Origin of the sequence: Fusobacterium sp. (genome assembly GCF_032477075.1) — a bacterium.
In the GTDB taxonomy this organism is placed as follows: domain Bacteria; phylum Fusobacteriota; class Fusobacteriia; order Fusobacteriales; family Fusobacteriaceae; genus Fusobacterium_A.
In genome coordinates, this window is record NZ_JAWDXO010000003.1 from 57,672 (window position 1) to 115,342 (window position 57,671).

Genomic DNA, 57,671 nt, shown 5'->3' on the forward strand with positions numbered 1-57,671 from the left:
TTAAAACAAATAATGCTACAAATACATATGCAACTGCCATTACAGGAACTATGTATTCCACTGCATGAGCTATTCTTTTTACTCCACCAAATATAATAATAGCAGTAGCAGCAGAAATTGCTATTCCCAAATATAATCTGTTAATATTAAAAGCTTTTTCAAATGCAAATGATACAGTATTAGCTTGTACTGAATTGAATATAAGACCAAAAGTTATAGATATTAATACAGAAAAAACAATTCCCATCCATCTCTTCCCTAGAGCTTTTTCCATATAATAGGCAGGACCACCTCTAAAATGATCTCCTTCCTTTACTTTATATACCTGTGCTAATGTACTTTCTATAAAACTTGAGCTAGAACCGATAAGGGCCATAACCCACATCCAAAAAATAGCTCCTGGTCCACCTATAACAATAGCTATAGCCACTCCTGCCATATTTCCAGTTCCTACTCTTGAAGCTGTTGAAATACAAAATGCCTGAAATGATGATATTCCACTTGAACCATGTTTTTCATTAGAACTTTCATTCTTCATAGCTCCTTCTCCAAGCAGTCTAAACATTTCTCCAATTAGTCTAAATTGAACAAACCCTGTCTTAAATGAAAAATATATTCCCAATCCTACAAGAAGTACTATTAATATATAAGACCAGATAAAGTTGTTCAGCCAGTTAAAAGCATCATACAAAAAAATCATTCTTTCCTCCCATACTAATATTTGTTTATTTAAATATCTTTTATTTTATCATCTTTTATTCTCTTAAACAAAATTTTTCATAATTAAAATATTGTAAGATTCAATTCATTGGAAAGATCTCCTAATAAAAGTACTCCAGCTATTGAGTTTCCTTTTTTATCAAGAGAAGGTCCATATACTCCAATTCCCATTTTTCCTGGTACTACAGAAAGTATTCCTCCCCCTACTCCACTTTTTGATGGTATACCTGCTCTCACAGCAAACTCCCCTGAACTGTCATACATTCCACAAGTTACCATAAGAGTTTTTACAATAGTGGCTATTCTGGGAGTAATCACTGTTTCCCCTGTACTTAATTTACCATTATTTGCTAAAAACAGTGCTGTCCTTGCCAGAGTTTTAGCAGTTACTTCTATTGAACATTGTTTAAAATATATGTCTAATGCATCTTCTACATTTCCTTCTATTATCCCTTCACCCTTTAAAAAATATCCCATTGCTCTATTTCTATTTCCAGTTTCAGATTCTCCACAGTATATTTTATAATTTACATCTAAAGTTTCATCTTCTGATATTTTTCTAAAAAATTCTAAAAGTCTTTGAAATCTATCCCTTACATCTCTTCCTTTTATCATTGAAGCTATCACTATAGCTCCTGCATTTATAAGAGGATTATAAGGCTTTCTTCTGCTCGAAGTTTCTAGTTTTTTAATGGAATTGAATGGATCTCCAGTAGGTTCCATTCCAACTTTAGAGAATACATATTCTTCTCCATTATCTAATATAGCCAGCATCAATGTCACTATTTTAGAGATACTCTGTATTGTAAATTTTGTATCCCAGTCTCCTGAACAATATTCATTTCCTTCTACATCTATAATATATAATCCTAGTGCATCTTTTTTAGCTTTATCCAATTCTGGAATATAACTTGCAACTGTTCCTAACTTTGTTTCAGCCATATTTTTTCTGACTAGCTTATCTAATAAATCTTTCATGAATTCCTCCTAATATTATAAAGTTTTTTATAATTTTCTAAAAAATAAAAAACACTCTTTTATAATATAAACTTAGTGTAATATTTTGTCAATAATTTTTCACTATTAATACAATTTATAGAATATAAATATTATATCTAAATAAATTTATATTTTATATTCTCTTTTTATTTTTTTATAATATTTTTTCTTTGTTCCATGTATATTTTAAATATATTTTATCAATTTATTCCATGAATATTGTTTCAAAACAAATTTTTTCTTAAGCAAATGAAAAATTAGATTTATTTAATCAATTTAATATTTATATAAAATAAATATTCTTTTTATTTCAATATATCTATAATTTTTTTATAAATTTCCTAATATTCCTTCTCAAATTTGCAAGTAGTCAAAAAGTTCCTTTGGAACTTCATTTTTTAATTTCAATTCATATTCTACATGAGGTATTCCTTTTTCAGTAAAACACTCTTTTGCTTTTAAAACTTTTTCAATTTGCCCCAAATAATAAAAGCTTTCTCCTGAACTCTTTTTTGTAAATATTTCTAAAACATAATTATTTTCTGCTATTTTTCCTTCAGCTGTCAGTTTATTACCTCTGCTCAGACATCTGTTATTTTTAGAAAACCATGGAAATCTCTGTTGGTCTAAAAATTTATTATCAAAAATACTGGAATCTTCCATTGTCACAAACATTACAACTTTTTTTTCTTTTTCAAAAACAGTATACCCACTTACCTGATATCCATTATTAAAATCCAGATTCAGCTGCCAAAATCCCTCTTGTTTTGTATACTGCTTGTATTTTTGAATTGACTCTTTTCCAGATTGTTTATAATTTTTTTCAACATATCCCAAATTATATTTAATCAAATCTTCTATTAATTCTCTGAAATATTTGTTATTCTCATATCCTATTTTAAAGAATTTATTTAAATTATATTCTCCATCAATTTTTTCTAAAATAGGTTCAAATTCCTTCATAGTAGAAAGACTTGTAAAAATTTCTTTAGAAAGATGTTTTATTCCATTTTCTATATTTTCTTTTTGCTGTTTTATTTTATATTTCCTATCTAAAATATTTTCTATTTCTTCTACTGAAATCTTTGTATTTTTAATACTTTCCCGTAATATTATCATTTCATGAATTCTCTTTGCTGGAGTAAAAAAACTTGATAAGAAAGTTAAAAAATTCTTTTCTATTTCTGATAAAATTCCAAATTCTGTACTAGGCCTTAAAGCTTTCAAGACACTGTCATAATCTTTTCTAAATTTTAAAATTACATTTGGTTCTATCATATTTCTTGTAAAGAAATCATTTAACATTGGAATTTTTCCAAGTTGTTTTTCCAAAAGATTAAAATCATGTTCTATATTTTTCTTAGTTGAAAAATTGGTTTTATTTATATTTTCAAATATTCTTTCTTTTACTATTTCTTCAAAAGAAATTGAGCTTTCCCCTGGAATCATATTTGTTCCATTCAAAAGAAATTTCTTCATAAAATCTTTATCAAAACTATTATTTTGAGAAATTGCAGTTGGTATCAAAAAGTTTTTTTCATAATTTCCTATAAAATCTAAGACTACAACAAACTCTTTATTTTCATTTTTTCTTAAACCCCTTCCTAATTGTTGAATATATACAATAGAAGATTCTGTAGGTCTTAAAAGAATAATTTGATTTACACATGGAATATCAATTCCCTCATTAAAAATATCTACAGTTATGATGTATTCTATCTCTCCATTTTCTAATTTTTCAATAGCATTCTCTCTTGAATTATCTCCATGCTCCCCTGTAAGTGCTATACTTTTTATTCCTCTTTCATTAAATTTTTCTGTAAGAATATTTGCTTCTTCCACTCGTGATACAAACATCAATCCATGAAGTTTTTCTCCACTGTATCCATAATATCTACTTTTTTCAATTATATGATCTATTCTTTGTTCTAAAGTAAGGTTTTTTATAGAAGTTTTATTGTCAATACATTCACCATCTATTGTTATATCTGAAACTCCAAAATAATGAAATGGACACAGCAGATTTTCTCTAAGTGCGTCATAAAGTCTTATTTCATATGCTATATTATGGTCAAATAATTTATAAATATCAAAATCATCACTTCTTTCTGGTGTTGCTGTCATTCCTAATAAAAAATCTGGCTTAAAATAACTTATTACACTTTGATACGTTTTAGCTCCACTATGATGAACTTCATCAATTATTATATAGTTAAAATAGTTTTTAGGAAATCTCTCTAAATGTTCCTTTTTATTTAAAGTTTGAACCATAGCAAATATATAATCTGCTTCTGCAATATTTTCCTCTCCATATATAGCCATTTTTTTATTTTTTATAATGCTTTCAAAAGTATATTTAGCTTTTTTTAATATAGTTTTTCTATGAGCTATAAATAACATTTTTTCTGGTTTTACATTTTTTACATCAAAGGCGCTTAAATATGTCTTTCCCGTTCCAGTTGCACTAATCAATAAACCTTTATCTTCATTTTCTCTCAATATCTTTAAATTTTCCAATGCTTCTTTCTGCATAAAATTGGGTTTTATATCTTTTATAAATAGAAAATTTTGATTTTTTTCCTGAATTTTAGAATAATCCTTTGAAAGTTTATATACTTTTTCATAATTTTCTACCATTTCTAAATCCAATTTTGGAAGTTTTTCAAAAATTTCTTCAAAGCTATTTAAAATATCTTTTGTAATCCTCCCATCTTCTAAAGAGTTTATTTTTAAATTCCATTCAAAATTTACTGTTAAAGCTGTCTGAGTCAAATTACTGCTTCCAATTATCAAAGTCCAAAGATTCCCTTTTCTGAAAAAATATCCTTTAGCATGAAACTTTTCTTTAGATAATATTTTCAATTCAACATTTTTATATTTTAAAAGTCTTTTTAATGCTTTTGGTTCAGTAAAATTCAAGTAATCTCCAGTAAGAATCTTTCCTCTCACATTTCTATTTTCAAGTTCTTTCAGCTGTTCTAAAATTAAGGATAAACCTCCCTCTGTTATAAATGCTACTGAAATTATAAATTCATCACAATTTTCTAGTTCCTTCCTCAAATTTATTACTATTTTTTCTTCTTTATTACAAAGCAATTTATGCTGAAAATTTTGACTTGATTCTATATTTAAATTTATTGAACTTGTTTTAAAACTTTCAATTAAACTTTTTTCCACATTTTCCTCCTTGAATATTCCCTATTGCCTAAATAATATTTTATCATTTTATGATTAAATTTAATAGAAGGTTTAATTTTAAAAAAAGTTATAAATTAAAAAATGAGGAAAACTAAATAAGCAGAAACATAGTCTTTAGCTGTCCTCAAAATTTATTAAAATTATTTTATTTTTATAATAACAATTTCTGACTGACTTCCTATACGAATAGGAGGACCCCAAGTTCCATAACCAGAAGAAACTATAATATTTGTGTCTTCAATTTTTTCATGCCCATAGTCTATTTTAAAAATCTTTTTAGTAAAAATTCTTCCTGGAAACATTTGTCCTTTATGAGTATGACCTGATACTTGCAGAAAGACTCCATTTTCTACCGCTTCTTCAATAGTATCTGGAGTATGCTGTATAAGAACTACAGGTTTATCATCCTTTCCATCTAATATTTCCTTAATTGGTTTTTGTGAAAAATTATCTCTCCCAGCTATATAAATCTCATTATTTATCAGAATTTTTTCATCTCTCAATACAATAGTTCCTGCATTATTTCTAAGTATTTCTGTAAGCATGGCAGCTTTACTTCCATATATATCGTGATTTCCAAGAGTAAAATAAGTTCCATAAGTACTTTTTATATTTTTTAATTCATTCAGCATATTTTTTTCTAAAACAGGCTCTAAATACATATCTATTAAATCTCCAGCTATTAGCACTATATCTGGTTCTAAAGAATTTACTTTGTCTATCATCTTTATAAATGAAGCATTTTCATTTATATATCCCAAATGAACATCTGAAACTAAAACTATATTCATGGGAGCTGTAACTTTTCCTTCACTGTCTATTTCATATTCTGTTACCATTGTATTATGTTTATAGAAAGTTCCTATTCCCAATATGATAAAAATTATTATAAATGCTGGTTTATATAAATTAAAATTTAATTTATACTTGAATATCATCTCTATTACTAAAACTAAAAAATATACCATAGCTCCATAGATAATAAAAGCTAAATAATAATAAACTATATATGAAAGGATTTTATTACTTATATATGAAAAATTATTTACAAAATATGAATTAAAAAACTGATATCCATATAAAAGTATAGTCATCATTAAAAATAACACTATTATAAAGATTTTTTTATCAGAAGGAAATACATATTTAACCGTCTTTTGCATAACAAAAAGGCAAAATGCAAAAAGTGTTGCTGATAAACCAAGAAAAAAATAACTCATTCATTCAACTCCTATTCAACTAAACTTTATAAAATAAATATTTTTATTTAATGAAGTGTACCATATGAAGTTAGCTCCATGTCAAGAATATTTTTCATATTTTAAAAACAAACTAATTTTTATTAAATTGAATAGTTTATCAGGTATTTTTCTTTTAAAATGTTTTGTAATTTATTCAAATATTTAATTATATTCTAAACCAAATAATTTAAAAGAAAAAAGATTGTTTCACAATTTTAAATCTAATATAATTTCTTTTTACTTATTGTAACAATTTATTTTCTTTAAATATATTTTTAAAAAAATACTTGCATTTTATTTTTATATGTTGTATTATTAATCAATTAATTTTTTCAAAAATAATTAAAAAGGAGAAAATACAATATGTTTATTTCTAATATGACAAACCTCATACTCAGTTTATTGGTTATAACTCTTATAAGCAATATATTTTTGAGTGTGAAAAATCATATTAGGAACTCCCTCTAATTTTATTATATAAAATTTTAAAGTTTGAAACTTGGAGACAGCCTGATTTGAGGCTGTCTTTTTTATTTATAAAGTTTTTCAGGGGGGGAATTAAAATGAGAGCAACAATAATATTTAAAAAAATTTTTAAAGAAAAAAATATAAATGAAATAATAATAAAATATATAAACTTCAAATCAATTTTACTCTATTTCTAAATATTAACTATAAAGGACATTAATATTTAAAAATATAAAACAAAGGAGAAGAATTATGATAAAAGAAAATAATAACTATACTAAAATCGGATTTGGAGCAATATTTGCAGTAGCTAGTGTCTTATTCAGTTCTCATGCAGGTGGAGGTTTTGCCAGTGGTAATCAGGCTACTCAGTATTTTGTAGGTAATGGTGTCTGGGGAATCATTTCAGCTATAATAGCAATGGCTCTTTTAGCTCTTACTATAAGAGAATGTATCATTATGAAAAACTCAAGAAATTTAAAAAATTATAAAGAACTTTTTGAAACTCTTTATCATCCTTTTGATAAGTTGGAATGGTTATTTGAAATATATTTTAATATTATGGTGATATGTGCAGTTGGAGCAGTTATTGCTGGGGCAGCTTCTTTAATTTCAGCCAATGGAATTATGGGATATAAAATGGCTGTAATGGGAGTTGGAGCTATTCTACTTGTTATGACTATATTTGGCTCTAATTTAGTATCTAAAGTTTCTACAGTGATGTCAATATGTATTTTAATATCTACTTTTATAATATTTTTCATGGGAATAAAAGCTAAAGCACCAGAAATATCTATAATTTTTTCTCAGGGATTTTTTACTGACAATACTATAATAAGAAAATCTATCCTTAATGCTTTTACATATGCTGGTTTTCAATCTGTTGTTATTCCTACAATGATAGCTTGTGGAAAACAGTTAGGAGATAAGGAGAATGTTTCAAAATCTATGATAATAGCTTTTGTGATGAATTCTATTGCTCTGGGAATGTCCGTAGTTATGCTGTTGGGATGGTATGGTGATTTTACTCAGGCTGGAGCTACTACATTGCCTTCTCTATACATATGTCAACAGTTAGATGCTAATATTTTATACTGGTTCTATAATATTGCTTTGTTACTATGTTTCATATCAACTGGAGTAACTACTATATATGGTTTTGTTTCAAGATTCTCTTCTATAAAAGTTATGGAAAAAATTGAGAAACCTATTATAAGAAGGATCATAACTTCAAGTTTCTGTATGATTATATCTATGAGTGTATCAATGATAGGTCTTAGCAAGATCATAAAATATGGCTATGGTTATTGTGGATATTTAGGTATTGCAATTATTATAATTCCATTTTTAACAGTTGGTGCCTATAAAAACAGAAAATATGCAGCTGAAAATAATATTGTAATATCTGTAAAAAGAAAACAGGCTTTTGCTGAATAGTAAACACATATAAATTTGAAAAAAAGGAGAATTATAAATGAATACAAGAAATATATTTTTACCAAATTACAGTATTGGAGAAAATCCCTATAATGAAGTTCCTTCTATTTGTGAAGCATATGGAAAAAAAGTAGTTTTTATAGGTGGAAAAACAGCTTTAGCTAAAGCTAGTGATATAGTTAAAGAGGCAGTAAAAAACAGTAAGTTAGAAGTTATTGATACTCTCTGGTTTGGGGGAGAAGCATGTTATGAAAATGTTGAAAAATTAAAGCAAGAAAAATCAGTTATAGAAGCTGATATGGTATTTGTTTTTGGTGGAGGTAAAGCAATAGATACTTGTAAGTGTCTTACTGGAGAGCTAAAAAAACCTCTCTTCACTTTTCCAACTATATCTTCAACTTGTGCATCTGTTACTTCTGTTTGTGCTATGTACAATGAAAATGGTTCTTTCAAAAATCTTTACTGGAGATTTGCTCCAGCAGAGCATACTTTTATAAGTACAAAAATAATTGCAGAAGCACCAGAAAAGTATCTATGGGCAGGAATCGGAGATACTATGGCAAAGGGATATGAGCCAGAGTTTTCTTCAAGAGGCAAATCTTTAAATCACTCAAATGCTCTTGGAGTTACTCTATCAAAATTATGTCAGGAACCTCTTGTTAAGTATGGAAAAAAAGCTCTTGATGACTGTAAAGCAGATAGAGTATCCACTGAACTAGAAGAAACAGTTCTTGCTATAATCGTCACAACTGGAATTGTTTCAAACTATGTAATAAATGACTATAATAGTTCTCTGGCTCATGCATTATGTTATGGATTCTCTACTATTCATCATGTTGAAGTCAGTCATTTACATGGAGAAATTGTTTCTTATGGAGTTCTTGTATTGCTTATAGTAGATGGAAGAACTGATGAAATCAATAGAATAATACCATTTTATAAGAGCATTGGACTTCCTGTATCATATAAAAATCTTGGTACAGATGAAAAAGAAATGGAAATTGTTATTCAAAAAGCTGTAGATGTTCCTGACTTAAATGTCTCTGCTTTCCCTGTTACAAAAGAAATGATTTGGGAAGCTGTCAGAGAACTGGAAAATTTTAAATAATAATAGAAATAACTGCCATTCCTTCAGTATTTCTGATATAATAAATAATATAGAAAGCTTGATAATATTCTGATTTACAAGGGGGAAAAATGAAAGATTTAAATAGCAAATGTAAAGTTGCTGTAGTACAAGCTGCTCCAGTGATGTTTGATAAAGACCTCTGTACTAAAAAAGCTGTTAGTTTAATTCAAGAAGCTTCAAAAAAGAATAGTGAATTAATTGTGTTTCCCGAACTGTTCATTCCTGGATATCCTTATGGTATGACATTTGGTTTTACCGTAGGAAGCCGTAATGCTGATGGACGTAAGGACTGGAAGATGTATTATGATAATTCTATTCTGGTTCCTGGTATAGAAACAGAATGTATTGGTAAGGCAGCTAAAGAAGCTAAAGCCTATGTGAGTATTGGAGTTTCTGAACGTGATCCTGTTACAGCTACTCTTTACAATACAAATCTCTTTTTCTCTCCTGATGGAGAATTAATTACTGTTCATAGAAAATTAAAACCTACTGGTGCAGAGCGTGTTGTATGGGGAGATGCAGATAAAGATTATTTTCCAGTAGCTGATACTCCTTGGGGAGTAATGGGAAGTTTAATTTGCTGGGAAAGTTATATGCCTTTAGCTAGAGTTGCTCTATATCAAAAAGGAATTACTCTATATATTTCACCAAATACCAATGATAATGAAGAGTGGCAGGCAACTATCCGTCATATAGCGATTGAAGGTCACTGCTATTTCATTAACTGTGATATGTATTTTACAAAAGATATGTATCCTGATAATTTACATTGTCCAGAAGAAATTGCAAAACTTCCTGATATTGTATGCCGTGGCGGAAGTTGCATTGTTGATCCCTATGGACATTATGAAACAGAACCTGTATGGGATAAAGAAGCTATTATCTATGCTGAACTGGATATGGAAAAAATCCCTATGAGTCGTATGGAATTTGATGTTTGTGGGCATTATTCAAGACCTGATGTTCTTGAATTAAAAGTTAAAGAATAATTTTATAATTATAAAAAGGGGCTGCAAAAGTTTTGCAACAGCCCCTTTATTTATAGATATATTTTCAACTATTTATGTTTCTTATTTTTCAAGATTTAAAAACATATTATTCCACTTTGCTCCTCCATGAGAAGAAGCAGATACTCCTTGATTTTCAAAACCAAATTTTTCATAATATCCAATCAAATAATCCTTACATGTCAATATAATACCCTTTTTATTTCTTTTTCTACTTAAGGATATCATATATTTCAGCAATTCTCCAGCTACTCCTTTTTTTCTATACTCTGGCAGTACATCTAATCCAAATACTGTCTGATAACCTCCTGCTGCTTTATGCAATAAGGTATTGTGATACAATTCATCTGGAAGCTCTGGTTTATCTGTTGTACACCCATTTACAAAACCAATAACTTTTCCATTTTCAACTGCCACTATAAAATTCTCTCCAAAAGCTTCAAATCTCTTATAAATATCTTCTTCTTTTGCTGCTTCAGCAGCTGGGAAACACTCCTGTTCTATTTTTACTATTTTTTCTACATCATTTTTTTCAGCCATTCTTATCTCTAACATTTTCATTATGTATGACGGACAATAGATTATTCATCATACTCCCTCCTTTTTCATAAATTTTATTATATATTTTTATCTTCTCTTAAATTTCTTTTTCTTTTAAAATAAATCTATAATATATATATGTACAAATTGGGATCAGATATATATAAGCTGCAAAAGGTATGAATTTAATACTTCCTATTCCCAGCATTGTACATGGAAGATAACATGCTATATTCCAAGGAATGATTGCAGGGAGAACTATTGCTGAATTTTCTATATCTTTTGCCAGATGTATTCTTTCTATTTTCTTTTCATCATAAACTTTTTCTACAATGTTTTCAGTCATTATAACTGCAATAGTCTGATTTGCTCCTACCATTCCAGTGATAAAGCTTACAATTACAGTATTTCTGAATAAATCTGCTCTTGTTTTTACATTTGTTATCTTATTTTTTATATAATGAAGTATATTTAACTGTTCAAAAATTCCAACAAGAGAACAGGAAATAACTATAAGAATGGAGGCATTGAGCATTGATAGAACTCCTCCACCTTTTATAATCTTCTCTAGAGAAGTTCCATTAAATTTATAAAATCCTAAAGTTAAATATTTTATTACATCTATAAGCTCTTCTTTTTGAATTATTACAGCTATAACTGAAGCTAAAATTATACTTATTCCCATAGAAATTCTTACATTTATTCTTAAAAGAGAGAAAATTACAATTGATGCTACTGGTATGAAGATAAACCTTATATCTAAATTATATGTATTTAAAATAAGTCCTGAAATACTATTTTCATTTGTACTTAGTACATAATTTCTAGACAGAAATATATAAAACAAACTTGTCAGAAGATATGGTATCATCATCGATTTTACCATATTTTTTAAGTTTGAATATATATCTATTCCTGCAAGACTGGCAACTAAATTAGCACTAGATGAGAGAGGTGACCATCTGTCTCCGAAATAAATTCCAGAAATTATTGCAGCTCCTACAATATTAACATTTATATTTCCACTTCGAGCTATTGCCATAAGAGCTATTCCTATTGTGCTTGCTGTTCCAAATGAACTCCCCAGGAAAAAAGCTATTATGCTTGTTATGAGAAAAGAAAAGAATATAAAAAGACCTGGATTTATAAATTTTATTCCAAAATATACAATACCAGGAATTGTTCCAGAAGAGAGCCAACTAGCTGTTAAAGCTCCCACAAATATAAATATCATTAAAACCACTTTAGATTTTTTACTATACTCAAAAGAGATGTCAATAACAGAATTCAGTGTATTACCTTTTTTTAGTGCCAGTAAGGCAAATCCCATATACACTATAAAAACTATTATTCCAAGAGTAAATTTATTTACTGCAACATATGAGAATAAAAAAAAGAACATAAATAAAAATAGAATTTTTTTCATACTTCTTTCCCCCCTTGAGTAAAAGCACATATATTTATGAAATAATTATAATTCATTCTATCACTAAATTCAATTATATTTTAGTCATAAAAAAAATAAATTTCTGCCATTGTTGCAATAATCATGAGTAATAAAGCAATAATAGAAAAGAATATAAAAAAAGAGGGTATGAATAACCAAAAATTTAATTAAATTTCCAATAATTAAGCAATTGATAATTTTAACTGCTGTAATTACTTAAATACAACAGTAAAACTGTTGTATTACTCTTCTACTAGAAAAGTTCTGAAATTATATTTCTGTTTATATATTTTCCATATCCTCTATATTTTATTAAAGTTTATATTTTTTATTTACTTAATCCTAATCTTTCCCATTGCTCTTCAGGAGCATCGTTTTCTTTCAATGCTTTTGAAAGTTTTCTTTCCATGAGTTTGATAATTTCTGAATCCTTTATATCATTTTTTTGTTTATAATCTTTTTTTATATCAAAGAGATGATCTTCCATAATATAAGAAAAATCACTTACAAGAGCATTCTTCTCAGCTGGTACTTTATAAACTGGAAAATCTACATTCTTCAAAAAATGTCCGCATTCTATTTTTTCTGGAATATCTTTTCCCAGCCAGTTTCTTATTGTTGTAAGGGAAGTGGTATATTCATAACATTTTGAATTATCCCTTGCTCCTCTCATATAAGTATACTGCCCATCATAAATATTTACAGCTAATCCAAAACTTCCATATAATAAAAATTCTTTATTCTGCTCATTTTTTTCTACAATGTTTCTAAGAGAACCTCCAGTTACACTATTTGGAATTTCCAGTGACTGATAATCTAAAACAGTAGGCATTATATCTATGTTTTGTGTCAATTCTGATTTTCTTTTTCCAGAATGATTATTATTAGGAAAATGAACTATTAGAGGAATATTAGCAAGTTCATTGTATGCTGGCATATAACTTTTTCCAAGATATTCTCTTTCTCCTAAACAGTATCCATGATCTGTAGTAAATATAATCAGAGTATCTTCATACATATTATTTTCTTTCAATTTATTAATAAATTTTCCAAAGTGAACATCTGACATTGTAACTAATGCTTTATACCTTTTCTTTAAATGTTCCATAGCCTCTTTTGTTTCCACATCTATTTTTTTATATTTTGGTAAATCAAAGTGTGGTCCTTTATAATCATCTTTATATAATTCTAAATATTTTTCTGGTATATCAAAGGGCTCATGAGGGTCAAAAGTTTCTACCATAAGAAAGAAATCTTTGGCATTTTTATTTTCCTCTACCCAATTCATAGCTGCATCAAAACATTTAACACTTGGAAAATCTTTTTCCTCTTTAAATCTTGTTCTATTACACTGGTACTGCCTCTTTACATCTCCAAAATATTTTTCCGGCATATAAGGATCATCTATCAATGATATCCATGGGTCACTTTCCTGACCTCTAAAAAATTCATATGTTGAAAACTGTTGGCAGTAATTTTCTCCACCTATTCTAAAATAATGAGCATGGTCTGTTATTATATGTGATTTTATTTTTTTATTTTCTAAAACTTTTGGAAGAGTTTTATCAAATATTTCTATTGGCCCCCATGATCTCTCTAAAAAATTTAGTCTTCCAGTAAAGATATCTCTTCTTGCTGGCATACAAGGCATACTTCCTGTAAAATGATTTTCAAATACACAACTTTCCTCACTGAATTTCTTTATATTTTCTGTAATACAGTCTGTATTTTCATTATAGCAAGAAAGATAATCTCTTCTTAAAGTATCCATTAATACTACAATTGTTCTCATAATTCCTCCAGCAAAATTTTATCATTATTCATCATTACTATCTTCTGCAGCCATACATTCATTTACATATACAATAGATTCTCTAGATTCTTCAATCATTCTATAAATATCCTCTTTTTTTATATCTTCATCTATTTCTGTTATTACAGAAAGTATTACTGGAAGATTCATTCCACATATTACATGTACTTTATCACTGCAATATGGGAAAAAATTTTGAGTAACACTCCCCCCTAGTATATCTGTAAAAACAAAAACTTCATCATCTTCTTTAATATTATCCATTATTTCTTTTATCTGTTCCCGAATATCCCCATTATCCAGGTAGGCACTTAATTCATAAATACCAGTAAACCCTGTAAGAAATTCAACCGTTTTTTTCATACCAAATGCTAATTTATGATGTGAAGCAATAACAATTTTTTTCAATTTTTTCCTCCTAGCCTAATATTTTAAAATAAGCTGCGAACATACTAAAAATAATGACCATTAAGATTATTCCTGTTATTCCTATTTTTTTCATTCTTAATACTCTATAAATTCCAAAAGTTATAAGTACTGGAACCAAAGCTGGTAAAATTTTATCCAGCATAGGCTGAATTGCCATTGAAACTTCACCATATTTTATTACCATAGGTATTTTTATATTTACAACAGAAGAAACTAATGATCCAACAACAACCAATCCCAAAATAGAGGCACATTCTGTCAATAGAGCAACTTTATTTCCAAAAGTTGTCACTAATTTAATTCCCTGATTATATCCTAAATGTATAAATCTGAATCTCATAAACATAAATGCTATATTTATAATAATCCATGCAATTACACCAGTGGGATTATTTTCTAAAGCCATATATCCTGCAATAGATCCAATAATTGTAGGAATAAGTACCCAGAATATTGTATCTCCCACTCCAGAAAGAGGTCCCATCAGACTTGTTTTTATATTCTGAACTATCTCTTTATCTTTTATCCCTCCATTGTCTTCAATGGCTAAGGTCGCTCCTAGCACTAGAGGTGCAAGCCATGGCATGCAGTTAAAGTAATTAAAATGATTCTGTATTGATGCCTGAAGTTCATCATCATTTTTATAGATTTTTCTCAATGCAGGATATAGCGAATAAACCACAGTTCCTGCCTGCTGATATTGATAGTTATATGTATTTACAGCCATAGGCATCCATCTCATTATAACCTTATTTAAATCTTTTTTATCTAAAATTGCTCTAGTTTCATTATTCATCTTCCAATCCTCCTACATTAGCAACATTATCAGACGATGTCCCATTTACTCCCATTTTACTTTGATTTTCACTATAATATTTCATTGATGCTATCAGTCCTATTATAGTCACCCCTAAGATTGGAACTCCTAAATATGCGGCAAAAAAGAACCCCAAAAATAAATAATAAACATATTTTCTTACAGGCATATAATTTAACAGCATTGCTATTCCCACAGCTGGTAAAACTCTTCCAGCTATAGTCAAACCTGAAATAAACCATGATGGAGTTATTGCCAATATTTTATTTACTATTTCTGGCCCCATACTGATAGCTAAAAATACTGGAATCGCTGCTGTTAGTCCTGTAATTAGTGGACCTACCATTAATATTTTTATCATTTTTCCAAAATCTTTTTTATTTGCATAATTTTGCGATGTACGCACTACAAAACCATTTAAAATTTTAGCAAAAACATCTAATTGAACTCCCAGCATGGCTACTGGCAATCCTATTGCAAGTCCTGCTTCCATTCCTTTTCCTGTTACAACTGCTATTGTAGTGGCTATAATTGCAGCTGTTGAATATTCAGGAACACTGCTTCCACCTATGCTTGCTACTCCCAATGACATTAACTGTAAAGTTCCTCCAATGTAAAGAGCAGTCTGCATATCTCCCAATATAAATCCCATTAAAAAGGCTGGTATAATTGGCCATCTCAATCCAAAAGTCATACCATACTTATCTACAGGAACCAAAAATGCCAATATAGTTATAATGATAACCTGCCATGCTGATAACATTTTTTTGACCTCCCTTTGATTTTTATTTTTCTAAAAAGTTTTTAAATTGTATTATTGTGTCTGCTGGTATATATTGGATTTCTATAGCAGTTCCTCTGTCATAGATTTCTCTGTATAGTTTCATTTCTTCTTTTGTTATAGTTGCCTGTCCTGACAATTTTATTTCATTATTTTTTTCTGCTGTTGCTCCTATATTTAATTTAGATATCTTAATTCCTGCATCCAGTAATTCAAGTATAGTTTGAGGATTTTTCACTATTAGAAATACTGTTTGTCCTGTATATTTTCCATTTTTATAATTAGTAAGGGCTGTTTCCAGACTTATTATAGATAGAGCACAACCAGCTGGCTTTGCCAGTTTCATTCCATTTTTTTTAAGTTCATCTCCAGCAACTTCATCATCTATTATCATGACTCTCATTGCTCCTACACTTGGTGACCATTGTGATGCTACAATTCCATGAAGTAATCTGTTATCAATACGAGCTAATTTTACTTCCATAAATCTCCCTCCTGAAAATATAAGTTATTTTACTTTTTCTAAGTATTTCCCAATTTTATTTTGGTTATTTTCAACCATTTTTATTATAAAATAATTATATCACAACTTACTTTTTTGTCAATAAAAAACTTCATTTTATCTGATAAAATGTAACTATACTGAACTTAAATATCTATTATTTTTCATTTATAAAAATTAAAAATATTGTAATTCCACTTTCTTATATGGTTATTTTCATTCATATTTTCGATTATTTTATGAATAGATTTATTTATTTATTCATGTTATAATAGTGTATAAATTATGTTAGGAGGGAATCTTAAAAATGAGATTTAACGAAAGAAAAGCCTTAATAATAAATACACTGAAAAAACAGCAGATACTATCTTTTCCTGAATTAGAACTTCTTTTAAGTGTTTCTCCAACTACAATAAGACGTGATCTTACGGCACTAGAAAAAGAAGGTATTCTTTCACGTTTTCATGGTGGAATAAAGAAAAATAATGGAATTATTGAGCAATCAATGAGTAAAAAACAGTCTTTAAATATTGAAGCAAAAAAGAAAATTGGAAAAATAGCAGCTTCTCTAATCCATCCAAATGAACTGATTTTTATAGGTTCTGGTTCTACTACTTATTATATGATTAACTATATAAAAGATACTTCCATTACTGTAATAACAAATGGTATTCCCCATGCAGAAGCCTTAAATGCAAAAAATATTCGTGCTTTTCTGTTGTGTGGTTTTTTAAAGGATAAAACTCGTTCTGTAGTTGGAAAAGAAACTAATAAATTAATTGAATCTTATCATTTTGATCAGGTGTTTTCCAGTGCTAATGGAATGAATGCTGATTTTGATATTCTTTCTACTGACGAATATGAGCATAATATAAAAAAATCTGCTGTCAGCAGAGGTAAAGTTTCATATATTATGATTGACAGTTCTAAATTTAATAAAACTGCCATGTATACTCTTCCAAGAAATAAAGATACTTATATAATTACAGAATCACTTACTGAAGAACTTAAAAAAATTAAAAACGTTATTACTCCTTCAGAAAAAGAAACTAAAAAGAAAGTAAACTAACATAAAAAAGAGGATGTCAGAAGTGCATCCTCTTTTATTCTTATTTAGCTTGTCTTACTACATCTATTACAGTTCCATCTCTATATTCTACAACAGCTACCACTGTTTCAGATAGTGAAGTTTTTTCTGGAACCCCTGTCAGTTTTTCAATTTCTTCTTTTAACTGTTCTATAGTTTTCAACTGAATTCCTGCTTCTGTCAATATCTCTATCAGTTCTCCTCTCTTAGGATTTACACAGATTCCTCTTTCTGTTACTAATATATCAACTGTTTCACCAGGAGTCACTACAGTTGTTACTCTATCTGTAACTATTGGAATTCTTTTTCTCATAGTTGGAGCTACTACTACTGTTAATTTCGCTCCAGCTGCTGTGTCTGGTGCCCCTCCTAATGCTCCCATTATTATTCCTGTTGACCCAGTCAGCGAATTTATATTATAATCTGTATCTATTTCTGTTGCTGACAAAATCATTACATCCAGTTGATGAGCACTGCAGCCCTTATTATGTGGATTGGCATACATAGAAGCTGACATTTCTATATGAGCTGGATTTTTTAGCATTGATTCTGCTGCTGCACTGTCAAAACTCTGAGTATCCAGTAAAACCTCAAAGTATCCCTCTTCTAAGAACTCAACCATAGCAGCTGTTATTCCTCCAGCTGCAAATGATCCCTTTATATTATTTTCATACATATATTCTTTCAAATACTTACATACTGCCAGAGAAGCTCCCCCAGAACCTGCCTGAAATGAAAATCCATTTTTAATATACCCAGTTGCTGTCAATACCTCTGATGCTTTTTCAGCAATTAAAAGTTCCTGTGGATTCTTAGTTATCCTTGTTGCTCCAGTTGCTATCTGTTCTGGATCACCTATCGATTCAATTACTACTATATAATCAATCTGAGTCATAGGAATACTGATTCTCTTTAATGGAAAAGGCATTAAATTATCAGTTATTGCCACTGCTTTTTCTGCATATTGAGCATCTACCATTGGATATCCCATAGCTCCAAATGCTGATTTCCCTTCTGCACCATTCATATTTCCCATTCTATCACAAGCTGGAGCTGCTATAAATGCCACATCTATTTTTAATTCTCCTGCTTCTATAGCTCTTGCTCTTCCTCCATGAGTTCTAAATATCACAGGTCTTCCCAAGATATTATTTTTAGAAATCTCTTTGGCTATCTCTCCCCTCAGTCCTGAAGTATTTATCCCAGTAACCACCCCATTTCTGATGTGTTCAATTAATGGTTCATGTGCTTTTGTCAATGATGAGCAGACTAAATTAAGATTTTTTATTCCCATCTTGGCAATTTCATCCATTACCATATTAAGTACATAATCTCCATTTCTTAAATGATGGTGAAAAGAAATTGTCATTCCATCTTTTATTTCACATTTTTCTATTACTTCTTTTATTGAACTTAATATTTTTGAATCTCCTGGTTTAGAAAAACTTTTTAATGGAGCATATTTTCTTCCTGTTGGTTCTGTAGCAAAAGGTCCAGCATAGGGTTTTACTTCTCCATATCCTTCAATATAATCAGGAATCTCTCTTTTAGCTTTATTCTTTATTTTTTTTATCTCCACTTTCTTTCTTCCTCCTAATTACTTAATCATTCCTGCACTTTTAGCCAGTCTAACTATTTTTTCAGCTTTGGCTATTACTGGAATGTCCACCATTTTTCCATTTACAGTAATTACTCCGCCTTTACTAATATCAGCAGCTTCTGCTGCTCTAACTATTTCCAATGATTTTTCAAGTTCTTCTTTATTTGGTGTAAATATTTTATGAACTATCTTTATCTGTGATGGATGGATACAAGATTTCCCTGCAAATCCTAAATTCATTGACGATTTTACCTCTTCTTTGAATCCTTCCTCATCATCTAAATCAGCCCATACAGTATCTATAGCATCAACACCAGCAATAGCAGCTGCCATAACTACCATAGTTCTTGCTACAAAAAGTTCTTTTCCCTCTTTAGTTCTTGTTGCTCCCATAGTTCTTGTAAAATCCTCAGCTCCAAAAGATATAGATGTCACTCTTGGAGATGCTGTTGCAATACTCACTGCATTCATAACAGCTAGTGGAGTTTCCAAAGAACATTGTATCTTACATACTCCATTTTCAATTCCATATTCTTTTTCAATTTCAGTCAATAACTCGTCTAATTCTTTTACATGTTCAGGCTTTTCACACATAGCAAGTCTCATTTTTCTAAGTCCTGCTGGAACTAATATCCTCACATCATCTCTTCCAAATTCTGTACTTAGAGGATTGATTCTTGCAAATATTTCTGTATCTCCATAATCCACTGTTCTTAAAGCTTCAGCCAGCAAATCTCTGGCAGCATCTTTATCTGCATATTTAATTGCATCTTCTAAGTCAAATAAAACACAGTCTGCTCCATAGAGATGAGCTGTTACCAGCATTTTAGGATTATTTGCTGGGGAAAACAACATAGTTCTTCTTGCTCTTTTTTCCATTATTTTATCCCCCCTGTCATAGCCCTTCTTACAGCAGTTCTTGTTCTTCCCTTAATTACAAAGTCTAATGCTCCAAAGTCCTGAACCAGTACTTTTGCATCTTTTATTTTCATTTCATCTAATATTTCCCTTACAGCTTTTTCCATAAGTTTTCCAAACATATCTTTTACTTTTGACTCTATTACTACTTCAATTCCTTCATTATCTAAATTTACAGTAACTAAAGCATCTGAATCTTTTTCATTACCACAAACTCCTATCATTTTTACTGCCTCCTTTAAATGAAAATTTTATATTTATAAAATATAATAAAGCTAAGATAAATTTTTTAAATTTTGAAATTCCCCTTCTCTTATGAACTAATTTTAGCTGCTCTCTTCATTATATTTATTCAAAATCATATTTTTTAATTCTATTACTGCAAGATTCTGCAAAAAGACTTTGGTACTTATCTTCCCAAAGTCTTTTGTAAGTATCAGTTATTTTTTGCCTTTATTAAATATTCCCTAACTCCCTTTGTCATATATTGAGTTATAGAAGTAAGGATAAACTTAGCTCCCAGCTTGATATATTCTTTGGCTGTTTCATCATCAGTTACAAATATTCCAACAGTTTTTTCTTTAGCTGTAATTTTCTGAATAGTCTCTTTTATGATTTTTGTCATTTCTGGATGTGGATTTGGAAGACCTAAAGATGCAGCCAGATCATTTGGACCTATAAAAAACATATCTATTCCTTCTACCTCTAATATTTCATCATGATTTTCTATAGCAGCTCCTGTTTCCAGCTGAATACTTATAAAAACTTCTTCATTTGCTTTTTTCAAAAATCCAGCCTTGTCATCTATCATTCCATATGATGCAGCTCTTGTAAAATAAGCTATTCCCCTTTCTCCCTCTGGTGGATAAAGTGCTGATTTTATTACCTCTCTGGCATCTTCAGCTGTATTTATAACAGGAACAAGTATTCCCTCTGCTCCCATATCTAATACCTTGTGAATCATGTCTGGTGTACTGTTTGTACATCTTACAATTGCTGGAGTTCTCTGGCATTGAGCTGCTCTTATCATATCAAAAATTGTCTCCTGATTCATAATCCCATGTTCATTATCAATAATAATAAAATCAAATCCAAGTCTTGAAGTATAGTCAGCAACATCTCCCAATGCAAAAGGGACAAATGTTCCAAATAGAGTTTCTTTTTTTAATTTTTTCTTTAAATTTTCCATATTTTTTATATGATAATTATAGAAATTACCATACCCCTCCTCTCATTTTCAACTTTATTTATATATCTTTCTATTAGTTATATACTCTTCTTTTATTTTCTGCAAGATTTTTTTATCACTGATTATGTCATAGGCTGTTCCTGCAATAGCTTTTGCTCCATATATTACGCAATTATGGGCATCTTCAGATTTTCCAGCATTTATATATTCCTGTGAATGTGAAGATGTACCTGTAGGAACAAACTTTACTCTTATACAGCTTCCTGGTATTTCATGCATAACATTCCCAAAATCAGTTGACCCAGTTTTTTCTCTAGGTTTTGTAATTCCTGGAATTCCTATAATCTCAGCATTTTTAATAAAGAGGTCATTTAATGACAGTACAGGTATTTTATTATCAAGAGATTTTCCTTCTGCCAGTTCATATTCTACTCCGCTCATGATAGCTGCTCCTCTGATTACATCTTTGAAACGCTCTACAACACTGTCAAGATATTCTCTTGAAAAAGAACGAAGTGAAAATTTACCTACTGCTTTTACTGGAACTACATTTTCTGGTCCAGGAAGTTCTTTAATGGTATAGTGCATACGTACATCATCTCTTACATGTTCCCTCATAAATTCTATTCCTTGAAAAGAAAGAAGCAGAGCATCAAAAGCACTTCTTCCATTTTCAGGCATCAAAGCAGCATGAGCTCTCTTTCCATGATAAGTTACAATAAAAGATGACAGAGCCAGACATTTTATATCTGTACAAGTATCAGGAGCTCCATGCATCATCAAAGCTACATCTATATCTTGAAAGTATCCTGCTTTCAGCATATTAAGTTTTCCTCCAAAAGTTTCTTCTCCAGGAGTTCCATAAACTATAATTGAAAAATCCTTATCTTTAATGGTATTTTTTAATGCTAATGCTGCTCCTATACAAGACGGCCCCTGCATGTGATGTCCACATCCATGCCCCATCCCCTGCAATGCATCATATTCACAAAGTATTCCTATTCTTGCTCCTTCATTTCCTTTTTTATATACTGCTCTAAATGCTGTAGGGAGATCTGCTATTCCTCTTTCTACCTGAAATCCATTTTTTTCTAAATAATCTGTCAACATTTCTACTGCTTTTATCTCATTTCCATCACACTCTGGATTATCAAAGATAAAATCTGACATTTCTATTAACTTCTTTCTTTCTTTTTCTATTTCTTTAAATAAATTTTCTTTCATTTTTTCTCCTCTTTTTTACATTGGTCCTAATTTTATAATTTGTGCTATGAAAAGTAAAACTGCTCCTACTACTATCCACAGTATAAAACACTTCCACATAAATTTCATCCAACGATCATAAGGAATATTAGCTGCTCCTATTATTCCCATCAATGCAGTTGAAGTTGGAAGAATATAATTACAGAATCCATCTCCAAAATTAAATGCTAAAATTGTTGTTTGTCTTGTCATTCCTATTAAATCAGCTAGTGGAATCATTATTGGCATAACTACTGATGCCTGTCCTGAACCTGAAGTTATAAATACATTGATTATAGTATTAGCAATAAGCATTCCTGTTCCCTGTAGATAGAAAGGAACCAAATTTAATATCTTAGCAAGAAAATGTACAACAGTATCAATAATTTGTCCATCTGCCATTATAGCTCCTATACTTCTTGCAAGTCCAATTATAAATGCTGCTCCAAGCATTATTTTGCATCCATTTAAAAATTCTTTACAAATAGTATTGGCATCAAATCCTGCTATTATTCCTACTGCTATCCCCAAAGTAAGAAAAATACAAGATTGTTCTTTTAATCCCCATTTAAGCATGATACAGCCATAAACTATTGCTCCTAAAGCTACTATCAAGCACAAAATTATAGCCCATTTTTGTCCATTCATTTCTCCAAATTCTTCTAAATTAGTAGTTTCTTTAAGTTCATTTTTTGAATCCATATCATACATAGGTGAAAGCTCTGGATTCTTTCTTATCTTCTTTGCATATCTTACTAAATATATATTTGTCACTATAAAATATACTACAAAACATATAGAACGATATCCTATCCCTGAATATAAAGGTAAATCTGCTATTTTCTGGCTGACTATTGTTGTATTGACATTGAGAGTTCCTGTAGAAAAGCCAATAGCTCCTCCCAGCAAAATTATAGCTACTCCACAAATAGAATCTAATCCCAAGGCCAATGACATCATTACCATTACAGGAGCAAAAGCAATAAACATATTTACTCCTTGAGTTGTACATATCAATCCAAATACTAAAGTCAAAATAGGTATAAATATCCCTATATGACTGGAAAATCTTTTTGCTAGTTTTGCTATTACAGTTTGAAGAGCTTCACTTTTAGTCAGCATATGAAATGCTCCTCCTGAAAATAAAATTACTAATAAAAGATCAATATTCTTAATAAAAGCTTCTACTATATACATAGGAATTTTTATGGGATTTACAGGTGTATTTTTAATATAATTAAACTTTGATGGATCTATTACTTTTATTCCTTGTTCATTAGCATATCTTGTATATTGTCCCCCTGGAATAATCCAAGTTAAAATTACTGCTGCCACTATAATAACAAAAATAATTACAAAAGTATGGGGCATTTTAAATTGTTTTCTTATTTTTTCTTTTCCTTTTTCCATTTAAACTCTCCTCTTTCCTGTTTTTTTGTCTTAAAACCTTGCATAATTTTACATTGATTTTTAAATTTAAACTTATTATAATACAATTATAATTATTAGTCTAATTTAAAGATGTTTTATTTATTATAGCTTTAAGCTATACTTGATTAGGGGGTAAGAGATTATGGACTTAAGAGAACAAGAATATGTTACAGTTTTAGCTAAGTATGGAAATATTACAAGAGCTGCTGAAGCTTTGTATGTTTCTCAACCTACTCTTAGTATTTTCATAAAACGTTTAGAGGAAAGAATGGGAATAAAATTATTTCAATATGTTGGGAAAAAAATGATTCTCACTCCAGCAGGAGAACTATATGTAAAAAGAGCTAAGGAACTTCTTATAATCCAAAATCAGTTTTTGGGGGAACTTACAGATTTAATTACTGGATATATTGGTAAAATAAGAGTTGGAATACATCTTCGCCGTACTAGATTTTTTATTCCAAAATTACTTGTTGAATTTGAAAAAAAATATCCAAATATAGAAGTAATCTTTATTGAAACTAAAAGTGAAAAAATGGAAGCAATGTTGTTAGATGGAGAGTTAGATATTATTTTTACAAATAAAGTAACAGCAGTTGATAAGGTAAATGTCATTTCTGTCTATAAAGATAAACTGCTTCTTGCTATATCTCCTGATAATCCTGCTTGCCAGTATAGTACTAAAATAAAGGGGCATGAATATCCATGGTTAGATTTAAATCATGTAAAAAATAACAGATTTATATTACAAGCAGCTGAACAAGCTACAAGAGCTTTTACTAATAAAGCTTTATTATTTTCTAGGGTTATTCCTGAAAAAATTTTTATTATTAAAAATATGGAAACTGCATCTCAGCTTGCTGCTGAAAAATATGGTGTTGCCTTTACTATGGCAAGCTATGCAAGATTTTTTTCTTATTCCAAACCCATTAAATTTTTTGAAGTTGGATCTCCTGAATTTTTTGTAGATATTTGCATTGCCTATAGAAAAAATTTCTATTTAACTGCATATGCTAGGGAATTTATTTCACTTATAAAAAAGTTTTTTCTGTAAAATAAAAAAATTTTATATTTATTCAATTATTATATTGAAGAATATTTTTACTATACTTTTATCAAAAAAAATTATAGAATATTCTATAAATGTCTGTTTTTTAAATGAAAAGTATTAGGGGGTAAAATGAATGATAGACAATAATATTCTACTGAAAGAAAGCCTTGAAGCCTTTTCTAACTTTATAGTAGTAAATGCAATTGGAGAAGTAACATATATAAATAGAGTTTATGCCAGACTTTTAGGAATTAATCAAGAAGATGCAATTGGAAAAAGAGTGGACAAAATTATCCCTAACACAAGAATGTTAAATATTTTAAAAACTGGGATTCCTGAGATAGGTTCAGTAATGACTTTTTTTGATCATGAACACAATAAAGAAGTGACATTAGTGTGTAACAGATATCCCATTATATATGAAAAGAAAGTTATTGGAGCTGTTGCTATGACTACTCTAAATAATATATCAGAAGTAAAAGCTTTAGAAAAAGAAATAACAAAAGTTAAAGAAGAAAATAGAAAAATCAAAAAAAAGCTGGAACACTATCAGCAAACCTCAAATCCATTATCAAAAATAATAGGAATATCTCCTGAAATCAAAATATTAAAAAACTCAATAGAAGAGTATGCAAAATCTAATTTCCCTATACTTATAACTGGAGAAACAGGGGTAGGAAAAGAAGTTTTTGCTGATGCTATTCAATATTTAAGTAATAGAAATTTGAATAATTATATAAAAATAAACTGTGCATCTATTCCAAAAGATTTATTAGAAGCTGAACTCTTTGGTTATGAAGAAGGTGCCTTTTCTGGAGCCAGAAAAGGTGGAAAAATAGGTAAATTTGAGTTAGCTAACAATGGAACTATTTTATTAGATGAAATAGGAGAGATGCCTCTTTCTCTTCAGGCTAAACTGCTCCGTGTTTTACAGGAAAAAGAAATAGAAAGAGTTGGAGGATTAGAAACAATAAAATTAAATATAAGAATAATATGTTGCACTAATTGTAATTTAGAAAATATGGTAAAAGAAAAAAAATTCAGAGAAGACCTATATTACAGAATAAATGTAGTTGAGTTAAATATTCCACCTTTAAGATATCATACAAAAGATATTCCCATTTTATGTAAATATTTTATAAATAAATTCAATGAAGAGGAATATTTTGAAATTAAAGAAGTTTCATCTCAGGTATTGGAACTCTTCAAAAACTATAATTGGCCTGGAAATGTAAGAGAATTAAAACATACAATAGAAAGAGCTGCTTTTTTATGCAAAGGAGATAAAATCGAATTGAAAGATTGCCAATTTTTTTTAGATAAAAAAAATAATTTTGAAAATGATAAAAAAAATAATAGTTCACTTAAAAATATTAAAGATGACAGTGAAAAAAATGCAATAATTGCAGCTTTAGAAAAATCAAAAAATAATAAAACAAAAGCAGCTGCAATATTAAATATAAACAGAAGTCTGTTGTATTCAAAACTAAAAAAATTTGATATAGACTATTAACACATGTCAATAATAACAACAAATTGTCCTAGAAATAGGACTTTTTTTATTTATAAAAAATAGTTTCTTATGAAATAAAGGCTTATTTTGATTGGCATAAAAAATGCTTAATAATAAATCAGCCTATATTTATTATCATATACCTAAAATATAAAATACCCTTACTATAAATAAATTATAGTATAATATTGGTAAAAATAAGTGGAGGGATATCATGATTAAAAATATAAGTGTAATTGGCGCTGGAACAATGGGACATGGAATAGCAGGAGCATTTGCTATGTACAATTATAAAGTGAGCATATATGATAGAAATAGAAAAAATCATGAAAATGTGATAGAAGAAATCAAAATTGAATTAGAATTTATGGCAGAAGAAAATTATATTGAAAAAGATAAAATTTATCCAACTCTTTCCAATATAAAAATTTTCTCCAACCTTGAAGAAGCTATAAAAAATGCTGACTATGTTATAGAAGCTATTCCTGAAGTTTTAGAATTAAAACAGGAATTATTTAATAAGTTAGATAAAATTTGTCCTCAACATACAATTATTACTAGTAATACATCAAGTTTATCTCTATCAAAACTCATGGAACATATTTCTGCAGAAAGAAAAAAACGTATAATGATATGTCATTGGTACAATCCAGCTCATCTTATGCCTATAATAGAACTTTCATATTTTGGAAATATGCCAGAAGAAATATTTTCAGATGTTTATAGTCTATATCTCAATATTGAAAAACAGCCAATAACTGTAAAAAAAGATATTTCAGGTATGATAGCCAACAGAATGCTTCATGCTTTGGCAAGAGAAGTATTTTATCTTATTGAAATAGATGCTGTTTCACCAGAAGATATTGAGAAAACTTTAAAATATGGTCCAGGATTTAGAGGTGCAACAACAGGAATTTTAGAATCAGCAGATTTAGGAGGTTTAGATATCTGGTGTACAGTTGAGGATAATCTTTTTAAGGAATTGAATGGCTCTAAAAAAGCTAGTGATTTATTAAAGCAAAAAGTCAACAATGGAAAATTAGGACTAAAAACAGATGAGGGGTTTTTTAAATATCCAAAAGATACAAAAGAAAAAATAAAAAAAGATTTTTTTAGACGATTGATAATTCAGCTTAAAGCAAGTAAGAATTATTAAATTAAAGGGGGAGTGAATATGAATAAAGTAATCATTACAGCAGCAATAACTGGAGCAGTACATATTCCGAGTATGTCTGAATATCTTCCTGTTACACCACAGCAAATAGTGGATGATGCAGTAGCTGCTTATGAGGCTGGTGCAGCAGTAGTACATATCCATGCCAGAAAGAAAGAAAATGGAGAACCTACAGGGGATCCTGAAATAATGAAAAGTATTGTAGATGAAATAAGAAAAAAATGTAATGTTGTAATTGGTATAACTACTGGGGGAGCTATTGGAATGTCTTCTGAAGAGAGATTAGCAGCAGTTCCTTCATGTAAAGCAGAACTTGCTTCATGTAATGCTGGATCTGTAAATTTTTGTTTTTCTCCTATTGCAGATAAAATAAAAGATCCAAAATATGACTGGGAAATTCCTTTTGTTAAAAATACTTATAATCTTCCATTTGTAAATACTTTTCAAGGAATAGAAGACTATATAAAAGTTATGGATGAGAATGGTACAAAACCTGAATTTGAAGTCTATGAAGTAGGAATGATTAATAATATTGCTTATTTTATGAAAAAAGGATTGCTAAAAGGGCCTGTCTATCTTCAATTTGTTTTAGGAATAATGGGAGGACTTCCTGCTACAGTAGATAATCTTTTATTTCTATATAACACAGCCAGAAAGCAACTAGGAGAAGATTTTGTGTGGTCATGTGCAGCAGCTGGTAAAGATCAATTTGATATAGTAACAACAGCTGTCATTCTTGGAGGAAATGCAAGAGTAGGATTAGAAGATAATTTATACATAGAAAAAGGAAAATTAGCAAAATCAAATGCAGAAGGTGTAAAAAAAATAAAAGAGATAATTCAGTTATTAGGAAAAGATATAGCAACACCAGAAGAGGCAAGAGAAATTCTTTTTAAAAAATAAATAAATTATAAATTTAACTAAAACAAAAAATATTTTGGAGGTAAGATATGATTAAAAAATTAACAAATTTCTGTACTGCTATGGTACAGGCATTTTTACCTGATCCTTTTATTTTTGCACTGATACTGTCTGCAATAGTATTTCTATTAGGAGTATTTACAAATGGGGAAACACCTTATCAAATGGTTATGCATTGGGGAAATGGATTTTGGGGGTTTTTAGGTTTCTCTATGCAAATGGTACTTGTAATAATATTTGGAAATTGTTTAGCTACTGCTCCTATATTTCATAAATTAGTAAAAAGATTAGCTTTAATTCCAAAAACTCCAAAACAAGCAGTAGCATTTGTTACTTTTGCAGCAGCAATAGCTACATTGATTCAATGGGGATTTGGATTAGTAATAGGTGCTATCTTAGCTAAAGAAGTAGCAAAAACAGTTAAAAAAGTGGACTATCCTCTTTTGATTGCCTCAGCATATTCTACTTTCATGCTATCTGTTTTAACTAGTTCAATCACATTGAAAGCAGCCAGCAATGTGGATGAACTTGTCAAAATAACTGGAGGAACAGTTAAAAATCTTATCCCATTAGGTGCTACAAGTTATCATATTACTACTTTAATAGCACTTTTAATAATGTTAATAACTCTTCCATTGTTAAATGCAGCTATGCATCCAAATGAAAAAAATACAAAAAGTATTGATGTAAATTTATTAAAAGAAGAAACAATAATTATGGAAAGACCTGAGAAACCTACTGTAGCTCAGCGTCTTGAATATAGTAAAATCATTCCTATATTGATATTTATAGCAGGAATGACTTTTGTAATAAATCATTTCTTTATACTTGGTAAAAGTCTCAATATTGATATAATGAATTTTATTCTTTTAATCTTTGGAATTTTACTTCATAAGACGCCTATTAATTATATTCAGGCTGTTGGAAGTGCTGCAAGAAATTCAGCTGGAATTATATTACAGTTTCCCTTCTATGCTGGAATTATGGGAATGATGACTGGATTAAATCAATCTGGAATTTCAATAGCTGGACTTATTTCAGAAAAAATGGTAGCTTTATCTACTGCTAATACATTTCCAATGTTATCTTTTGGAAGTGCAGCAATAGTTAATATGTTTGTTCCATCAGCAGGAGGACAATGGGCAGTACAGGCTCCAGTATTATTTCCAGCAGGACACGCTTTAGGAGTTAATCCTGCATTGACTACTATGTCATTGTGCTGGGGAGACACATGGACAAATATGATTCAGCCATTCTGGGCTCTTCCTGGTCTAGGTATAGCAAAACTTGGAGTCAGAGACATTATGGGATATTGTGTTATGGTATTCTTATGGACAGGTATCATTATCTTCATGGCTATGCTGGCATGGATATATCTATTTTAAAATCAAAGCAAACACCCTCCATCTATACTCTAAGATAGAGGGTGCTTTAATATATACTTTCCTATTTTTATTCAATGAAAATAATTCTTATGGACAAATTCTTATACAAGTTTCATATTCAATATATTTTTCTGCATCTAATTTAAACTTTATCATATCCTTCATAAAATTTACCTCTTCTACTTATGATATTTTATTAATTTCTTTATAAATTCACTTGCAGGATTTTTTAATATTTTTTCTGGAACATCAAACTGCTCTATGGTTCCCTCATTTAAAATCAATACTTTTGTTCCCAACCTTATAGCTTCCTCCACATCATGTGTCACGAATAATATTGTGATTCCTGTTTCTCTTTGTATTCTGATTATCTCATTCTGTAAATTTTTACGAGTAATTTCATCTACTGCACTGAAAGGTTCGTCCATAAGAAGAATATCTGGTGAAGCTGCTAGAGCTCTTGCAATACCTACTCTCTGCTGCTGTCCTCCTGAAATTTCATCTGGATAATGTTCTAGAAGACTCTTATTCAATCCTACAATTTTCAGCCATTTATAAACTGCCATCTTTGTTCTTTTTTTATCATTTCCATTGAGAAGAGAGGGAACATATGAAATATTCTCTTCTACAGTCATATGAGGAAAAAGGATACTTCCTTGAATAGCATAACCTATATTACGTCGTAAATTAACTGGATTGCTTTTCAAAATATCTTTTCCATCTATCAATATACTCCCTTCATCAAAATTAAGAAGTCTGTTTACGAGTTTTAAGAGAGTAGTTTTTCCACATCCTGAAGGACCTAAAATTGTAATAAATTCTCCCTCTTCTATTTTCAAATTTATATTTTTAAGAATTATCTTATCCCCATAACTTTTAGAAATATTTTTAAATATAATTTTATCCTTCATCTTCTATTCCTCCACATATCCTTTCTCAACTAAAAATTTATGTGCTACATCACTAGGCTCCTGCTTCATACTTTCAACCTGATAATTCATCTCTGCCATATCTTTGTCAGTTATGGTATTTTCAAATTTTAATAAGACATTCCTCAATTCTGGATGTGCTTCCAGCACTTCTATTCTTACAATATTTCCAGCCTTATACGAAGGATAAAAAGAAAGATCATCTTCAAGTACAATAATATCGGCTCCAGCCAACTGTCCATCTGTTGTAAATATATTCATAATATCAATTTTTCCATCTTTCATTGCCTGGTATTTCAACCCAATATCCATATCCATTGTAGAAGAAAATCTCATGTGATAAGCTTTAGACAAAGCATCATATCCATCTTCACGTTCAAAAAAATCATACTCTGCTCCAAAAATTAATTTGTCAGATACTTTTGCTAAATCTGAATAAGTTTTTAAATTATATTTATCTGCTGTTTTTTTATTAACTGCCAGACCATAAGTATTATTAAATCCATACATTCCATGCCAGATCATCTTAAAATCTTCCTTATACTTTCTATTCATCTCTTCAAAAAGTTTTTCTGTATATATTCCTTTTTCCTTCAACACTTGATTCCATCCAGTTCCTGTATATTCTGGATACAAATCAAATTCTCCAGCTTCCATTCCTAGCTGAATGTTAGTAGTACCTCCTCCAACTCCAGATGTAAGTTTTACAGCTAAATCTGTATCATGCTCTATCAATTCTTTAAGCATCTCTCCCAAAATATATTGTTCTGTCATAGGTTTTGTAGCTATGTGAATTATATTGGAAACAGGTGTAAAAAATATAGAAATACTAAGTTTAATCAATACTGTTACACCAATTATACCTATAATAATACTGCGAAGAGATTTCCCTTTATTTCTTTTTAGTAATAATTTTTCCCCAAAATTAAGAATTGTATCAAAGAAAATTGCCAGAAAAGCAATAAGCAGACTTCCTGCCAGAGTCATATTAGGGTTATTTGTTGTAATTCCACGATAAATTGCTACTCCCAGTCCCCCTGCTCCTATAAAAGAAGCTATTCCTGCCAATGCAATTGTCATAGTAACCATACTTCGAAAACCTGAAAAAATAACTGGAAATGCCAAAGGAAACTTTATTCTAAAAAGAGTTTGCCATGTTGTACTTCCCATTCCTTTTGATGCTTCTAATATAGCTGGTGAAACATTTGCCAGACCTATATATGTATTTCGTACCATTGGAAGCATTGCATATATAATAAGAGCTGTAATTGCTGTCTTGTTTCCTATCCCTGAAAAAGGAATAAGAAAACCAAGCAGAGCAATAGATGGAATGGTGTACAGGAAATTTACAACTGATAAAACAATCTTTGAAGTATAGCGAAATCTCTCAATAAAAATACCTATTCCAAGTCCTATTACAGCAGCAGCTATTACTGCTGTAAAGGAAATATAAATATGTTGCCAGAGTAAATCTAAAAAGAAACTTTTTCGTTCTAATAATATTTTAAAAATTTGTATAATCATAAAAACTCCTTAATCTTTTTTTAATTTGATAAAATAACTTCAATACTTAAAGTTATATAAACAGGCTAGTTTTTTATTCTCTCTTTATCTATTGAAAATATATATCCTCCTTTTTAAGCTGTGTTCATACTAATATTGACTCAAAATAATAAGTAAGCATATTTTTATTATATAGTAAGTTTTTTCTCCAATAGCTCTATTACTACTTAAGTATAACATTCAAATTCTGACATCAGTATGTCATAGTTAAAAAAAAAGAGGCTGTATAAATTAGTTCATAAATCACTAATTTATATCAATCTCTTTTTTCATATCAATATTTTTGTTTTCACATCTTTTATTCAGATATTAATTTTATAAATTCATTTGCAGCAGGAGTCAAAAATTTATTTTTTATATGAACATATTGTATCTCTCTTTGAATATTCTCTTCATCAAAATCAAGAGCTCTTACTAATCCACTTTCCAACTCTCTTCTTACAGAATTTACAGAAAGAATTGATATTCCAATATTATTGATCACAGATTCTTTAATAGCCTCCTGATGACTAATAAATAATTTATTATTAAAATTAAAATTATACTTTTTAAATATTTTATCCAAAAATCTAGATTGAGAAGATGTAGGTTCTTTTGTTATATATAAATCATCTGCAATATCAAATAAAGAACAAGATTTCTGCCCAAACAGTCTATGCTTATTCCCAACTATTAATTTTAAATTATCATCAATATATTTATTAATAACATAATAATTATCATCCTCTACAATATAATCTGAAAGAAAAATAAATTCCAGCTGATTTTTGTGAAGCATATTTAATATATTTTTAGAAGAATTAATCACCATGTTTATTTCTATTTTTGGATATTTATTGTAAAATTTTGAAATAAATTCTGGCATTAAATACACTCCAATAAAGTTTGTTGCCCCAAAATTTAAAGTTCCATGTTCTAGATTTTCAATTTGTTTTATATATTCTCTGGCATTATAATAAGAAGCCAGCATTTCCTCTGCATATTTTTTAAAATATTCTCCCTGAACAGTAAGAAATATTTTCTTCCCAATACGATTAAAAAGAGGTACATTAAGTTCATCTTCTAAAGCCTGAATTCTTTTACTTAAAGCTGGCTGTGAAATATAGAGTACTTCTGATGCCTTTGCAAAGTGCTTTATTTCTGCTAAAGTTACAAATGATTCTATTTTATCTATATCCATAAAAATCTCCTCCCATACAAATGATAACAAAAAGTTATTAAAATGTAAAGATAATTCGATTGTATTAATGAACTAAAATGTTTATAATAGATTCAACAGTAACTTATTATATACAAAAATTACTAAAATCGATTTATAGTAAATATAAAACAAAAGGGAGGAAAATTTAAAATGTCAGACACTCAAAAGAAAAATTTAATACCCATACTCAGCACCATAGGGGCAGTTATTACATTCTTTATAATACTATTTATACCTCTGCCTCAAGGAATGTCAATAGAAGCTCAAAAAAGCTTAGCTCTATTTACTTTTGCTTTAATAATGTGGATTGCTAAACCAATCCCTATTTATCAAACTTCAATTATTATTATTCTACTGCTTCCACTTATCGGAGCTGTAAAAAAACAGGGACAAGCTTTTGAAACTCTAGGATACAGCATCATATGGCTGATGGTAGCTGCATTTGTATTGACTTCAGCTATGAGTGCTTCAAATCTCGGAAAAAGAATTGCACTTGTACTTACAACTAAGTTTTCAAAAACTCCTACTCAAACATTAATAGTTTTTGTTTTTATAAACTATATACTGGCATTCTTTGTTCCATCTACAACTGCAAGAGCTTCATTAATTGCTCCAATAATTTTAGTCATACTTGAAGTATATAAAGCTGTTCCTGGAAAAAGTAACTTTGGAAAATTAATAATGCTACAAGGTGTACAAAATAATGCTTTTGCTACATCAGTAGTAATGACAGCAACTTCAGCACAGGTATTAGCCCTTGGATTCATAAATGAGCAGACTGGAGCAAGTGTAGGGTATATGGACTGGCTGTTAGGTTCCTTACCTCAAGCTCTTCTTACTACTATAATTGCCTTTGTTGTGGGACTTAAATTATACAGCCATAAAAACGAACTTGGTGATGTGATGAGCAATGCAACACTTTCATTAAAAAAACAACTGGAAGAACTTGGACCTATGTCATCTAAAGAAAAGAAAGCTCTATTCATATTTCTGTTAACATTAATTTTATGGGCAACAGGAGATTATCAGAAGGCATGGTTTGGATTTAAAATCAGTACTGAACAAACTGCTGTTTTAAGTATGCTCCTTTGTTTACTACCAGGAATTGGAGTCATAACATGGAAACAAGCTAACATTAAATGGGATTTGATGGTATTCTCTGCTGGTGCATATGCTGTAGGAAATGCTGTTGATAATACTGGAGGAGCTACCTGGGCTATTGATAAAATAATAAATATTATTGGATTGGATAAAATGGCTCCATCTTTAGTAGCAATTACTTTAATTTTTATAACAGTATTCAGTCACCTTATTTTTACAAGTAAAACAGTAAGAACAACTATTTTAATTCCAGCAATTATAACATTATCAAAACAACTTGGAATAGATCCTGTTTCTCTAGCTCTTGTTTGTTCTTTTGGAATAGCATATACAATCACACTACCTCCACATTCAAAAGTTAATACTTTGTATTTTGGTACTGGATATTTCGATGTTAAAGATGAACTAATTTATGGATTAATTTCTTGTTTTATTGGTTCATGTTCACTCTCACTAATTTACTTCACTTGGATAAAATTTGTTTTATAAGGAGATCAACTATGAAAAGAAAAGTACTTTTAGCTATTGCAGATGGATTAGGAGACAGACCTTGTGAGATACTCGAAAATAAAACTCCTTTGGAATATGCAAAAACTGAAACCTTAGATATATTAGCTAAAAATGGAACAACAGGAATTATGGATTTGTACAAAGCAGGAATACCTGTTGGTACAGACCTTGGACATCTTATCTTATTTGGATATAGTATTGAGGATTATCCAGGAAGAGGACCTATTGAGGCTTTTGGAAAAGGGGTGGAGTTAATAGAAGGTGATATTGCTTTTAGATGTAATTTTGCAACAGTTAATGAGAATATGCAGATAATTGATCGTAGAGCTGGAAGAATCAGAGAAGGTACAAAAAAACTAGCAGATGCATTAAATGGAATACAGATTGATGGAATTACAATACTTTTTAAAGAAGCTACTGAGCATAGAGCTGTTATGGTTTTTAGAGGCAATAATTTATCTGCTGCTGTTTCAGATACTGATCCTAAAAAAGAAGGTCTTAAAATAAAAACTTCCACAGGAAAAGATGAAACTAAAGAAGCTCTTTTTACTGCTGATATATTGAATAAAGTCATAGAAAAATCTCACGAAATTTTAAAAAACCATCCCTTAAATATAGAAAGAATTAAAAAGGGAGAATTTCCTGCCAATTGTATTATCACAAGAGGAGCAGGAAAAATGCCTAAAATAGAAAAAATAACAGAAAAATTAAAATTTAAAGCCAGCTGTATTGCTGCTGAAGATACAGTTTTAGGTGCTGCAAGATTAGCTGGTTTTGATACTGTAACTAACAGCAGTTTTACAGGAAATATTGACACAGATATTGAAAAAAAAGCTAAATATGCGGTAGAAGCTTTAAAAAAGAATGACCTTGTTGTTCTTCATTACAAAGCCACAGATTTAATGGGGCATGACAATAATCCTAAAGGAAAAGTTGAAGCTATAGAAAAGTATGATCAAATGCTCAAAATTGTTCTTGAACTAATTAAAAAGGAGAAATTAAATGATACAATCATTGCTCTTGCTGCTGACCACTCAACACCTTGTGAAAGAAAAGAACATAGTGGTGATCCTGTTCCTATTATGATAAATGGAAGAAGTATCAGAAAGGATTATGTGGAAAAATATGATGAGATTTCTTGCAGTCAAGGTGGATTAAATAGAATTAAAGGTTCTGATTTTATTAATATTCTTCTTGATTATTTAGAGTTAACAATTAAACAGGGAAATTGATTATTTTTAATATAATTAATATTAAAAGTTATTATACAAAAAAGTGTTGGTTCTCAAAGTTCCAACACCTTTTTCTTTTTTAATTTTTATATCAATCTATCTTTTCTTTATCTTATAACAAATAATATGATATATTGAAAAATAAAAAATACCAATGTGGAAATTGCATAAAAATCTAAACAGCAAGGAAGAAGAGAAACTTCTTCCTCATTTTCCTTTTCATCTCTTTTTATTTCATTTATAATTTCATATATTGTATATTTATTTTTTTCTAATTTTAAATTTGGAATAAAGATATTATAAATACAACTTAATACACAAGTTAGTATAAATCCAATAAATGGATTCCATATCCATCCTGTATTTAAAATTTTAGAAATAATAAATCCTAGTACCAATCCCAGTACCAATCCTAAACTAACTCCATTATCATCAATTCTTCTTGAAAAAAATCCTAAAATAAATACAGCACAAGCAGGCCCAACAAGATAAGAAATATAAGTTCCAACTGTTTCAAGAACTGATCTTATTGAGTCTCCAAAACCAATAATTACAAAAATAATAATTAAAATTCCAAAGATTAAAGATGTTGATATAGAAATTATCTTAGGTGTAGATGCCTTTTTTTCTTTTTTAAAATAAACTTCATAAATATCTTTTATAAAAATTGTTGTCATTGAATTTAGTATTGAGTCAACACTTGACATAACAGAAGCAAATATACCAGCAATTGTTAAACCTAAAAAACCTATTGGAATTTCTTCTAATATAAAATTTATCATGATTTCATTAGAGTTATTAAATACCTTTCCTCTATAAAAGAAAAATAGAATGATTCCTATAAAAAGCATAAAAAAGTATATTATATTCATTACTACTGCACTTGTTAAAAGGGATCTTTTTACAGTTTTTATTGAATTTGCAGTTAAAATTCGTTGTACTTGTGTTTGATCAAAAGCGAAATATCTGATCCACATAATGCTTCCACCTAAAAGAGTTCCCCAAAAATTATTATTACTCCTTAAAGAAAAATCAAAATTTAATGCATCTAATTTCCCTGACATTTTAGTTATTTGTACAAACTTAATAAATGAAATTCCAAGTTGATCAAATGCGATATATATAATTAACAATACACTTCCCCAAATAATAATCATTTGAAAAACATCTGTCCATATAACTGCTTTTATTCCACCCATTGCAGTATAGGCAATTGAACAAATAACTATTATTGGAACAATAATTTTCAAAGGCCACCCAGTTATAATTACAAGAAATAAAGAAGGAATAAAAACCATTGAGCTTACCTGAATTATAGAATTAATAAAAAAATGAAAAACAAGAAGTAATTTTGTTCTTTCTCCAAATCTTAAATTTATATATTCATAAATCGAAATAATTTTAAGATGATAAATAATTGGTACTACTATCCATATTGCAAAAAAACAAGCAAAAGGAACAGCTATATTTATCATAAATGGAACTATGCCAACAGAATAAGCCCATCCTGGACCTCCTATAAATCCATTAGCACTTATTGTAGTAGCTGCTATAGATAATGCTACTGGAATCCAACTCATTTGTCTATTGGCAACAAAAAATTCATCAGAAGTCTTGCTATCTTTTCCAGATACATAACCTATAAAAAGTAAAACCAAGATATATATCCCTATAATTACAAAATCTAAACTTTTTAACATAGTTCTCCTTCCTCTCAGCTCTCTCTTTCTATTATAGCTGCTTTCAAACTCCTTTTAACAGATACATTTTCATTCTTTATTTCTCCCATTAAATAACTAATCGCATTTAAACACAATTCTTCAAATGGTTGCTTGATAGTTGAAAGTCTAGGTGAAAACATATTTATTATTTCTTCAAAATCATCATGACCAAGAATAGAAATTTTGTCAGGAATTTTAATATTTTTTTCATTGAGCCCTTTAATAATACCCAATGCACAATAATCTTGTTGACAAAATATTCCATCATATTTATCTATAAAATCTATATTATTAAGTATAAAGTTATAACCTTCTTCAAAAGTAATTCCATTATAGGAAATATCTACATTCAGTTTTAAAGCTTTTGCTTCCTGCAAAAATCCTTTTGTTCTATCTGTATAATTGGTTTCTATATCAGTTTTTTTAGTAATTGTTAAAATATTTTTTAATCCTTTTTTATTGAAGTATTTAGCTGCAAGAGCTCCGCTTTTTTCATTATCAATTATAAAAGTTCGTTTTATAAATTCTCTTTTATTTGTTGGGTAATATAAAAAAGCAAAAGGAATTTTTGAATTTTCTAAAACTTCAATATCTTCATCTGTAATATCTCTTGTCACAATTAAAATAGCATCAACTTTCTGTCCATTCACAATTTTTTTAATATTACTATTTCCAGTGTAAGCATTAGCTGAAGACTGAATCAAAGCTTCAAAACCATTTTTTTCTATATTATCTATTAAGTATCTTTCAAAAATTGAATAAAAAGTTTTTGTTTTAGAATTATAATAATTATTCCCAAAAACTATTCCAATAGTATTAGTTTTACTTTTTATTAAACTTCTAGCATTAATATTGAATTCAAAATTCATACTCTCTGCAATTTTCTTTATTTTAAGTTTAGTTTTATCCTTAATCAAAGGACTATCATTTAGCGCCCTTGAAACAGTTGAAACACTTAAGCCAGTTATTTTAGCTATATCTTTTAAAGTACATCCCATATTTTTCTCCTTTTACAAACATTTGCACAAATATATTTCCTAATAAAAATTTACCATTTTTTTAAAAAAATGTCAATTTTTTATATTTTTTGTTTCAAAAAAATATTTTTTTAAAACTTTTCATTGACTTTTAAGTGAAAAAATTATATATTTATTTTATAAAATATTTTGCAAACGTTACCAAAAAATTAAAAGGAGAATTGTTATGGTCAAACTTACATATTATGAGCAAGATTTATTAAATGGAAGATATGGAAAAGATAAACAAAAAGCAATGGAGTTTATTGTAGAGTATGCAGTTGCTTTAGGAGCTGAAAGATTAATAGAGATAAAATCTGTTACAGGAGGCTTAGGATCTTCTAAAAATATACTAGAAGATTTAAAACAAAATAATTACGATATAGAGAAAATTTTTTGCGAATATAAATTAAATAGTTCTGAAAAAGTTAAAGTTACTAAAGTTTGTGTTCCAACTGCAACCCTGATTAATCTTTTAGATCCCCATAAAATAGATGAACTTCATATTAGTGACGATGTAAAAAAATATTGCGATGTTAATGAAGAGTATGTAAAGAAATTAGGAATGCAGTGTCTGTATACATGTGCCCCATATTTATCTGGATTTATCCCAATGTATGGGGAACATTTAGCTTGGATGGAGTCTTCTGCTGTTGTAATGGCTAATTCTGTTTTTGGAGCTAGAACAAATACAGAAAGCCTTGAAAGTACAGGTGCAGCTTCTTTGGTTGGAAGAGTTCCATATTGGGGTCTCCATATAAAAGAAAATAGATATGCTACTCACCATATTAATATAAAAACCAAAATAGACTCAGAATTTGATTATGGATTACTTGGATATTGTATTGGAGAAATTGTGCAAGAAAAAATACCTGTCATTACTGGTTTGGAAAAAAGACCTAGTTTTGAAGACCTAAAACATTTTGGAGCTGCACTTGCAGCTTCTGGAGGAGTAGAATTATATCATATTGTAGGGGTTACTCCAGAAGCTGATACTTTAGAAGAAGCTTTAGGTTATAAACATCCTAATAATTACACAGAAATTAAAGAAAAAAATTTAGAAGATATCTATAAAAAAATAAATTCATCTTCCAAAGATAAAAAAATAGATTTTATAATTATTGGATGTCCCCATGCTTCTCTAATTCAAGTTTCAGAAATTGTTGATAAAATAAAAAATAAAAAAATAAATAGAAATGTAAAAATGTGGATATTAATTCCTTATTCTATCAAAGGCTTATGTGACAGACAGGGATATACTGAAGTAATTCAGAGTTTTGGAGCAGAACTATTAACAGATATTTGTCCTGCAATTGCTGGCTTAGTTCCTAATAATGTAAAAAATATAGCAACAAATTCAATTAAACAAGCATATTATTTAACTAATCTTATGAATTGCAAATGCTGGTATGGTACATTAAATAATTGTATTTCTGGAGCTATTTCTGGAAAATGGGAAGGTGTATTCAATGAAAATTAAATTAAAAGGCCGAAGTGTATACAGAGGAATGGCTGAAGGTGAAGCTATTGTAACTCAAGAAAATCTTTCTGGTTGGGGAGGAGTCAATCCTGATACAGGTATTGTCATTGATAAATTTCATGAACTTTATGGAAAATGTTTAAAAGATAAAATACTTATTTTTCGCGGTGCTAAAGGTTCATCAGGTTGGGCTAATACTTTTCATATATGTAGATTAAGAAAAACTACTCCAGCAGGTATAATCTTTACTGAACTCACTCCTAAATTATGCTTGGGAATAATTGTAATGAAGATTCCAGCTATCACTGACTTAGAAAAAGATCCATTTACGCTTATAAAAACTGGAGATTATATAAAAATAAATGGAAACAATGGTGAAGTAACAATAATAAAAAACAAATAAAATCATGGGAGGATTATATGGAAAACAAGACTATTCATATGAGTGAACTATCACTTTTCAAAAGAATTACTGCTTATTTAGTAATTCTTATTGGCTATTTTTTTTACTGCTATAACTTTTCAGTAATTGATTATGTTAGACCATTTTTAGTAGAATTTTATGGAATGACACTAAATCAGACAGCTTTATTCTACACTGCTCAATCTTTAGGAGCTTTGATTGGAGCTTTTACTTGTGCATGGTTTGCTGAAAATTTTGGAAGAAAAAAACCCCTTATAATAATTACACTGTTAAATGGTGTAGGAACACTTATAAATATGGGAACAGCAAGTTTTCCAATATGGATGATTATGAGATTTATAATTGGAATTTCTCTAGGTGGATATTTCACAGTAGCTGTCTCAATAATGGTTGGATTATTTACTGGCAAAGTAAGAGCAAAAGTAGCAGCTATTGCTTCAAGTACTTTTTCTATTGCATTAATGGTAATGGGAACATATGCTGCTTTTCTTGGTGAAAAACATTGGGAAATGATATTAGCAGCAGGAGGAATTGCACCAGTAGTTTCAGCTATTTTAATGATATTTTTTGTTCCAGATGAAAAAAAGGTCATTCCTTTTGGAAAAGAAGAAAATAATAATTCTGAAACAATAAGAGAAATAAAAAAAGGAACTTGGGGTGAAATGTTTAGTTCAAAATACATAAGATTCACAATTTCTTGTATGCTTTTATCAGGTTTAAACTTTATTGGTTATCAATTTTTTAGTGGATTTGTAACTGTTTATCTTAGAGAAGTAAGATTATTTGATGCAACAACTATGGGATTTATATTTACTGCTACTTCTACAGGTTCTTGGCTTGGAGCATACTTCTGGGGAACATTTGCAGATAAATTTGGAAGAAAATTTGCAGGTGTTGGATTTATTCTATCAAGTTTAATGATTTGTTGTTATTTTATTGCACCAACAAATGCTAGAATACTTTCTCTCTTTGGATTTCTTTATGGCTTGGGATTATCATCAAGTGCTATTTGGGGTGGATATTTTACAGAATTATTTCCTGATCATTTAAGAAGTATGGGAGCTTCATTATTTCATGCTGGAAGAATAATAGCTCTATTTGCTCCTTCAATAGTTGTATGGGTTAGAAGTATCTCAAACTTACAAACAGCAATGTGGGGAGCACCTATTATATTTACCATTGCTGGATTTATCTGGTTATCGCTTCCAGAAACTTTAACTAGTAAATTAAAAAAATAATAGAATATCATATAATATTTCAAGGAGGATATAAAATGGCTAAATACCAAGAAGCAAAAAAAATAGTTAGAAATTATTTTGAAGCTATGGAAAATGCTACAATTGAAACAGTTGAAGCAATATTAAAAGAACACACAGATGAAAATTATAGTTGGAGAGGAGTATATCCATTCCGTGATTATATTAATGAAAATGATGGAACTAGTATAGTTGCAAAGAAATTTTGGATTCCGCTCATGACATCTGTTAACAATCTTCAAAGACGACAAGATATATTCATTGGTGGAACTAATGAAATCAGTGGAGAAATATGGGTAATGAGTATGGGACATTTAATGGGACTTTTCGATAAGGAATGGCTTGGAATAAAACCTACTGGAAAAATAATAAGTTTAAGATATGCTGAATTTAATTGTATTGAAAATGGAAAAATCTCAAAAACTGGAATGTTTATTGATTTAATAGGATTTATGCAGCAAGCAGGGATAAATCCACTTCCCCCATCAACTGGACAATATTTTGTATACCCTGGTCCTAGAAATCATAATGGTCTTTTATTTGAAGATGTTCCTGAACAGGAAGGAATTGATACACTGGCATTAGTAAATAAAATGGTAGATGACTTATCAGTATTAAATAAAAGTGGAGCAATGGGAATCACTCCGGATATACTAGAACCATCTTGGTCTAAAAGAATGATTTGGTATGGCCCTGCTGGAATCGGAGCTAGTTATACAATTCCCAGATATATTCAACAACATTCTCTCCCATTTAGAAGCAGTTTAACAGACAAAGTATTCAATGGACATGTTTGCAGATTTGCCGAAGGAAATTTTGCTTGTTTCTTTGGATGGCCTAATCTCTCAAATACTCCAATAGGTGGATTTTTAGGTTTACCTGGTGGAAAAGTTCGTGCTGATATGCAAGTTGTCGATGTATATTCTCGTGAAGGAAATAAATTAGCTGAAAATTGGGTATTTATAGATATTCCATTTTGGCTGAAACAGCAGGGATTAGATATTCTAGAACGTACTGCTAAAATAATGAACCCTAATTATTAAAATTATTTAAAGTCATATAATCTTTTGGTGTTGGAACCTTTTTAGTACCAACACCTATTTTTTATATTCAAGAGCAAAATACTTTCTTCAATAATCTTTTCATTAAAGATATATATTATTAAAACTTTACATACTTTTTTTCTTATTCTCCTAAATATACCAATACAAAAATATATTTCTACATACTACAAAATACCACACTAAAAATTGCAGAGGACTTTAGGCTCTCCAATATAAATGTTGACTTCTCCATCTTATAACTTTAGTTTTATTATTAGCAAGAGTAAGGTAATCTAGCATTTCTTGACATAATATAAAATATAATTTATACTTTATTAAATCATTAAATTTTTATTATAACAATATGGAAATATATTGGAGGAATAATATGGGGAATTTATTAAATAGACTTTTAATCATGTTGAATGATAATGATTTAGATTCTACAAATTATCACATTGCAATGACATTATTAATGAATTTTCATTCATTGCATAAGCTTTCTATTGGAGAAGTAGCAAAATTATGTAATGTGTCAAAGTCTACAATTTCTAAATTTATCAGGATTTTAAATTTTGAAGACTATGCAGATTTTAAAGCTTCAGCTTCCTTCAAGGAAAATAGATATGGTTATAATTTAAATTATAATCAAAATATAGCTGAATATATAGAAAAATATGGCTACAGCTCATATTTAAAATGTATTCAGCAGGATATAGATTCATTAAATGGAGAGGAAAATTTAAAAAATATAGAAAAACTGGCACAATATCTCATTCGTTACAAAAAAGTTGCAAGTTTTGGTTTGCTGTTTTCAGAAATTGGAGCTATTGATCTACAAATGAAATTAGCTTATAGTGGTAAATTTTTAATTACAAATTTAGATGATGTGAAACAAGATACATTTATTAGGAGAGCAGATGAAGAAACATTAATAATTATATATTCTAACTCTGGATTTTATCTGAAAAAATATCAACTATCTGAATTTCAAGAAGAAAAAGATTATTCAAGAACAAAAGCAAAGATTGTTTTGATAACTGGAAATGAAGGGATGAAAAATTATTCTGGTATTGATAATTGCATAGCCTTCCATCATAATTCAGAAATTCAAAGTCATTCTATAATTTATCCTTTGATAAATGATCATATTGTAAATAAATATCGTCAATTAATAAAAAATAAATAGTTTTATAGAAATAGTGTATTATATCGAATTAAATAATACACTATTTTTATTTTTTAATTATTAATAGCATATAGTTTCCAAAAAACGAACTTTTAAATACTGATAAAAAAGTATGCTATGATATGGCTATAAATTCAAAAAGTAAAATATTATGGAGGTTATAACATGGCGAAACAAAATTATGACCAATTAGCAAAAGAGATTGTATTTCTTATTGGTGGAGAGGATAATATAGCAAATTTGACTCATTGTGTAACTAGATTAAGATTTAAACTGAAAGATGAAATAAAAACTGATGAAAATAGTTTATCAAAACTTAAGGGAGTAATTTCAATAGTAAAAGGAAATGGTCAATTTCAAGTAGTAGTAGGAAATGCTGTAGAAGATATTTTTAATGCAATTCAAAAACAATATTCAATAGGAGAAACAGAAGCAAAAGAAGAGAAAAAAAGCGGAACTATATTTACACGAGCTTTAAATATGATGTCAGCAATTTTAAACCCAATTGTTATTGCTCTAGCAGGAGCTGGAATGATAAAAGCTCTTCTTGTTATTCTTACAACAACATTAGGAATATTAGATACAGGTGGAGGAACATACAAGATTTTGGCAGCAGCTGGAAACAGTGTATTTTACTTTTTACCATTATTTTTAGCTTATTCTTCTGCAAAAGCTTTTAAATGCAATCCATATATAGCACTAGCAATAGTGGCAACATTAATGGAGCCAAATTTTACAAAACTTATGTCAAAACCAGGTGATATAACATCATTTTTAGGAATTCCAGTAGTATTGATAGGATATTCTGGAAGTCTGGTTCCTGCCATTGTTTCTATTTTGATTTATTCTAAATTAGAAAAGATTTTAAAAAAATTTATTCCTAAAAATATAGAATTATTTGCTCTTTCATTTGTTGCTCTTCTCATAATGGTACCTCTTACTGTTATTGTAATTGGACCAATTGGTGTATACCTTGCAGATCAAGTAGGTAATTTAGTTAATTTTTTAAGTGTAAAAAATGGGCTATTAACAGGAGCCGTTATTGGAGCTGGCTGGACTTTTCTTGTAATGTTGGGAGTTCAGTGGGGTGTTGTCCCTATTATGATAAATAATATTTCAACATATGGTTATGATGTAATACGTCCTATGATAGCAGCAGCAACATTTGCCAGTGCAGGAGCTGCATTTGGAGTATTTTTGAAGGCAAAAAATAAAGAGAATAAAGCATACGCGCTTTCTGCTACAATTCCAGCTTTACTGGGAGGAATTACAGAGCCAATTGTGTATGGAATTTCTTTAAAATATAAGAAACCTTTTATAGCTCAAGTAATAGGTGGAGCGATAGCAGGTGGATTTATGGGAATGATGCATACTAAAGCTATCGTTTATGTATTTCCAGCATTGACTACCTTACCTGCATTTTTAGGAGAAACATTTATATATTATGTTATAGGAATTACGCTTGCATTTATAATAACAGCAGTAATAACTTTCTTTTTAGGAATAGATGAAAAAGATGATACAGAAATTCATGAAAAAAATAGCAGTAATACTGAAAATGAAGCTGAAGATATAATTATTAAATCTTGTATTGAGGGGGAAGCAATAAAACTCAGCAAAGTAAAAGATGAAGCTTTTGCATCAGAATATATTGGAAAAGGAGTGGGAATCATACCCCAAAAAGGGATACTTTATGCACCAGCTGATGGAGAAATTTCAACTGTATTTGTCACAGGACATGCAGTAGGGATGGTAACTGATAAAGAAGCAGAGATACTGATGCACATTGGAATTAATACAGTTGAAATGAATGGAGAAGGATTTGTAAAAAAGGTAAGGGATGGGCAGAAAGTAAAAGCAGGAGATATCTTGATAGAATTTGATATAGAAAAAATAATAAAAGCAGGATATGATACAACTACAATGATGGTAATTTCTAATAGTGAAGAATATTCTGATATAGAAGTATTAAATCTAGGTGAAGTAAAACAAAATAATGATATTTTAATAATCAGATCAGCTATTAAAAATCAATAAAATTTAAATAACTCTAACTTTAAGTTTTTGAGCATGACAAAATAAATTTATTGAATCTTTAAAATTTATACTTAATTTAAATTAGGAGGTAATTTTGTGAAAAAAAATATTTTTCCAGCAGATTTTTTGTGGGGAGGAGCTACTGCAGCGAATCAATGTGAAGGAGCTTGGAATATAGATGGAAAAGGAATATCTATTGCAGATTGTACTAGATTAAAAAAGAATGTTAATAAAAAAGATTATAAATCACTTCATGAAATTAAAAGTGAAGATATTGAACGTGCAATGGCTACAAATGATACTATTGAATATCCAAAGAGACATGGAATAGATTTTTATCATCACTATAAAGAGGATTTGGACTTATTTCAAGAAATGGGTTTTAAAACACTTAGGGTATCTATTCAGTGGACAAGAATATACCCAACAGGAATGGAAGAAGAAGCAAATGAAGCAGGATTAAAATTTTATGAAGAACTTTTCAAAGAAATGAAAAAAAGAAATATAGAACCACTTGTAACATTACATCACTATGAACTTCCACTATATATCTGCAATAATTTCCAAGGATGGTATCAACGTGAAATAATAGAGCTATTTTTAAAATTTTGTAAAACAGTTTATACAAGATATAAGGGGTTGGTAAAATATTGGCTTACATTTAATGAAATTGATAGCGTATTCAGACACCCTTTTACAACATTAGGAATGGTTCCTGACAGATTTCCAAAAGATAAATTTGAAGAAGTTGTATATCAATCGTTACATCATCAATTTGTGGCAAGCGCATTAGCAACAAAATATCTGTATGAGATAATACCAGAAGCTAAGATGGGATGTATGATTACTAAAACATTGTCTTATCCTGAAAATTGCCATCCTCAAAATGTTTTATTAGCCTTAAAGGATAATAGAAAAAATAATTTTTATTCAGATGTTCAGGTAAGAGGTGCTTATCCACAACACATAAAAAATGAATGGGAAAGGAATAACATTACAATCCATTTTGAAAAAGAAGATGAAGAAATCTTAAAAAAATATACTGTTGACTATGTAGCATTCAGTTATTATATGAGCAAAATTTCAAGTATAAATGAAGAGGGAAAAGAAAGAGTAAGTGGAAATATAAGTAGCAGTGTTAAAAATCCATATCTGGATATAACAGAGTGGGACTGGCAAATTGATCCTACAGGGTTAACAACTTCATTGATTGACTTGTATGACAGATATGAAAAACCTTTATTCATAGTAGAAAATGGGTTGGGATACAATGATACTATAGAAGCTGATGGAAGTATTCAGGATGATTATCGTATTCAATATTTTAAGGAGCATATTTCAGCTATTGCTGAAGCAATAGAAGAGGGAGTAAGGGTAATGGGATATACTCCATGGGGTTGCATTGATTTAATAAGTATGTCAACTTGCCAAATGAGTAAGCGTTATGGATTTATCTATGTAGATTTAGATGATGATGGAAATGGAAGCTATAAAAGATATAAAAAAAAGTCATTTGAATGGTATAAAGAAGTGATAACTACCAATGGAAACAATATTTTAGATTAAATAATATCATTATAGGAAGTCTGATATATTAGACTTCCTTTTTATCATTTTAAATATATAATACATTAAAATTTTCACTCTAGTTTTATTTCAATTTTCTTATTTTTTAAATAAAAAAATGAGAAGGCTTGATTTCTCCAGCTTCTCAATATTTTCATTAAATACTATTATTTTTCAGAGTAAATTGAAACTTGTTTTTTGTCTTTTCCAAGTCTTTCAAATTTTACATATCCATCAATTAGAGCAAATAAAGTATGGTCTTTTCCAACTCCCATATTATTTCCTGCATGAATAGCAGTTCCTCTTTGTCTAACTATGATGTTTCCAGCCTTAACAACTTCTCCATCATATTTTTTGATTCCAAGATATTTAGGATTTGAGTCTCTTCCGTTTTTAACAGAACCTTGCCCTTTTTTATGTGCAAATAATTGTATATTTAAAGTAAATTGCATCTATTTTTCCTCCTTCTCTACAAGCTTTACATTTTTAGGATATTCCTTTGATAAATTTTTAACCATTAAAGCCATGCTTTCTAAAAGAGTATCTAGTTCCCTTTCTTTACCTTTATTCTCCATTCCTCTCATATCTACTCTAAGATATCCATCAGAATTTATATCATATTTAGGTATCAGCTCAAGAACGTCTTGCATTCCCCCTAAAGGCATTTGTAATGCCATAGACAGTGCTGCACATACTATATCTTCTCCATATTCAGCATAGTTCGAATGACCAGTAGCTTTGTATCCCACAATTCTACCATTTTTTCTAAAAATTTCAACTCTTGTCATAATTTAATTAAGCGTTGATTGAAGTAACTTTGATCTCAGTAAATAACTGTCTGTGACCTTTTTTTCTGTGGTATCCTGTTTTTGGCTTGTATTTGAAGTTAACAACTTTAGTGCCTTTACCTTGAGCCACTACTTCTGCTACAACTTTAGCTCCATCAACTACAGGAGTTCCAACTTTTACAGTTTCTCCATTAGCTACTAAAAGAACTTCAGTTAATTCTACAGTTGCGTTAACTTCAGCATTTAATTTCTCTACTCTTAATACATCACCTTCTGCTACTTTGTACTGTTTACCACCAGTTTTTATAACTGCGTACATTTTAACACCTCCAAAAGTATTGCAATCGCTGGCCTAGGGTTGCTGATGACCCTTTCCAAGCGTAATCTACGGTAAAGTATATCATAATATATATGAAATGTCAATAAAAATAAGATATTTATTAAGCTTTGAAATAAAATATTTTCTTTTCTCAAAATTCACTTTTCTACTGCAAAAACTCTAAAGTTATATTTGGTTTATAAATTATCTTGACCCTATTCTTTAGAAAATTTACAATAAAAAAATCTCAATTAATAACAAAATTATTTATTTTTTTTATAATAATTATAGTCAAATAATATTGTTATACACATATTTTTAATAAAGACATCCTCATCCGTTGATTTTATCTAAAAATATTGCTCCTTATTTTTATAGAAAAAATATACTATAATAGAAATAAGAATTATTAAGGGAGGGATTGATATTTTAAAAATACTTTTCATACATGCATGGAATAAAACAGAAAAAGCATATAGAGGAATATTTTCCAAATTGATGACATATCCATCACTTACTCTGCCTACACTGGTATCATTAGTACCAAAAGATATAAAAACAGAAGTAGATGTTTGTGATGAAATATCTTACAAAGTAGATTATAATAAGAAAAAATATGATATTGTAATAATATCTTTTGACACTTCATCTAGTAAACAAGCATATATTCATTCAGAGGAATTTAAAAAAAGAGGTGCATATATTGTAATGGGGGGATATCATACCACTGCCATACCTGAAGAGGCATCAAAACACTGTAATACTATAATAATAGGAGCTGGAGAAATATCTCTTCCTAATTTTTTTTATGATTATCTAAAAGGAGAACCCCAAAAAATATATGATAATCAGAATATAGATATGAGCAAAATAAAAGTAATTCCAAGAGATGTGATAAAAAGCAGAAGATATATGAAAATACCCCCTGTAATAGCTGATAGAGGCTGTAACAACAAGTGCAGTTTTTGTGCTATAAGTGAAATGTGGAAAAGCAATCCCAGACCAGTAGAAAATGTAATTGAAGAGATAAAAAGCCTGAAAAGTAATAAAATAATTTTTTTTGATCCAAATTTCTTTTATCCTAAGGAATACTCTTTAAAGCTTATGAAAGAACTGGAAAAATTGAAGATAAAATGGGCAGGAAATGGTACAGCTGATGCTCCTTTTGATGATGAACTCATGGAGGCTGCTCAAAAAAGTGGTTGTTCAGGTATTCTTATAGGATTTGAGTCTCTCAAAGAAGAAACACTTAAAGGAGTGAATAAAAAGTTTTTTAATGTAGAAAGATATAAAGAGTGTGTAGAAAGAGCCCATAAATACAATATAGCAGTAAATGGCTGCTTTGTTTTAGGAATGGATGGCGATACTGAAGAAGACCTACTGACACTCCCTGAAAAGATAAATTATTTGGGAGTAGATATGGCAAGATTTGCCATCTTAACACCTTTACCAAATTCTGAATTATATAAAAAAATGGATAGTGATGGAAGAATAATTATAAAAGATTGGTCTAAATACACACAAAACAATACAATTTTTCTTCCTAAAAATATGTCTATGAATAGACTAGACGAAATCTACAAAGAGGTGTGGAAAAAAACTTACACATTTAAAAATATATGGTACAGGATAAAGAATTCTTCAAATAAAACTCTCATAGAAAAAATTATACTTCTTGGGGCAAATATAGGATTTAAATATCTAGGAATACAGGAAGATTAAAATGAAGATAACAGTGATAAGAGTAAATATGTTTGAAGAAAACAGCAATGATGCAATGAAGCCCCTCATATTTCCTATACTTGACAGTCTTACACCTAAAAGGGTGGAAATGATATTTTTTGATGACAGAATAGAACCACTCCCTGAAAAAATAGACTCAGATATAATTGTTTTTTCAGCAGAAACCTTTTCTATTAAAAGAGCATATATTTTGGCTAAGAAATATAAAAAAGATAATAATATTACTGTTATAGGAGGATTTCATTCTACTGTGATGCCAGAAGAAAGTGGATTATATTGTGATTGTGTTTTAGTAGGAGATGCTGAAGATACATGGAAAAAAATGATTGAAGACTATATGAAAGGAGAATTAAAAAAAAAATATATATCTGAATTCAGCAAAGAACTTGGATATATAGATTACTATCACAGAGCTTTTAAAGAAAAAAAATATCAACCAATAGGAGTAGTTCAGTTTTCCAGAGGATGTAAATTTGACTGTGATTTCTGCTCCATAAAATCAATGTATAAAGGAAATGTAAAGCAAAAGAAGTGGGATATAATAGAGAAGGAGCTGAAAAATTTTAAAGAAAAAATAATATTTTTTATTGATGATAATCTCCTTTATGACAGAGAAAGTTTTTTAAAATTTCTCCAGATAGTAAAGCCACTGAAAAAAAGATGGGCATGTCAAATAAGTATGGATATAGCCTTTCAAGATGATATTCTAAAAAAAATGCAGGAAAGTGGTTGTTTTCTAGTATTAATAGGCTTTGAATCTCTGAACACTCTCAATCTTCAACAGATGAACAAAAAAGCAAATCTTACAGTAAAAGATTATGACAGAGCAATCGAAAACATATATAAACATGGTTTACTTATATATGGTACTTTTATATTTGGATATGACTATGATACTTTGGAAAATGTAAGAGAAACAATAAGTTTTGCTCACAGACATAATTTTACAGTAGCAAACTTTAATCCTCTAATCCCCATGCCTGGAACAAAACTTTATGAAAGGCTGGATAAATCTCAGAGGTTATTATATAAAAAATGGTGGCTGGAGGAAGAATATTGCTATGGGGATACTGTATATCAACCTGCTGGGATGTCACCTGAAGATTTAAAAAATCTGTGTAAAGATGCTCGTTTTGAATTTTATAGTGTAAAGAATATATTTAAAAGACTGATAAGAAACAAACTTCATCTTTCTTTTAAAAATATGTGGATATATCTTTTGGTAAATATAGTTTCCAGAAGAGAAATTCATCAAAAACAAGGGAGGATACTAGGGGGAAGATGGAATGAAAATAACCTTGATAAAACCTAATATAGGAAAAAAAGGGGATAGTCTTTATGTAGATGAAGGAAGGATGGAGCCTCTTCAACTAGGAATACTTGCTGCCCTCACACCAAAAGATATAGATGTAGTGATGTATGATGACAGAATGGAACGGATACCCTATGATGAATATACCGACTTAGCAGTACTTACAGTGGAAACTTTTACTGCAAGGCGTGCTTATGAAATAGCTGAAGAATATAGAAGCAGAGGAGTAAAAACACTTATGGGAGGAATGCATGTGATGCTGATACCTGATGAAGTACAGGAATATTGTGATTCTATCATAGTGGGGGATGCTGAATCTGTATGGAAAGAAATGACAGAAGATTTAAAAATTGGAAAACTAAAGAAAAGATATAAAGGAAAGCAACTTCCTATACCTCAAGAAAATATCATCACAAGAAGAGATATTTTTGAAGGAAAGGGATATCTTCCTATAACCCTTATACAATTTTCCAGAGGGTGTAAATATAGATGTAACTTCTGTGCTTCAAGTGCATATTTTAAAAATAAACATTTCTGTAGAAGAGTGGAAGATGTGGTCACAGAAATAAAAAGTCAGAAAAGAAAGCTGATTTTTTTTGTGGATGATAATATAATAGCAAATTTTCAAAAAGCAAAGGATCTATTCAGAGCATTAATACCATTAAAAATAAAATGGGTAAGTCAAGGCAGTATGGATATGCTTTATGATGATGAATTAATGGAACTCATGGTAAAAAGTGGATGTCTGGGACTAGTAATAGGATTTGAATCAATAAATGAAGAAAATCTTAAAAATATGAACAAGGGTTCTAATAGGCAAAAAAAATTTGATAAGTACAAAAGAGAGATAGAAATATTAAGAAAATGGGGACTTCAAACATGGGCAGCATTCACAGTAGGACATGATGAAGATACTGTAGAAAGTATAAAGGAAACCTGTAGATTTGCTATTGAAAATAAATTTTGTTTTGCAGCATATAATATTTTAATGCCCTATCCAGGAACACCTCTTTATGAAAAACTAAAAGAAGAAGGAAGACTTCTCTATGATGGAAAATGGTGGCTTCATGACGAGTATAGATTCAATTATGCAGCTATTCTTCCTAAAAATATGACACCTGATGAATTGACAGAAGTTTCCTTTTGGTGTCGTAAAGAATTTAACAGTCCTCTTTCCATATTCAGCAGAGCTTTTGACTTCAAAACAAATATGAGAACACCATACAGATTTTTTACATATCTTATCTACAATCCACTTTTCAGAAAAGAAGTATATAAAAAACAGGGAATGAAATTTGGAAATAAATAGAGGAGACCATATGAAACTAAAGGGAGAAATTGTTGAGATAGATAAACTTGATAAAAAAGATATTGATGAGATGTATAAACTTATGACAGAATATTATGATAATATGGAGAAAAAAGCTTTTTTTAAAGATCTCTATGACAAAAAATATTGCATAGTATTAAGAGATGAGAAAGAAAATATAAAAGGATTTTCCACACAGAAGATAATAAATTTTTCTATTGAAGAAAAAAAGATATACGGAATATTTTCAGGAGATACTATAATACATAAAAGTAGTTGGGGAAGCCTTGAACTATTTAGAGTATTTGCAGATTTCTTTTTTGACATTGGAGAAAAATATGAGAATTTTTACTGGTTTCTTATTGTGAAAGGGTATAAAACATATAAAATCCTTCCAACTTTTTTTAAGGAATTTTATCCAAACTGCCTTACAGAAATACCTCTTGAAATAAAAAATATAATGGACAGTTTTGGAGAAAATTTCTATCCTGGAGAATATAATAAAAATACTGGAATTATAGAATACAAAAAAACAAAAGATAAACTGAAAGAGGGAATTGCAGATATTACAGAGAAAAGATTGAAAGACAGAGATATAAAATTTTTTCAAAAGAGGAATCCTCAGTATTCTAAAGGAAATGATATGGTATGTATCACAAAGCTCAATAAAGAAAATTTATTAGAAGGAGTAAAATCTCTGCTGTCACTGGAGAGAGAGAAATGATATACTGGCTTGTAAATACAATGCTTTGCTTCCTCTATAAAAAAGAATATAAAAGATATATAAATTGTAAAAATATTAAAGGGGTTCAGGAAGGAAAACTCAAAGAAATATTGATGAAAAATATGAATTCCCTCTATGGGAAAAAATATAACTTCAGTGAAATAAAAAATTATGAAGAGTATAAAAATAAAGTTCCTCTCACTATCTACGAAGATTATTTAAAATATATAGAACAGATAAAAAGAGGAAAGAAACATATTCTTACTATGGAAGATGTAAAACTTCTAGAACTTACAAGCGGTTCTATGACAGCCAGTAAGCTTATTCCTTACACTGAAGGATTGAAAAAAGAATTTCAAGCAGGAATCAAGCCTTGGATATATTCATTATACATCAGTTACCCTGAAATAAAAAAAGGAAAAAGTTATTGGTCTGTCACACCTGTGACTACTGAAAAAAAATATACATCTGGAAATGTTCCCATTGGTTTTGAAGAAGATAGTGAATATTTTGGAAAAATAGAAAAATATCTAATGAATATAATATTTGCTTATCCAAAAGATATAAAGCTAGAAAGAGATATAGAGGTATTTTACTGGAAGACAGCTTTAAAACTTCTGAAAACAGAAAATCTCACTCTTATATCTGTATGGAATCCTTCATTTTTACTATTGCTTTTACAATATATAAAAGAAAATAGGGAAAAGCTTTTAAAAAAAATCTCAATAAAAAGAAGAAAAAAAATTGAAAAATTCCTTTTTGAAGATAATTATTCCAAAATATGGAAGAACCTGAAAGTCATCAGTTGTTGGGGTGATGGAAATGCAATTCATTATATGGAAGATATTAAGAAAATCTTTAAAAAGGTATTGATACAGCCAAAAGGAATTCTTGCTACTGAAGGATTTCTTTCTTTTCCCATTGGAGATAAAGAAGGAAGCAGGATAAGCTATTATTCTCATTTTTTTGAATTTATAGAAAGAGAAACAGGAGATATAAAACTTGCTTCTCAGTTAATAGCTGGAAAAAATTATGAAGTGGTACTCACTACAAGTGGCGGATTATACAGATACTGTATAGGAGATATAATTACTGTTATATCTGTGAAAAATGGACATCCTATCATTAGATTTTCTGGAAGAAAAGGAGCTGTTTCTGATCTCTTTGGAGAGAAAATAAGTGAAGAATTTGCAGGAACAATATATAAAAAATTAGAGGCACAATATTTTATGCTGACACCTGAAAAAGATAGATACAGGCTCTATCTCAAGAGCAGCTATGAAATTTCTAATAAGAAGATAGATGAGATGTTCAGAAAAAACTTCCATTATGACTACTGTAGAAAACTGGGACAATTGAAAGAAATTGAAATATTTAGACTTACAGGAGAACCTGAAAAGGAATATATAGAATATTGCCTAAAAAACGGGCAGCGACTAGGAAATATAAAATTAAAAATATTGTCTCAGAAAAATGGATGGGAAAATGTATATACAGGATATTTACAAAAGGAGGAAAAATGAGAATAGTTTTCTTAGCTCCAGCTGGAGCTATGCACAGATATAATGGAAATTTTGGAAAAGTCCTTCACTATGCACCTCTTACTCTTACAACACTAGCATCTTTGATACCAGCAGAGATAGATGCAGATGTAGAAATATTTGATGAATCATCAGAAAAAATACCTTTGAATGTAGTGGCTGACCTCATTGTCATTACCTGTATCACAGGAACAGCTCAAAGGTGTTATGCATACTCAGATTATTTTAGGAGCAGAGGAATAAAAACTGTTCTTGGTGGAGTACATCCTTCTCTTATGCCAGAAGAGTCTCTGAAACATGCAGATGTTGTTATGACAGGATTTTCAGAATTTACATTTCCCCAGATGATAATGGATTTTAAACTGGGACATTTAAAAAGACTCTATGCACAAAGTGATGAATTCACTGTAGCAGGAAAACCTCTACCCAGAAGAGACTTACTAAAAAAAGGGTATATAACAAAAAGTACAATAGAAGCTGTAAGAGGCTGCTCTCTTCCATGCACTTTTTGTGCTTATCCAGCAGCTTTTGGAAAAAAAATATATAAACGTCCTGTAAGAGAGGTAATAGAAGAAATAGAAACTCTTAATTCAAAGATAGTTCTTTTTCCAGATGTAAATCTCATAGCAGACAGAGAGTATGCAATTGAGCTCTTCAGAGAAATGATTCCTCTAAAAAAATATTGGCTGGGACTTGCAACTTCAGCTGTGGGAATAGATGATGAACTGATAGATATTTTTCATAAAAGTGGGTGCAAAGGCCTCCTTATAGGTTTTGAGTCCATCTCTCAAGACTCTCAAAAATATGTCAATAAAGGAATAAATAATGTGTCTGGGTATTCAGAACTTATGAAGAGACTCCATGATACTGGAATACTTGTGCAGGGATGTTTTGCCTTTGGAGGAGATGAAGAGGATATATCTGTTTTTGAAAGAACAGTGGAGGCTGTTATAGAATCTAAGATTGATCTTCCAAGATACAGCATACTTACTCCCTTTCCAAAAACAAATTTCTATATTGAATTGGAAAAACAGGGAAGAATAATAGAACATAATTGGGCAATGTATGATGTAGAGCACTGTGTATTTCAGCCTAACAAAATGACAAAGGAGCAGTTGGAAGAAGGAACAGCATGGGCTTGGAATGAGACATACAAAACAAAAAATATTTTAAAGAGGCTAGCCCCTTTCAAACACAACCCATGGCTCTCTCTCCCTTTAAATTTTGGATACAGAAACTACGCAAAAAAATATGAATATTTTACTAAAGAGGTTATGTGTGATAACTCAGATATACCTTCAATAGAAGGAGGAAATGGCAGATGAAGATAATATTTATTGTTCCTGCTATTGGAAAGAAAAAAGGAGAGAAATACATAGGAACATGGAAGATGGAACCTCTCACCATAGCAGTATTAAAATCTCTCACACCTTCAGATATAGAAACTGTTCTCTATGATGACAGAATTGAACTTATAAATTACAATGACACAGCTGACATTGTAGTGATTCCTGTAGAAACTTACACAGCTAAAAGAAGTTATGAGATAGCAAAAAAATTCAGAGAAAAAGGAACAAAAGTAATTCTAGGTGGATATCATGTAACTTTAATACCTGAAGAAGCTGAAG

50 protein-coding genes (2 of these 50 cut by a window edge) are annotated in these 57,671 nt (G+C 29.5%); 25 read left to right on the forward strand and 25 right to left on the reverse strand.

From position 1 onward, the window contains the following. From E6771_RS02525 to E6771_RS02540, 4 genes are all read right to left on the reverse strand, one after another. A protein-coding gene (locus E6771_RS02525) for an alanine/glycine:cation symporter family protein (RefSeq protein ID WP_316089482.1) crosses the window boundary here: on the reverse strand, window positions 1-700 show its 5' portion. It extends 716 nt beyond the left edge of the window; only the first 700 of its 1,416 coding nucleotides appear in the window; the start codon lies at window positions 698-700; its stop codon lies beyond the left edge, outside the window. 83 nt (window positions 701-783) lie between these two features. Continuing rightward, window positions 784-1,698 carry a glutaminase A gene (glsA, locus tag E6771_RS02530; RefSeq protein ID WP_316089484.1) on the reverse strand — a complete coding sequence of 305 codons (915 nt, stop codon included), beginning with the start codon at window positions 1,696-1,698 and terminating at the stop codon, window positions 784-786. Between the two features lie 375 nt (window positions 1,699-2,073). Then, window positions 2,074-4,896, reverse strand: coding sequence for a DEAD/DEAH box helicase (locus E6771_RS02535; protein WP_316089485.1), 2,823 nt, complete (start codon window positions 4,894-4,896; stop codon window positions 2,074-2,076). A 161-nt stretch (window positions 4,897-5,057) separates the two neighbouring features. Beyond that, on the reverse strand, window positions 5,058-6,137 hold the full coding sequence (locus E6771_RS02540; protein WP_316089486.1) for a metallophosphoesterase: 1,080 nt from the start codon (window positions 6,135-6,137) through the stop codon (window positions 5,058-5,060). Between the two features lie 741 nt (window positions 6,138-6,878). Between E6771_RS02540 and E6771_RS02545 the strand changes: the two genes are divergently transcribed. The 3 genes from E6771_RS02545 to E6771_RS02555 all read left to right on the forward strand — a co-directional run bounded on the left by E6771_RS02545 (window position 6,879) and on the right by E6771_RS02555 (window position 10,181). After that, window positions 6,879-8,063: a hypothetical protein gene (locus E6771_RS02545; protein WP_316089488.1), complete on the forward strand. Its 1,185-nt coding sequence runs from the start codon at window positions 6,879-6,881 to the stop codon at window positions 8,061-8,063. A 37-nt stretch (window positions 8,064-8,100) separates the two neighbouring features. Next, the gene (locus E6771_RS02550) at window positions 8,101-9,171 is read left to right on the forward strand and encodes an iron-containing alcohol dehydrogenase family protein (RefSeq protein WP_316089489.1); all 1,071 of its coding nucleotides are present in this window, start codon (window positions 8,101-8,103) and stop codon (window positions 9,169-9,171) included. 89 nt (window positions 9,172-9,260) lie between these two features. Further along, window positions 9,261-10,181: a carbon-nitrogen hydrolase family protein gene (locus tag E6771_RS02555; RefSeq protein WP_316089490.1), complete on the forward strand. Its 921-nt coding sequence runs from the start codon at window positions 9,261-9,263 to the stop codon at window positions 10,179-10,181. An 81-nt stretch (window positions 10,182-10,262) separates the two neighbouring features. Here E6771_RS02555 and E6771_RS02560 read toward each other — a convergent pair whose 3' ends face one another. From E6771_RS02560 to E6771_RS02590, 7 genes are all read right to left on the reverse strand, one after another. Next, a complete protein-coding gene (locus tag E6771_RS02560; RefSeq protein ID WP_316089491.1) occupies window positions 10,263-10,760 on the reverse strand; it encodes a GNAT family N-acetyltransferase in 498 nt (165 codons plus the stop codon). Between the two features lie 76 nt (window positions 10,761-10,836). Next, on the reverse strand, window positions 10,837-12,165 hold the full coding sequence (locus E6771_RS02565; RefSeq protein ID WP_316089492.1) for a Na+/H+ antiporter NhaC family protein: 1,329 nt from the start codon (window positions 12,163-12,165) through the stop codon (window positions 10,837-10,839). 349 nt (window positions 12,166-12,514) lie between these two features. Further along, window positions 12,515-13,978: a sulfatase gene (locus E6771_RS02570; RefSeq protein ID WP_316089493.1), complete on the reverse strand. Its 1,464-nt coding sequence runs from the start codon at window positions 13,976-13,978 to the stop codon at window positions 12,515-12,517. A 24-nt stretch (window positions 13,979-14,002) separates the two neighbouring features. Further along, complete coding sequence (locus tag E6771_RS02575; RefSeq protein WP_316089494.1) at window positions 14,003-14,407, reverse strand: hypothetical protein; 405 nt, start codon at window positions 14,405-14,407, stop codon at window positions 14,003-14,005. 10 nt (window positions 14,408-14,417) lie between these two features. Then, on the reverse strand, window positions 14,418-15,224 hold the full coding sequence (locus tag E6771_RS02580; RefSeq protein ID WP_316089495.1) for a PTS system mannose/fructose/sorbose family transporter subunit IID: 807 nt from the start codon (window positions 15,222-15,224) through the stop codon (window positions 14,418-14,420). After that, window positions 15,217-16,008: a PTS sugar transporter subunit IIC gene (locus tag E6771_RS02585; protein ID WP_316089496.1), complete on the reverse strand. Its 792-nt coding sequence runs from the start codon at window positions 16,006-16,008 to the stop codon at window positions 15,217-15,219. Before E6771_RS02585 ends, E6771_RS02580 begins: the two co-directional genes overlap by 8 nt. 22 nt (window positions 16,009-16,030) lie before the next feature. Then, window positions 16,031-16,510, reverse strand: coding sequence for a PTS sugar transporter subunit IIB (locus tag E6771_RS02590; RefSeq protein WP_316089497.1), 480 nt, complete (start codon window positions 16,508-16,510; stop codon window positions 16,031-16,033). Between the two features lie 325 nt (window positions 16,511-16,835). On the opposite strand from E6771_RS02590, the gene E6771_RS02595 reads away from it, so the two are divergent. Continuing rightward, window positions 16,836-17,597 carry a DeoR/GlpR family DNA-binding transcription regulator gene (locus E6771_RS02595; RefSeq protein WP_316089498.1) on the forward strand — a complete coding sequence of 254 codons (762 nt, stop codon included), beginning with the start codon at window positions 16,836-16,838 and terminating at the stop codon, window positions 17,595-17,597. A 40-nt stretch (window positions 17,598-17,637) separates the two neighbouring features. On the opposite strand, the gene citF is transcribed toward E6771_RS02595, so the two are convergent. From citF to E6771_RS02625, 6 genes are all read right to left on the reverse strand, one after another. After that, window positions 17,638-19,188: a citrate lyase subunit alpha gene (gene citF / locus E6771_RS02600; protein WP_316089586.1), complete on the reverse strand. Its 1,551-nt coding sequence runs from the start codon at window positions 19,186-19,188 to the stop codon at window positions 17,638-17,640. Window positions 19,189-19,212: 24 nt separating this feature from the next. Continuing rightward, complete coding sequence (locus E6771_RS02605) at window positions 19,213-20,094, reverse strand: HpcH/HpaI aldolase/citrate lyase family protein (RefSeq protein ID WP_316089499.1); 882 nt, start codon at window positions 20,092-20,094, stop codon at window positions 19,213-19,215. Next, complete coding sequence (citD, locus tag E6771_RS02610) at window positions 20,094-20,357, reverse strand: citrate lyase acyl carrier protein (protein WP_316089500.1); 264 nt, start codon at window positions 20,355-20,357, stop codon at window positions 20,094-20,096. Before citD ends, E6771_RS02605 begins: the two co-directional genes overlap by 1 nt. Window positions 20,358-20,569: 212 nt before the next feature. Further along, complete coding sequence (locus E6771_RS02615) at window positions 20,570-21,322, reverse strand: HpcH/HpaI aldolase family protein (RefSeq protein WP_316089501.1); 753 nt, start codon at window positions 21,320-21,322, stop codon at window positions 20,570-20,572. 54 nt (window positions 21,323-21,376) lie between these two features. Further along, entirely contained in the window at window positions 21,377-22,546 is a 1,170-nt protein-coding gene (locus tag E6771_RS02620) for a M20 family metallopeptidase (RefSeq protein ID WP_316089502.1), read from the reverse strand. Between the two features lie 15 nt (window positions 22,547-22,561). Then, window positions 22,562-23,974 (reverse strand): YfcC family protein, encoded by a 1,413-nt coding sequence (locus tag E6771_RS02625; RefSeq protein WP_316089503.1) that lies wholly within the window; start codon window positions 23,972-23,974, stop codon window positions 22,562-22,564. Window positions 23,975-24,137: 163 nt separating this feature from the next. Between E6771_RS02625 and E6771_RS02630 the strand changes: the two genes are divergently transcribed. From E6771_RS02630 to E6771_RS02650, 5 genes are all read left to right on the forward strand, one after another. Next, window positions 24,138-25,049 (forward strand): LysR family transcriptional regulator, encoded by a 912-nt coding sequence (locus E6771_RS02630; RefSeq protein ID WP_316089504.1) that lies wholly within the window; start codon window positions 24,138-24,140, stop codon window positions 25,047-25,049. A 130-nt stretch (window positions 25,050-25,179) separates the two neighbouring features. After that, window positions 25,180-26,559 (forward strand): sigma-54 interaction domain-containing protein, encoded by a 1,380-nt coding sequence (locus E6771_RS02635; RefSeq protein ID WP_316089505.1) that lies wholly within the window; start codon window positions 25,180-25,182, stop codon window positions 26,557-26,559. A gap of 214 nt (window positions 26,560-26,773) precedes the next feature. Beyond that, window positions 26,774-27,715, forward strand: coding sequence for a 3-hydroxyacyl-CoA dehydrogenase family protein (locus E6771_RS02640; protein WP_316089507.1), 942 nt, complete (start codon window positions 26,774-26,776; stop codon window positions 27,713-27,715). Between the two features lie 18 nt (window positions 27,716-27,733). Further along, window positions 27,734-28,636, forward strand: coding sequence for a 3-keto-5-aminohexanoate cleavage protein (locus E6771_RS02645; RefSeq protein WP_316089508.1), 903 nt, complete (start codon window positions 27,734-27,736; stop codon window positions 28,634-28,636). A gap of 47 nt (window positions 28,637-28,683) precedes the next feature. Beyond that, window positions 28,684-30,039, forward strand: coding sequence for a short-chain fatty acid transporter (locus tag E6771_RS02650; RefSeq protein ID WP_316089509.1), 1,356 nt, complete (start codon window positions 28,684-28,686; stop codon window positions 30,037-30,039). 179 nt (window positions 30,040-30,218) lie between these two features. Here E6771_RS02650 and E6771_RS02655 read toward each other — a convergent pair whose 3' ends face one another. The 3 genes from E6771_RS02655 to E6771_RS02665 all read right to left on the reverse strand — a co-directional run bounded on the left by E6771_RS02655 (window position 30,219) and on the right by E6771_RS02665 (window position 33,711). Then, window positions 30,219-30,950: an ABC transporter ATP-binding protein gene (locus E6771_RS02655; protein ID WP_316089511.1), complete on the reverse strand. Its 732-nt coding sequence runs from the start codon at window positions 30,948-30,950 to the stop codon at window positions 30,219-30,221. Between the two features lie 3 nt (window positions 30,951-30,953). Further along, window positions 30,954-32,492 carry a glycine betaine ABC transporter substrate-binding protein gene (locus E6771_RS02660; RefSeq protein WP_316089512.1) on the reverse strand — a complete coding sequence of 513 codons (1,539 nt, stop codon included), beginning with the start codon at window positions 32,490-32,492 and terminating at the stop codon, window positions 30,954-30,956. A 337-nt stretch (window positions 32,493-32,829) separates the two neighbouring features. Further along, window positions 32,830-33,711 carry a LysR family transcriptional regulator gene (locus tag E6771_RS02665; protein ID WP_316089513.1) on the reverse strand — a complete coding sequence of 294 codons (882 nt, stop codon included), beginning with the start codon at window positions 33,709-33,711 and terminating at the stop codon, window positions 32,830-32,832. Between the two features lie 171 nt (window positions 33,712-33,882). Here E6771_RS02665 and E6771_RS02670 point away from each other — a divergent pair, with 171 nt between their 5' ends. After that, window positions 33,883-35,322, forward strand: coding sequence for a DASS family sodium-coupled anion symporter (locus tag E6771_RS02670; RefSeq protein ID WP_316089514.1), 1,440 nt, complete (start codon window positions 33,883-33,885; stop codon window positions 35,320-35,322). Window positions 35,323-35,333: 11 nt separating this feature from the next. Further along, a complete protein-coding gene (locus E6771_RS02675) occupies window positions 35,334-36,575 on the forward strand; it encodes a 2,3-bisphosphoglycerate-independent phosphoglycerate mutase (RefSeq protein ID WP_316089515.1) in 1,242 nt (413 codons plus the stop codon). Between the two features lie 107 nt (window positions 36,576-36,682). Here the strand turns inward: E6771_RS02675 and E6771_RS02680 are convergent, their stop codons facing one another. Both E6771_RS02680 and E6771_RS02685 read right to left on the reverse strand, forming a co-directional pair. After that, window positions 36,683-38,275 (reverse strand): sodium:solute symporter family transporter, encoded by a 1,593-nt coding sequence (locus tag E6771_RS02680; protein ID WP_316089516.1) that lies wholly within the window; start codon window positions 38,273-38,275, stop codon window positions 36,683-36,685. A 14-nt stretch (window positions 38,276-38,289) separates the two neighbouring features. Continuing rightward, complete coding sequence (locus E6771_RS02685; protein ID WP_316089517.1) at window positions 38,290-39,294, reverse strand: LacI family DNA-binding transcriptional regulator; 1,005 nt, start codon at window positions 39,292-39,294, stop codon at window positions 38,290-38,292. A 205-nt stretch (window positions 39,295-39,499) separates the two neighbouring features. Between E6771_RS02685 and E6771_RS02690 the strand changes: the two genes are divergently transcribed. The 7 genes from E6771_RS02690 to E6771_RS02720 all read left to right on the forward strand — a co-directional run bounded on the left by E6771_RS02690 (window position 39,500) and on the right by E6771_RS02720 (window position 48,307). Then, window positions 39,500-40,792 (forward strand): aconitase X catalytic domain-containing protein, encoded by a 1,293-nt coding sequence (locus E6771_RS02690; RefSeq protein ID WP_316089518.1) that lies wholly within the window; start codon window positions 39,500-39,502, stop codon window positions 40,790-40,792. Beyond that, the gene (locus E6771_RS02695) at window positions 40,782-41,195 is read left to right on the forward strand and encodes an aconitase X swivel domain-containing protein (protein WP_316089519.1); all 414 of its coding nucleotides are present in this window, start codon (window positions 40,782-40,784) and stop codon (window positions 41,193-41,195) included. Before E6771_RS02690 ends, E6771_RS02695 begins: the two co-directional genes overlap by 11 nt. 17 nt (window positions 41,196-41,212) lie before the next feature. Further along, complete coding sequence (locus E6771_RS02700; RefSeq protein WP_316089520.1) at window positions 41,213-42,454, forward strand: MFS transporter; 1,242 nt, start codon at window positions 41,213-41,215, stop codon at window positions 42,452-42,454. A 35-nt stretch (window positions 42,455-42,489) separates the two neighbouring features. Continuing rightward, the gene (locus E6771_RS02705) at window positions 42,490-43,515 is read left to right on the forward strand and encodes a nuclear transport factor 2 family protein (protein ID WP_316089521.1); all 1,026 of its coding nucleotides are present in this window, start codon (window positions 42,490-42,492) and stop codon (window positions 43,513-43,515) included. Window positions 43,516-43,903: 388 nt separating this feature from the next. After that, window positions 43,904-44,704, forward strand: coding sequence for a MurR/RpiR family transcriptional regulator (locus tag E6771_RS02710; protein ID WP_316089522.1), 801 nt, complete (start codon window positions 43,904-43,906; stop codon window positions 44,702-44,704). Window positions 44,705-44,869: 165 nt separating this feature from the next. Continuing rightward, entirely contained in the window at window positions 44,870-46,741 is a 1,872-nt protein-coding gene (locus E6771_RS02715) for a beta-glucoside-specific PTS transporter subunit IIABC (protein ID WP_316089523.1), read from the forward strand. Window positions 46,742-46,837: 96 nt separating this feature from the next. Next, on the forward strand, window positions 46,838-48,307 hold the full coding sequence (locus E6771_RS02720; RefSeq protein WP_316089524.1) for a glycoside hydrolase family 1 protein: 1,470 nt from the start codon (window positions 46,838-46,840) through the stop codon (window positions 48,305-48,307). Between the two features lie 167 nt (window positions 48,308-48,474). Here E6771_RS02720 and rpmA read toward each other — a convergent pair whose 3' ends face one another. From rpmA to rplU, 3 genes are read right to left on the reverse strand one after another with little or no spacing between them, the layout of a single operon-like run. Then, the gene (rpmA, locus tag E6771_RS02725; protein WP_005978935.1) at window positions 48,475-48,759 is read right to left on the reverse strand and encodes a 50S ribosomal protein L27; all 285 of its coding nucleotides are present in this window, start codon (window positions 48,757-48,759) and stop codon (window positions 48,475-48,477) included. Continuing rightward, window positions 48,760-49,095, reverse strand: a complete 336-nt coding sequence (locus tag E6771_RS02730) for a ribosomal-processing cysteine protease Prp (protein ID WP_316089525.1) — start codon at window positions 49,093-49,095, stop codon at window positions 48,760-48,762. 7 nt (window positions 49,096-49,102) lie between these two features. Further along, complete coding sequence (gene rplU, locus E6771_RS02735; RefSeq protein ID WP_316089526.1) at window positions 49,103-49,414, reverse strand: 50S ribosomal protein L21; 312 nt, start codon at window positions 49,412-49,414, stop codon at window positions 49,103-49,105. A gap of 498 nt (window positions 49,415-49,912) precedes the next feature. Between rplU and E6771_RS02740 the strand changes: the two genes are divergently transcribed. The 7 genes in view from E6771_RS02740 to E6771_RS02770 are tightly spaced (at most 10 nt apart) and all read left to right on the forward strand, a layout consistent with a single transcriptional unit that may run on beyond the window. Further along, the gene (locus E6771_RS02740) at window positions 49,913-51,136 is read left to right on the forward strand and encodes a radical SAM protein (protein ID WP_316089528.1); all 1,224 of its coding nucleotides are present in this window, start codon (window positions 49,913-49,915) and stop codon (window positions 51,134-51,136) included. Window position 51,137: 1 nt separating this feature from the next. Further along, entirely contained in the window at window positions 51,138-52,469 is a 1,332-nt protein-coding gene (locus E6771_RS02745) for a radical SAM protein (RefSeq protein WP_316089529.1), read from the forward strand. Next, window positions 52,444-53,778, forward strand: a complete 1,335-nt coding sequence (locus tag E6771_RS02750) for a radical SAM protein (protein WP_316089530.1) — start codon at window positions 52,444-52,446, stop codon at window positions 53,776-53,778. Before E6771_RS02745 ends, E6771_RS02750 begins: the two co-directional genes overlap by 26 nt. A 10-nt stretch (window positions 53,779-53,788) precedes the next feature. After that, a complete protein-coding gene (locus E6771_RS02755; RefSeq protein WP_316089531.1) occupies window positions 53,789-54,502 on the forward strand; it encodes a hypothetical protein in 714 nt (237 codons plus the stop codon). Further along, on the forward strand, window positions 54,499-56,025 hold the full coding sequence (locus E6771_RS02760; protein WP_316089532.1) for a GH3 auxin-responsive promoter family protein: 1,527 nt from the start codon (window positions 54,499-54,501) through the stop codon (window positions 56,023-56,025). The genes E6771_RS02755 and E6771_RS02760 overlap by 4 nt, the downstream gene beginning before the upstream one ends. Then, window positions 56,022-57,368 (forward strand): B12-binding domain-containing radical SAM protein, encoded by a 1,347-nt coding sequence (locus E6771_RS02765; RefSeq protein ID WP_316089533.1) that lies wholly within the window; start codon window positions 56,022-56,024, stop codon window positions 57,366-57,368. Before E6771_RS02760 ends, E6771_RS02765 begins: the two co-directional genes overlap by 4 nt. Beyond that, window positions 57,365-57,671 carry the beginning of a radical SAM protein gene (locus E6771_RS02770; protein WP_316089534.1) on the forward strand. The gene runs 1,025 nt beyond the window's last position, so only the first 307 of its 1,332 coding nucleotides appear in the window; its start codon is at window positions 57,365-57,367; the stop codon falls past the right edge of the window. The genes E6771_RS02765 and E6771_RS02770 overlap by 4 nt, the downstream gene beginning before the upstream one ends.

Excerpts from the sequence above, each read along its gene's own strand:
- rplU (WP_316089526.1), bottom strand. The coding sequence starts at position 49,414 with ATGTACGCAGTTATAAAAACTGGTGGTAAACAGTACAAAGTAGCAGAA.
- E6771_RS02710 (WP_316089522.1), top strand. The coding sequence starts at position 43,904 with ATGGGGAATTTATTAAATAGACTTTTAATCATGTTGAATGATAATGAT.
- E6771_RS02715 (WP_316089523.1), top strand. The coding sequence starts at position 44,870 with ATGGCGAAACAAAATTATGACCAATTAGCAAAAGAGATTGTATTTCTT.
- E6771_RS02625 (WP_316089503.1), bottom strand. The coding sequence starts at position 23,974 with ATGGAAAAAGGAAAAGAAAAAATAAGAAAACAATTTAAAATGCCCCAT.
- E6771_RS02580 (WP_316089495.1), bottom strand. The coding sequence starts at position 15,224 with ATGAATAATGAAACTAGAGCAATTTTAGATAAAAAAGATTTAAATAAG.
- E6771_RS02540 (WP_316089486.1), bottom strand. The coding sequence starts at position 6,137 with ATGAGTTATTTTTTTCTTGGTTTATCAGCAACACTTTTTGCATTTTGC.
- E6771_RS02730 (WP_316089525.1), bottom strand. The coding sequence starts at position 49,095 with ATGACAAGAGTTGAAATTTTTAGAAAAAATGGTAGAATTGTGGGATAC.
- E6771_RS02760 (WP_316089532.1), top strand. The coding sequence starts at position 54,499 with ATGATATACTGGCTTGTAAATACAATGCTTTGCTTCCTCTATAAAAAA.
- E6771_RS02755 (WP_316089531.1), top strand. The coding sequence starts at position 53,789 with ATGAAACTAAAGGGAGAAATTGTTGAGATAGATAAACTTGATAAAAAA.
- E6771_RS02590 (WP_316089497.1), bottom strand. The coding sequence starts at position 16,510 with ATGGAAGTAAAATTAGCTCGTATTGATAACAGATTACTTCATGGAATT.
- E6771_RS02605 (WP_316089499.1), bottom strand. The coding sequence starts at position 20,094 with ATGGAAAAAAGAGCAAGAAGAACTATGTTGTTTTCCCCAGCAAATAAT.
- E6771_RS02740 (WP_316089528.1), top strand. The coding sequence starts at position 49,913 with ATGACATATCCATCACTTACTCTGCCTACACTGGTATCATTAGTACCA.
- E6771_RS02550 (WP_316089489.1), top strand. The coding sequence starts at position 8,101 with ATGAATACAAGAAATATATTTTTACCAAATTACAGTATTGGAGAAAAT.
- E6771_RS02690 (WP_316089518.1), top strand. The coding sequence starts at position 39,500 with ATGGTCAAACTTACATATTATGAGCAAGATTTATTAAATGGAAGATAT.
- E6771_RS02685 (WP_316089517.1), bottom strand. The coding sequence starts at position 39,294 with ATGGGATGTACTTTAAAAGATATAGCTAAAATAACTGGCTTAAGTGTT.
- glsA (WP_316089484.1), bottom strand. The coding sequence starts at position 1,698 with ATGAAAGATTTATTAGATAAGCTAGTCAGAAAAAATATGGCTGAAACA.
- citD (WP_316089500.1), bottom strand. The coding sequence starts at position 20,357 with ATGATAGGAGTTTGTGGTAATGAAAAAGATTCAGATGCTTTAGTTACT.
- E6771_RS02660 (WP_316089512.1), bottom strand. The coding sequence starts at position 32,492 with ATGATTATACAAATTTTTAAAATATTATTAGAACGAAAAAGTTTCTTT.
- E6771_RS02615 (WP_316089501.1), bottom strand. The coding sequence starts at position 21,322 with ATGGAAAATTTAAAGAAAAAATTAAAAAAAGAAACTCTATTTGGAACA.
- E6771_RS02745 (WP_316089529.1), top strand. The coding sequence starts at position 51,138 with ATGAAGATAACAGTGATAAGAGTAAATATGTTTGAAGAAAACAGCAAT.
- rpmA (WP_005978935.1), bottom strand. The coding sequence starts at position 48,759 with ATGCAATTTACTTTAAATATACAATTATTTGCACATAAAAAAGGGCAA.
- E6771_RS02670 (WP_316089514.1), top strand. The coding sequence starts at position 33,883 with ATGTCAGACACTCAAAAGAAAAATTTAATACCCATACTCAGCACCATA.
- E6771_RS02645 (WP_316089508.1), top strand. The coding sequence starts at position 27,734 with ATGAATAAAGTAATCATTACAGCAGCAATAACTGGAGCAGTACATATT.
- E6771_RS02565 (WP_316089492.1), bottom strand. The coding sequence starts at position 12,165 with ATGAAAAAAATTCTATTTTTATTTATGTTCTTTTTTTTATTCTCATAT.
- E6771_RS02630 (WP_316089504.1), top strand. The coding sequence starts at position 24,138 with ATGGACTTAAGAGAACAAGAATATGTTACAGTTTTAGCTAAGTATGGA.
- E6771_RS02650 (WP_316089509.1), top strand. The coding sequence starts at position 28,684 with ATGATTAAAAAATTAACAAATTTCTGTACTGCTATGGTACAGGCATTT.
- E6771_RS02705 (WP_316089521.1), top strand. The coding sequence starts at position 42,490 with ATGGCTAAATACCAAGAAGCAAAAAAAATAGTTAGAAATTATTTTGAA.
- E6771_RS02595 (WP_316089498.1), top strand. The coding sequence starts at position 16,836 with ATGAGATTTAACGAAAGAAAAGCCTTAATAATAAATACACTGAAAAAA.
- E6771_RS02570 (WP_316089493.1), bottom strand. The coding sequence starts at position 13,978 with ATGAGAACAATTGTAGTATTAATGGATACTTTAAGAAGAGATTATCTT.
- E6771_RS02695 (WP_316089519.1), top strand. The coding sequence starts at position 40,782 with ATGAAAATTAAATTAAAAGGCCGAAGTGTATACAGAGGAATGGCTGAA.
- E6771_RS02620 (WP_316089502.1), bottom strand. The coding sequence starts at position 22,546 with ATGAAAGAAAATTTATTTAAAGAAATAGAAAAAGAAAGAAAGAAGTTA.
- E6771_RS02680 (WP_316089516.1), bottom strand. The coding sequence starts at position 38,275 with ATGTTAAAAAGTTTAGATTTTGTAATTATAGGGATATATATCTTGGTT.
- E6771_RS02675 (WP_316089515.1), top strand. The coding sequence starts at position 35,334 with ATGAAAAGAAAAGTACTTTTAGCTATTGCAGATGGATTAGGAGACAGA.
- E6771_RS02750 (WP_316089530.1), top strand. The coding sequence starts at position 52,444 with ATGAAAATAACCTTGATAAAACCTAATATAGGAAAAAAAGGGGATAGT.
- E6771_RS02560 (WP_316089491.1), bottom strand. The coding sequence starts at position 10,760 with ATGAAAATGTTAGAGATAAGAATGGCTGAAAAAAATGATGTAGAAAAA.
- E6771_RS02635 (WP_316089505.1), top strand. The coding sequence starts at position 25,180 with ATGATAGACAATAATATTCTACTGAAAGAAAGCCTTGAAGCCTTTTCT.
- E6771_RS02700 (WP_316089520.1), top strand. The coding sequence starts at position 41,213 with ATGGAAAACAAGACTATTCATATGAGTGAACTATCACTTTTCAAAAGA.
- E6771_RS02640 (WP_316089507.1), top strand. The coding sequence starts at position 26,774 with ATGATTAAAAATATAAGTGTAATTGGCGCTGGAACAATGGGACATGGA.
- E6771_RS02545 (WP_316089488.1), top strand. The coding sequence starts at position 6,879 with ATGATAAAAGAAAATAATAACTATACTAAAATCGGATTTGGAGCAATA.
- E6771_RS02555 (WP_316089490.1), top strand. The coding sequence starts at position 9,261 with ATGAAAGATTTAAATAGCAAATGTAAAGTTGCTGTAGTACAAGCTGCT.
- E6771_RS02765 (WP_316089533.1), top strand. The coding sequence starts at position 56,022 with ATGAGAATAGTTTTCTTAGCTCCAGCTGGAGCTATGCACAGATATAAT.
- E6771_RS02665 (WP_316089513.1), bottom strand. The coding sequence starts at position 33,711 with ATGGATATAGATAAAATAGAATCATTTGTAACTTTAGCAGAAATAAAG.
- E6771_RS02655 (WP_316089511.1), bottom strand. The coding sequence starts at position 30,950 with ATGAAGGATAAAATTATATTTAAAAATATTTCTAAAAGTTATGGGGAT.
- E6771_RS02585 (WP_316089496.1), bottom strand. The coding sequence starts at position 16,008 with ATGTTATCAGCATGGCAGGTTATCATTATAACTATATTGGCATTTTTG.